Genomic DNA, 57,671 nt, shown 5'->3' with positions numbered 1-57,671 from the left:
GTTGCAAGCAGAAAGTCAGCTCAAAGAGACATCGTCTAAAATGAGCGCTGTAGTAGACAACTTACTTGATGGCATCATCACCATTGATTCAAGCGGCATAATGCTGACTGCTAATCAGGCTGCGCAAAGCATTTTTGGGTACTCACATCGCGAGCTTATTGGTCAAAATGTCAATATGCTGATGGGCTCGCCGCATCGCGAACACCATGATACGTATTTATCAAACTATCTTAGTCGCGGTATCAGTAATATTACGGGACAAATTCGCGAGCTAGACGCACAGCGAAAAGATGGGTCGGCATTTCCTATTGAACTGGGCGTGGTTGAAGTATCTCTAGATGATGAAATTAACTTCATCGGCATAGTGCGTGACATATCAGAGCGTAAAAAGCGCGAAGACAAAATACACCAGCTCGCTTTTTACGACCCCCTAACATCCCTTCCAAACCGTCGCTTGTTGTTGGACCGTTTGTATCAAGCGCAATCCAATTGCAGCCGCACAGGCGCCCATGCAGCATTACTGTTTCTCGATTTAGATAACTTTAAGGATTTTAATGACAGCGCAGGGCATGACAAAGGTGATTTGTTACTGTGTGAGGTAGCCCAAAGGCTGGCGCAAACCGTCGGGCATGGGGGTACGGTATCGAGACTGAGTGGTGATGAATTCGTCATCCTCGTCACAGAATTAAGTGACACCGAAGAGGTGGCTGCGTCACAAAGTGAAGCGCTCGCTGTAAAACTGTTAACAAAAATTGGGCAGCAATATGATATCGAGGCCATCACGTATCAGTGTTCAGCCAGTATCGGCATTACTATTTTCAATCGAAGCGCCGACGTTCTTGGCGACTTATTAAAACAAGCCGATATGGCGATGTATAAGGCCAAAGCAGCAGGACGAAATCGCGTATGTTTTTTAACCCGAAAATGCAGGCTGATGTAAATACAAAAGCGGAGATAATTCAGGAGTTATACGCCGCAATTTCAAACGAGCAATTTGAACTGTATTATCAAAAGCAGACTGACGACTATGGCCATGCCATTGGCGTAGAAGTGTTGCTGCGCTGGTGTCATCCTATGAAGGGAATGATTTCACCAGCGCAATTTATTCCCATCGCAGAAGATACCGGCCTTATCGTTCCAATAGGTCAATGGGTTCTACAGCAAGCGTGCCAAACGCTAGCTAGCTGGGCAAAGGAGTCCGCTAAAGAAGCACTTACCATAGCCGTTAATATCAGTGCTATCCAGTTTAATAAAAACAATTTCGTGCAGACAGTGCTTGACGCGCTTCACCATACCGGCGCCAACCCTCGTCGCCTAAAATTAGAGTTGACGGAGAGCATGCTGGTCAGCGATATAGCTGATATCAAAACTAAAATGTCTGCACTGCAGCAACACGGAGTGATGTTTTCTATAGATGATTTTGGGACTGGTTATTCATCGTTATTTTATTTAAAGCAACTACCGCTAAATCAATTAAAAATAGACCAGGCCTTTGTGCGAGATATCTTGGTTGATGACAATGACAGAGCTATTGCACAATCAGTGATAACACTCTCGCAATCATTGAAGTTAGAGGTTATCGCTGAAGGTGTTGAAACACAGGCGCAGCGCGCACTGTTACAGAGCATGGGCTGTAATGCTTATCAAGGATACTTGTTTGGAAAGCCGTGCAGCATCGACGAATTAGAAATTTAATACTAATCAAGCCCACGTAAGGTACTACGAGGAACCAGTCAAAAAATGGCAGCTGGTAGGTCTGCGTACCTGCGGCGAATGTATATAGATTGCATATATGGCGTTGGGTGAGGTTGATGATAGATATTTTGCCGCTTGAGCTTTGCGGCCTTAATGGATTTGGTGCTTCCAAAGGGCATCTTTTTATTCTAAATACAAAAAAAGACAGCGGTGAAAGAAAGTGGAAGAAAAAAACAAGCTAAACGAATTGCACATGGAGGTTGCGCGTTTACGACAGATAATTGATGGAACAAACATTGGTACATGGGAATGGAATGTGCAAACTGGAGAGACGCGCTTTAATGAGCGCTGGGCGCAGATTATCGGCTATACATTAGACGAGATTTCCCCAACCAACATAGACACATGGCTTAACTTTGCCCATCCCGATGATTTAGCTGAGTCGGAGCGCCTGTTGAATGCGCATTTTGACGGCCACACTCCCTTTTATCACTGTGAAGTTAGAATGAAACACAGAGATGGTACCTGGATTTGGGTAAGGGACCATGGCAGGGTAGTGACTCGCAACCCTGAAGGCTTGCCCGAGTGGATAGTGGGCTCACATATCGACATTACGCAAGAAAAACGAGAGGACATTGCTGCACAACGCTTAAATAAAATAGCGAGTTCTGTACCCGGTGTAATCTATGAGTTTGAAATGGACGATGATGGGCAAATGGCCTTCCCTTATGCCAGTCCTGGAATTGCTGATATTTATGGGGTTACGCCGGAAGAGGCAATGGAGCAGGTTGATGAAGTGTTTGCAGCAATACACCCAGCCGATGTGGAATATGTTGAAAAGAGTATATTGCAGTCAGCACAAAATCTAGAGCCTTGGGTCGCAGAGTATCGTGTTGAGTTACATGGCCAAACTCGCTGGGTCTCTGGCTATGCTAGGCCGGAACGCCTCAACAATAAAACGCGATGGTATGGGCTAATCGTAGATTCGACAGACACAAAAAAGGTGTCGCTCAAATTAGAAGAAAGTCAGCGTAGGCTTAAACAAGCACAAACGCTCGCGCAGCTTGGTCACTGGGAGGCGAATACTGAAACAGGCGATTTATTTTGGTCTCCACAGATTTTTGAGATTTTTGGGTTTGAGCCCGATAGTTTTCAGCCTTCGACCAAGGCGTTTTATGATGCCGTTCATCCAGATGATAGAAAGAGAGTGCAGGCGAGTGAAGAGCAAGCAAAGTTAACAGGCATACAAGATGTAGAGCATAGAATTGTTCGACCTGATGGCACAATACGCTGGGTACATGAGTATGCTCATGTTGTTCCGCAGCGTGACAATGCTGATAGCTCGGTGTTAATTGGCACGGTGCAAGATATTACAGAGCGAAAAGCGCTAGAAATAAGATTGAGAGAACAGTCTAACACCGATGCCCTCACACAAATTTTTAATCGCCGCTATGCTATGGCCTTCTTGAAAAAGCTGTTCAACGCCAATCATGGCCGTTTGAATGACAATGAAGAATGCGCAGTTATTAGCTTTGATATTGATTATTTTAAGAAAGTTAATGACACATACGGTCATGCCGTAGGCGACAGAGCGTTAACGCTTCTTGCACAAACAGTGAAAGAAGTGCTTCGTTCAGATGACGTTTTCGCCAGAATGGGCGGCGAGGAGTTCATGATAATTCTACCGGGTACAACCCTCAGTGAAGGCTACTGTTTAGCCGAACGTGTTCGGGAGTTGGTGGAATATACCGCCATTTCGACCCGCTCGGGCGTCACCCATATTACAGTAACGCTGGCGGTTGCTTCTTATTCAATGAACGATTCATCCGTCGAGGATTTCTATGTACGACTTGATGATGGCTTGTATAAAGGGAAAAGAGAAGGGAGAAATCGAGTGGTATTAGTGGACAATGAAGAAGCTTAAAGTGTATAGCCCATCATAGCCCCACATTGAGAAATTTTCGTTCACTTCTCCGATAACGCCGGTGACAAAAAATCGAATCATCACCATGGATTTATCTAAAGAGCGTTGAACGTTAGACAGTTTTGTTTCCGCTTGCCTCGCTGCTGTCACATCATTTGCAATTTTAAATATTTTCAGTATGTTTCCACCATTGCTGACAGGAACGCATATCGCCTCAAGCAAAACTTTATTTCCCTGTTTGTTGATACGGGAAAATCTTAGGGAAGATGATTCACCGATTCCTAGGTCGTGTTGATTTTTGTTGTTCATGTTCTCATCAACCCACATCGGTAACCACATAAGCGCAAAGCCAATGCCAAAACACTGTGGTAGTTTCTGGTTAACTTATCATATCGGGTCGCTACGGCTCGATACTTCTTGATTTTCAACATTTCATTCTCGACTAAATGACGATAGCGATACATCGCCCAATCAATATCATTGTTGCCTGTTTTACTGTTCCCTTTCCTGCTTTTTTTGCTTGGCATAACGCCGTATCCGCATATTTAATGAGATCGTCAAGAAGGTGTCCACGCTGACAAATGATAATGCAGCATACATACTTTCAACTGCTGGAAAATTGCAATCAATATGATGCCAGCCGATACAAGCGGAAAAAATAGCATTCCGTGTAAACAAAAACGTGCACATCGCATCACAGACTATCTGAAACAGGTATTAACAGTTAGTTTGGCTGCACTAAGTGAAAATTGAGCACTCGTGCTACCTCAAGTCAAGAGATAGCTTTAATTTAACGTTTTGAATATACTTTGAAATATTAAGTGTTTTTAATTTTCTCGGGGTCAACTATGTCTCGCCGTAATCAAGCTATCATCGATGAAGAAGTGACTTTTTCTGATGAGGAAGAGTTAGTTTCAGTCACTGATATGCGAGGGGTCATCAAATATGTTAACAGTGAATTTTGTCGAGTTGCTGGTTTTACCAGCGATGAACTTATTGGCAAAAACCATAACATAGTCCGTCATCCAGATATGCCAAAAGCAGCATTTGCTGACATGTGGTCAAAGTTACAAGCAGGAAAGTCGTGGCGTGGTGCAGTAAAGAACAGGTGCAAAGATGGAAGATATTATTGGGTTGATGCGTTTGTTACACCTGTTTTTGAATCAGGTGAACTGGCTGGGTTTCAGTCGGTAAGGACGACACTTTCCCTTTCAGTTAAAACGCGCGCGGAATCACTTTACGCTCGCCTAAACAATGGCGAACGTATTAAAAAACCCATGTGGTCTTCTCATCAGTTTCGGCTATGTGGTTTTATACTGTTGTCATTGATTGCTTTGCTTTTGTCTTTTAAATCACCGTATTTTGCCCTTATTTTCCCTATTGCGACATTCTTTTGTTTTTATGCCGAGCTCATCAGAACACCAAGCATACTCAAAAAGATGTGCCATGAATACGATAGCGTTTCCAGGCATGTTTACAGTGGCTCATCGCTTATTGATGTCATACATTTTAGGGAGTTGTTACATCAAGGTCGAGCGCAAACGATTCTGGTCAGAGCCAGTGATGGCGCAAAAATGCTATTAGAGAGTGCGGTGACTTTAAAGCGTGCCTCTTCAGAAACGCAAAAGGGCGTAGAGCGGCAAACTCGAGAGCTTCATCAGTTGGCTGCGGCAATTGAAGAAATGTCTACGACTATTCGCGATGTGGCATCAAATACTGCCAGTACATCAGAGCGTGTTGATGCTGTACATGCGGAGTGCAGCAAAGCAACAGACTCAATGAAAAATACTATGGATGCCGTTACGGTTTTATCAGATGAGGTCTCTGCATCTGCTCAGGCGTCAAAGGTATTAGCTGATGAAGCAGAAAAAATTGGCAGCGTGACGAAAGAAATTCAAGGTATTGCAGATCAAACGAATTTATTAGCCTTAAATGCAGCTATTGAGGCTGCCAGAGCGGGAGAGCATGGTAGAGGATTTTCTGTTGTTGCAGAGGAAGTGCGAGCGCTATCAACGCGCACCCACGATGCCACAGAACAAATCCATCATTCCATGGCAGGTATTAGGGAAACGTTACTTGCGTGGGCTGGAAAAATGCAACAGGGTAAGCAAGCGGCAGAGCAGTGTTTGTTAGACACTCAGGGAACCGTCAATATTATCAATAAGGTTTATGATGACGTCGCTACAATAGCAGACTACGCAACACAAATTTCAACTGCAGCCGAAGAGCAAAGTGTGGTAGCAGAAGAAATTAGTAGAAATGTTGTTAACGTTAATCACGAAGCGGATAATAACCTTGTGTTAGCTTGCAATGTGTCGGAACAATCGGACCAAATTACAAAACGCTCAGAGTCACTGGCTTCTTTACCACTCTCGTTCCGAGAATAGCGGTGTATCTTCAGTCCTATTGGTGCAGAGTGTTTTAGCTAGGGATATTAATGTTTAAATATAAAATAAAATTTGACAGTGATGCATTCACGGTATTGGTTTCCGATGAGGCAGTTTATCTTCAGGAAAAAACTTGATACTCTGCTAAAAATACTAGGTGCTGAAGCCCTATTTATTGGTGTAGTTGGCAACCATAAGATCTCGACATTATAAATGGCTAGTTCTCGTGCCATTGAGCAAACAATTACATTTACCATAAATAATTCACATAACGACGCAGCTGAAAGGGAAGCAAAAGACCCGAACCATATTCATTCTTCATCAATAATCTGCACTAACTTGCCTAACGAGATAGAGGTGAGTATGAATGCGCCCATTTCCAATGAAAACGCTGGTACTGTAGGTATGCTTACAGGGTGCTTTGCAGCTTCAGCCGATGTTGAGCCACTGAAAAAAAAGCTATTTGAAACCGTTGCAGAGCAATTGAGTGCTTACCTTCAAAAGTGCTTCCTAAATAAACAAACGACGGCACAGCTAGGACTGTTAAACGACATTCAATCTATCGCAAAAATTGGGGCATGGGAGTTTCACTATCACGCCAAAGGCGTATTTTGGTCTGATGAAATTTACCGTATTTACGGAGTGTCAAAGAATCAATCACTCACGCCAAATGAAGCCATGAGCTTTTATGCGCCTCAATCGCAGGAAAAAATTAAGCGCGCATTTCACGACCTTACAACCAATCTTGAGGCTTATGATTTAGAGCTTGCTTTTACCGACGCCAGTGGCAATGCGAAGTGGGTGCGAACTACCGGAAACTCTGAGGTAGACCAACAGGGCAAAGTGGTGCGAGTTTATGGCACATTTGAAGATGTAACAGAAGCAAGGCTGATATCTACTCGCCTTAAGGAACATACCGAAACACTCGAAAATATTTTGAATAACTTGAACGATGCAGTCATCACTATTAACAGCGAAGGCCAAATACGGCAGTGCAACGAGGTAGCAGTTAGGCTGTTCGGTTATGATAAGAGTGAGCCAATAGGCGCGAATGTTGCCATGTTAATGCCACAGCCCTATGCCATGAAACACGATAGTTACATGCAACACTACAAAGCAACGGGTGAGGCTAAGATTATAGGTGTAGGTCGGCAACTCCCGGCTAGAAGAAAAAATGGCGACGTTTTTCAAATGGAGTTATCGCTAACTGAGTCGGTGGAGAAGGGAGAGAAACAATACATTGGGCTGGTAAGAGATATCTCCGATAGGCAGTATAATCAGCTGCGTTCCATTCAAGCCAATTACCTCAGGCGCGAGACGTTAGTTGACGCCAATGATGCTATCTGTAATGCGATTGCACGATTACCTATCTTTAAACACTACCAGATCCAAGAGAATTTATTGCACGCAAGTGCTGATGGCCAAAAGTTCGAAAGTCGGCTAGAGACATTTAAAACCCGTTATGCCTCCAAATACTTCGGCACTAACAAGGGCGTGTCTGCGGTCACGTTGGTAGCAAATCATGCCGCCATCAACGCAAAAATGATTGGCGCTAATGAGCATGAATCTCACTTTATCTACGACCTGTTGTTCAGCAATACCTCAGACATCAAGCCGGATGTATTATCAACGGATACTCACGGGGCTAACCATATGAATTTCGCTCTGCTAGACTTATCTGGCTATGCGTTTGCTCCTCGCTATGCAAATGTTGGTAGCGTCATTGATGACCAGTTTAGCATTCACAATGAACAGTTAGTGATGAAAACGCCCATTGATATCGCCACAGTCGAGAGCCAATGGGATGTCGCACAACGGATCATGATCTCTCTGCAGCGCAAGACAACCACACAAGCTGTATTGGTGCGCAAACTATCAGGTTACCCCAAAGATCACCCTTTATTGAAGGCCATCACCGAATACAATCGGTTGGTTAAAGCCCTTTATATCTTGAACTACATGGGCGATGAGAAACTTAGAAAACATGTGCAACGTGCTTTGAATAGAGGTGAAGCTTATCATCAGCTGAGAAGAGCAATTGCTTCGGTTAATGGGAATCGATTCCGAGGCTCGACTGATTATGAAATTGAGTTATGGAACGATTGTGCACGATTGCTGACCAATGCCATCATCTACTTTAACTCACTCGTGCTCAGTAAATTACTTGTTCACTTCGAGCATACGGGGCAAATCGATATGCTAACACTGACACAACAGGTGTCGCCGGTCGCTTGGACAAACATCAATCTCAATGGTACCTACAGTTTTAACTTCGGTCAGGATATACTTGATATGGATGAATTAATCCGTCCAATTACGGAAGAAGAGGTGTTGATTGAAAATTGACGAGCCTCTACAAGCACTGGTAATAAAGGGCTGCGGAGATAATTGAAAATCTAGGACGGAATGTCTGCAGGTAAGCGGTCAAAATAGACCGCTCTTTTATTCTTAAGCTAAGCCCCTAAAATCTAATCATTGATTAATATAGGAGAAAATATCAATGACTAGACGAAGATTCTTTGGTGTAACGCTTTCTTTCAGGCATCTCTTTCTCCAGTTAAGCTGATATTATACTCTTAACTGGACTGGTCAATTCAATTGGACCACGTCAAGGCATAGAGTTCGTTGATTTCTGATTCGCTGAGAATTTGTATACGCTTGGTGTTTGATGAAGAAATAGTGGTAAGCCTTTCTTGTTATTTTTAATCAGCATACCTTAATCAATGAGGTTAATGTTTACCAGTCAACTGCTTAACATTACCATAAAGCCGATTTAAGCGACTAAAGTGGTAAACTTTTCATAAGATAGTTTACCACTGTGTATTATTACTTAAGAATACTAATGCCGATTTCGAGGGGATGGGCTAAATAATACAAACTGTGTTATTCAAGGGGTGAAGTCCAATGGTACGAAAAGTTACTCTAAGCGTGAAAATTCAAGCTAAGGTTAATTTCGAGGGGATGGGCGCAAAACCCCAAGTAGGGTTAGAAGGCACAATGTCACTGTTTAAAGAGGAAGCCCTACAGGGTGACATTCTCAACTTTTATCCTGCCTTTGGCGGCAATGTAGAAAAGCGCATTACCAATCTTATTGTTGATCATTCAAATACAATACATCCAACTTGGTGGTTTGATGCCAAGATCAATGGCGACAATATAGAACTTGGTAAACGCACCACGTTTAACGCAAGAAACTTGGACAGTCCTTATTGGCAGAAAGCGATTACTAGACGCCGCGGTATTGTTGTTGCTACAGCAGTGGGCGAGTCTAACCTGGAGGGAAAGGGTAAATCACATTATTTAATGCGGCCTAAGTCTGGCGCGTTATTATTGGGCGCGGTTTATCGAGTCTTTAGCAACGGGTGTTTTAGTTGCGCCGTGGTAACCAGACCGCCGAGAGAAGACTTTAGCAAGTATCACGAAAAATCGATTCCCTTTTTCTTACCTCATGACAAAAGCGCGATTAATGCTTGGCTTAGCAATGAAGACAGTTCTTTTGTAAATGATTTACTGGCTAACCCACAAATTTATACAGATTTAGAAGTGACTAAGGTTAAAACATTTAAAAGTGGCGAAGCGATATCTCCGACGGCTTTATTACCCGCTAGCCAGCCGCATTGTTAGCGATATAATCAGAGGTTTAGCGAGACATATGCGTTTACAAGCAGCGAGCAGGTTTGGGTAGTCCTGCAAGCTTTGTAGCCTGCTTAGCAGGGCCTTTTTTAAACAGGCGCTGTAGATAACGGCTATTGCCTTTTTCAGGCCCAAATTTATTCGCCATAGCTTTTACTAATGCTCTAATGGCTGGGCTTGTCTCGTATTCCTCATAAAACTCGCGAACAAATCGAACCACTTCCCAGTGGGCGTCGGTAAGTTCGATGCTTTCCTCCTCGGCTAAAAAGGGCACCATGCCTTCATCCCACAAAGTGTAATCTAGCAAATAGCCTGCTTTATCTGTTGGGATCTCTTTTCCATTGTAGGAAAAACTAAATGTTTCTTGTGACATGTCTTTCGCCATTGTTATTCAGAGTATTTTTCATTCGTGAGTCATTCTTCACAGCTGCTTTTAGATACTAAGGCACGTCCTAGATAGCAACCCAATGTTGATGCTGCCCTGATAGCGCAGCAAATTCCCCCGCGCTAATTAAAGCTAGGTGCTTTAAAGGTTTTACACCACGAGATGCTACATCGTCTGCTACTGCGTAAAGTTTAGCAGCACTTGTTTCAATAGACTGCTCTTTAAAAACGTGTTCAGTAGTAGCTAAATGATGCTGTGCATATACTCCATCGCCCGAAAACACGATAACTGAGATGTTTTGCTTATCTCCTGAGTCATTTGCACCTTCATGGCTTAGTGCAGCATCAATAAACGCGATATCGCCGGCAGTAATTGCTCTTTTAGTTATATTTATCAGCATTAAAATGTCACCACATGATCGGCTTTTTCAACTAAAGCAACACGTTCGTGCGCTGTCACGAATTGGGCTTCGATCTCTTCAATAACTTGGGTGTTCTCAAACAGCGTATGAATTTGAAAATTTTCTGCACTGTCTTTGCAAATGTAGCAGTCTTCAATATCGAAAAAAGGCATGGATGCCAGCCGTTTACTGTGGTTTTTAATACCTTTGCGAGATGGAGTTTTAGTAAGCTGGAGCACACCTTCACCTTCAAACAAAACGATGACGTTATGGCCGTAATTAGTCGCAGCTAAGGTAAAATCTAAACCGTCTTGGCTGATTGCGGTGCCATAAGGGCTTTGTGTGAATCGAATAAGTATTGTGGCCATTAAAACTGTACCAGTCTGTCGCAATTATGTAGCTCGGTAAAAAATTCACCCAATCCTGCCTGTATAAAAGGGGCAGAAAGGTTAGCTTGGGCTATGCCGTGTTCTTGTGCCTCTTGATCGCTAACAATACCTCGTTTAACCGCCGCTGTAATGCACACCAGCAGCTTAACTTCGTGTTGCTCGCTTAAGCGCTTCCAAGCATCTTGGCCGTAAAATTCATCGCCAGTATTAAGCATTAGGTTATTGGTGTGGTAAACACCGTCGCCGTAAAAGAATAAGTTGTCTACCGTATCACCATTACTGATCACGCCCTGTATAAATTGATACGCGCGAAGAGCGCTGTCGCCTTGAAAAGGCGATGAGGTAATTAAAACTGAATATTGCGCCATAAAAAGTGTTCCAAACAAAAACACCCCGGTTAAGGGGTGTTTGTTTATAGCTTAAAACGCTAAATTAGTCGTCGCCGCCAAATGCACCTAATAGGTGAAGGATAGCAGTGAACAAATTATAAATGTTCAGGTAAAGCGATACTGTAGCGCGAATATAGTTGGTTTCGCCACCGTTAACAATACGACTAGTGTCGAACAGAATGAGACCAGACATAATAAATACAATAGCCGCACTAATCGCCAAACTTACCGCTGGTACTGCAAAAAAGATATTAGCTATTGCAGCGACAATCACCACAACTAAACCAACCATCAAGAAGCCACCCATAAACGAAAAGTCTTTCTTCGTGGTTAAAACGTAACCGGATAGTGCAAAAAATACTAACGCGGTCGCGCCAAGCGCTTGCATAATTAGTGCTGGACCGCCAGGCAGCGCCATAAATCGTTGAAGCGTAAATGCTAGCGATGCACCTAACAGGCCGGTAAATACAAACACCCAAAAGATACCTGATGAAGAGTCTGCTTTTTTCTGTACAACAAATAGAGTGATAAATGCGCCTATGGTCATGCCTAAAGACATCATAGGAGAAATACCTACTGCCATGGCGACACCTGCACAAACTGCACTAAACGCTAGTGTCATCGCAAGCAGCATGTAGGTGTTGCGTAGAACCTTGTTCGTCTGCAATACCGATGGTTGAGATGCACTAGAATACATCGAACGTTGATCCATTGTTTCCTCCAAAAGGACTATGATATGACCACAAATGGTACACTGTTAATTAGTGTATGTTGTATGGGTTTTAGTTCCCATTTTCAAGTAGTTTCAGATGAAAAAGACGTTATGTGCCTATAAAAACACCCAAGGCACTCAGTTGATACGTTATTTGATTGATTTATGGGCACTTAAATAAGTTTTTTAATTTTTCCCTTTACAGCGAAAAAAATATCATTAAGATACGCAGCACTTCTGGAGAGTTGGCAGAGCTCGGTTTAATGCACCTGACTTGAAATCAGACGTGGGGTCAAACCCACCGGGGGTTCGAATCCCTCACTCTCCGCCAGATTAGAGAAACCCGCACATCGTTGCGGGTTTTTTTGTTTGCCCAGCGAAGCTGGCAAACCCGTCAGGTTGAAAGAAACCTGAATCACCCTGACTGAGGGGAAGATAATCCGAATGGCAAGGGCGTTAGCTCGAAACTATAGCAGTACAGTCGCATTGGCATTCATGATGATGTGGCTACCAATGTACTGCTGAACAAATAATGTTCAAAGATCAACAGCCTCTAGAGAAGGCATACAAAAAAATACTCGCGCCGAGTTAGAAACCACAGCGCAGAGCCGATTAAAGCATGCGGTCTTGGCCGAACGTTTTCCCCAGGCGCCAGCAGATTCACTATCGATGTGGATTGCGGATATGGATACCCAGCCGCATTGTGCTATTGCTACTGCCATAGCACAATGTGCAAATGAACGTTACGGATATCAGACAGATACTCTGCAGAAAAGTGTTAGTTCATGGCATGGTGTGCCATCTGAAAACGTTATTGGTGTGGCCAGTGTAATAAGCGCTGTCGATGTGGCGTTGAAAACATTTTGCCGTAGTGGCGATGACGTCATGATTTTTGATACCACTTACGGGCCGTTGGTTGATTGCATTATCAACAATAATTTGAACGTTCATAGCGTTCATTTTAAAACGGATACAAACAACGACGCTAATAGACATGGTAAAGATAAAAGCCCAATCGTAGACGTTAGCGTGCTATCTCAAAATGCCACTGCGTTTGTACTGTGTCATCCAAACAATCCTACTGGCACCGTACTCTCAGCAGAGCTTCAAGCAGAAATCATACAGTTTTGTCACGAAAATAATATCACCATTATTACTGATGAGGTGCACAGTGAATTCGGTTTTGTTGATGAAGACAGTCCAGGAGCGATCCCGCTGTTTGGATCCGGTGTAGACAGGCACCTGCAAAAAAACATTGTTCATATTAACAGCGCGTCAAAAGCGTTCAATCTCGCTGCTATCCCCGGTGGTTCCTACGCCATCATTGACGATAGTGAGCGACGAGAAGCTTTTCGTGCCGCCATAACATCACGGCATCTAGATGCCAGTAATCTGTCGCAAATTGCATTGCAAGCTGCTTATAACAACTCAAAGCAATGGCTAGATGAAGTGCGAAGTGCGATTGCATTAAACCGCAAGCTAGTTCATTTTTATTTTAAAGAACATCATATTAAGTGTAGTTACACAATGGGGCAGGCGGGCTACTTTTTATGGTTATGCCTATCTGATGCACATCATGCTTTGCCGGCACAAAAAAATTCTACCGTGCAGACGCTAAGACAGGATCAGACGAAAGATATAAGTCTTTTGTTTGGGAGTAATGACAAATCAACTGTGTTTAAGCCGGCGTCAGATTTTGAAACCTGTATAAAGCGCGGCGTTATTGGTAGCGATGGAAGTCTTTTTAATGCGCCAGGCTTTATTCGACTGAACCTTGCTTGCCACCCTTTGCAAATAATAGAAGCTTTAAATAGACTATTTTTCGTTTAACACGCCCTAAACTAAAAAATGAAGTATGCTTCACCTTGGCGAATCTCGTGGTATTATGCCTACAGAGCCATTAAAAAATAATAAATCTATGCGTATAGCGATTTATACAATCGTTTGTAAGACGCGATGTTAGTGAGACAATCTTGTGATCAAAATAATCCTAGTAGACGACCATGAATTGGTAAGGACAGGGATTCGACGCATATTGGAAGACGTCGATGGTTTTACTATTCTCGCTGAAGCGAAGAGCGGTGAAGATGCGGTTCAACTATGCAGAAAGAACGCGCCCGATGTTATATTAATGGATGTAAATATGCCCGGCATTGGCGGTTTAGAGGCAACGAAAAAAATTGTGCGTATGTCTGAGAATACGCGGGTGATCTGTCTGTCTATGCATACCGAAAGCCCAATACCTATGCAGGTAATGGAAGCTGGGGCATACGGTTTTTTAACTAAAGACGCCGAACCCGATGAAGTCATTCGAGCTATTCACAAAGTGGCTGCAGGTCAAAAATATGTTGATAGTGACGTGGCAAACAGCATTGCTATTGGAAGGCTGTCACCACGTTCAGACAATCCTTTTAACGATTTGTCTTCGCGAGAACTCAGCATTGCCATGCGGTTGACTAAAGGCAAGCGCGTGCCCGAGATAGCCAGCGAGCTTAGCATCAACCCTAAAACGGTAAACACATACCGATATAGAATGTTTGATAAACTAGGCGTGGCAACCGACGTAGAGCTAACTCATTTAGCGCTGCGCCACAAACTTATCGATTCAAATCTGCTATAGGTAACAACCTCTTACATTATGTCTGCATTCGACTCAGCAGCGTTTCTAAAAAATCTTACCTCCCAACCTGGCGTGTACCGAATGTACAGTGCGCAGGAGGAGGTCATTTATGTTGGAAAAGCGAAAAACTTAAAAAAACGTGTTTCTAGTTATTTTCGCACTAACGTGGATAACGCGAAAACACGATCGCTTGTCAGTCAAATAGCGCATATGGATGTCACTGTTGTTAACAGTGAAACAGAGGCTTTTCTTTTAGAAAACAACTTCATAAAAAAATATAAGCCGCGATACAACGTGGTTATGCGCGATGACAAATCGTATCCGTTTATATTTTTATCTGACCATGAACATCCTCGTCTATCTTTTCATCGCGGACCGAAGAAAAAGAAGGGCGAGTATTTTGGACCTTATCCCAGTGCCTGGTCGGTAAGAGAAAGCTTGCGCTCTATGCAGCGTATTTTTCCAGTACGTCAATGCGAAGACAGTTACTACCGTGCTCGCAGTCGCCCTTGCTTGCAATATCAAATGCAACGATGCAGTGCCCCTTGTGTCGAGGGGTATGTATCTGATGAAGAATATAAAGAACAAGTAAATTTTGCCCGTTTGTTTTTAAAAGGAAAAAATCAACAGGTTATTGGTAGCTTGGTGAAGAACATGGAAAAGGCCAGTGAAGCGCTCAATTTCGAAGCTGCTGCGCGCTACCGAGATCAAATTAATGCCCTTCGCAAGGTACAAGAGCGTCAATGGGTTGCAGGTACACAGGACAACATGGATGTATTTGGCTTCGCGTTTAAAGGTAATATGGCGTGTATACAGGTTATGTTTATTCGCGAAGGGCAACTTTTAGGCAGCAAGGCTTTTTTCCCAAAAGTGCCCAACATTGCTAATGAGAGCGAAGTTTTCGAGTCGTTCTTTTTACAGTTTTATTTGGCTGGAAATAAAACTATTCCACGTCAAATTGTTATGGCGCACACCTTAAGTGACGAAGCCGCTATAGTAGAGCTGCTTAGTAGCGAAGCCAATCACAAAGTAACGTTCTTTAAAGGTGCTCGGGAAGAAAAGCGGCAGTACCTCGAACTAGCACAAACAAATGCTGAGTCTGCGCTTGATGCTCAGTACAGCCAACAGAAGTCGGTTTTTGCTCGCTACCTCGATTTAGAAGAGGCCATGGAAGTAGACAGCCCAATTCAGCGCATGGAATGTTTTGATATCAGCCATACCTCGGGACAACAAACAGTAGCCTCATGCGTGGTATTCAATAGAGAAGGGCCGTTAAAGAGTGATTACCGTCGATACAACATTGAGGGAATTACGCCAGGTGACGATTACGCTGCAATGGCACAGGCGTTAAAGCGCCGGTATAAATCGGTGAAAGAAGTACAGAAAATACCTGATTTGCTGTTAATTGACGGTGGCAAGGGGCAACTAGCGCAAGCTGAGGCATTTTTCGAAGACTGGCCTCATGATAAAAAGCCTATGCTTTTAGGGGTTGCTAAAGGAACCACACGTAAGCCAGGCTTAGAAACATTGATACTTGCTGGCAGTCACGACGTGCTGCCAATGGAAAGTCATTCTCCGGCATTGCATTTAGTACAACACATCCGGGATGAATCTCACCGCTTTGCTATAACCGGCCACAGGAACAGACGGCAAAAGGTAAAAAATACCTCAAGCCTCGAATCTATTCCAGGTGTTGGCGCTAAGCGTCGCCAAACGCTGTTAAAGTTTATGGGTGGCTTACATGGCCTGAAAAAAGCCAGTAAGGGTGAAATTGCCAGCGTACCCGGCATTAGCCAAGATCTAGCCGATACAATTTACGACCACTTGCACCAATAACATAGTGACTGGCAAGCAATAATGATTAAATTAAGGTAAGGTGTAGACAAATTAAAGCCGTAAAAGGCTAGCGCTAAAAATGCCCCTAGGGCAAAACTGAGATATATCTTTTATGTGGAATGTTCCAAACTGCATTACTTTGTTCAGAGTAATTTTAATTCCTGTTTTCGTGGTTGTTTATTTTCTAGATTGGCGTTGGGCTCACGAGGCGGGCGCATTTGTATTTTGGCTTGCGGCCATTACCGATTGGTTTGATGGGTATTTAGCAAGAAAGTTACAGCAATCGACGCCGTTTGGTGCCTTTCTCGACCCTGTAGCAGATAAGCTTATCGTAGCTACGGCACTTCTCATGATTACTCATAGCTATGCAACTTTGTGGGTAACACTTCCAGCCGTGGCATTATTAGTTCGTGAAATTTACGTATCTGCACTGCGTGAATGGATGGGCTCAAACGGTGTGCGCGATGCCGTGAAAGTATCATTTATTGGTAAAGCGAAAACTACAGCTCAAATGTTAGCCCTTATTGGCTTACTTTCAGGCTTAGAAACCTTCATGGGCTTTCCAATTTACTGGGTAACCCTAGGCTATATTTTACTTTATATCGCCGCGGTGCTGTCAATTTGGTCAATGCTTGTTTATACAAAAGCGGCCTGGCCACACTTGAAAGGCGGTGCGTAAAAACAAAATTGATCGCGCTTTAACCAAAGTGAATAAAAAAATAGCAAACGATCATAAAAACACGCATTTATCTCAATTTAAACGTTTTTTCGTATTGACAGTTTTGATTGGGTAGGTAGAATGCATCCCACATTTCGAGAGGACATAACCCAAACGAAGTGTACGATTTAAGAGTGCGGGAATAGCTCAGTTGGTAGAGCACGACCTTGCCAAGGTCGGGGTCGCGAGTTCGAATCTCGTTTCCCGCTCCAAAATCGCTGGCATAAGTAATAGACAGATTAATACTAATCACAGTTTATTACAGTCAGATTACTAAGGCGGAATGGCAGAATGGCTATGCAGCGGATTGCAAATCCGTGGATCTCGGTTCGACTCCGGGTTCCGCCTCCATAATCTGCAACGCCACATCAGGTTCTACGCCTGACACCTCGCTGAAAAGCAACCCAATGCCCGGGTGGTGAAATTGGTAGACACAAGGGATTTAAAATCCCTCGCTGGTAACAGCGTGCCGGTTCAAGTCCGGCCCCGGGCACCATTTATTTTTTCTAGCATTATAAATTCTCATAAAACCAATCATACAAAGAATACTAGTTTTCTTCCCATATCATCTTCTTGTACTACTCCTATTATAGACCATATCACTATTCAATATTTTTGCAGCGACATAGCCTCGGTTCTTGCGCACATCATTTTTACTGATAAAGTAAAAGTATGTCGCAATTAAACGAATGGATGAATCTATGCAAATGAGTAACAAGGAAGCGGATAAAAACGATGTGCTTTCAGCTACAGGCTTTTTAACTGAGTATGCTTTTCTATAATCTCTGTTTCAATCCAAAACGCTGGTGTTGATGACGATATTTTGGGTTGTTTTTTTCGGTGGATTTGGGCTTCTTCTTTTTAAGTTTGCGTCTGCGTAGATATTGCGTACTCTTTCATTGAATTAGGGTAATTGCGCGTTCGCATAAGAGGTAAAACTTATTATGGAACCTCATATTACAGGAAGGCAGTACGATAAAATTGCCTCGTGGTGGCATGATTATCATAAAACATCTTCATATGGTGTTAAGCCATTTGAGCATGCGCTTAGCTTTGTGTCAGCAGAGAGAAAAGGAAAGCAAACTGCACCATTAGCGCTTGATGTTGGTTGCGGCAGCAGCGACAGATTTATTTCAATATTAGAGCGTAGCGGCTTTTTGCTTACAGGCATTGATGTGTCTGAAAAGATGATCAAGTTGGCAAAAGACAACCATCCTAGCCACCATTTTCTGCATAAGGATATTGGCGCTTGGCAACCAGACAACGAGTATGATTATATTTATGCTTGGGATAGCTTATTTCATCTTCCGCTGAGCATGCAAAAGCCAGTGCTCACAAAGCTTTGTAATTGTTTGAAGGAAGGTGGAGTTTTGCTTTACACCTTTGGCGGTGAAGAGGGGGAACAAACCGGCACAATGCAGGGTAACACCTTTTATTACAGCTCCATTGGTACGAACAAAAATATTCAGCTTCTTATCGAAAACGGGCTACACATTCAGCATTTGGAGAAAGACCAATACCCAGAAGATCACGTTTATGTCATTGCTAGTAAAGCGCAAGCGTAACCGTAATGAAAATAGTATTGGTCTTTTCGCCGGACCTATTTTAACGCCTCAATTTTAAACGTTTATTTCGCGGCAGCTTTCAGTGGATTCATTTTTTGATCAATTTGCTGCGCTTCTTCAGCCGATAAGGTCTGTGTTGACAGCGGGGCAGGCCGTCCATAGAGATAGCCTTGGAGATAATCGGCTTTCGCATTTTTTAACCAGCTTGCTTCATCCTCTGTTTCCACACCTTCCGCAATTACCTCTATACCGCTGCGATTTGCTATTTGAATGAGACTATTCACGATATTTTGTTTATAAGCATCATTATGTACACCCCTAACTAACTCCATATCTATTTTTACAAAGTCGGGGCGTAAACTTTGAAGTAAGTTTAATCCTGACCAACCGGAGCCAATATCATCTAGTGCAATTTGGAAGCCCGCATTGCGATAGAACGCCAGTATCCCCTTTAAATGGTTAAGGTCGTCGGCTCTGTGAGTTTCGGTTACTTCAAACACAATATCAGAGGGTGAAAGACCTATTTCATTAATTGCTGCAGCAGTAGCTCTTAGGCAGTAAGACGGGTCGTATATGCTTGACGGGTTAAAGTTAATAAACAGCTTGGAATTAAGCTTACCCCGCGCTGCGCATTCAACGGCCGAACGTCTTGCTACTAGGTCGAGAGAGAACAGCAGGTCAGATTTTTCTGCTAATTTAAAGGCTAACGCTGGCGGTACGATAGAATCATCGCTGTCGCGCACCCTAAACAATCCTTCGTGAGCAAAAACGCTTTCATCTCGCGCGTTAATAATAGGCTGAAACCAAGTTTCGTAACGTTCTTTTTCAATACTGTCGATTAACCATTTTGCTTGATAACGATTAACCAAAATTTCTAATGTCACTATACGCCCCATATCGTCAATTGAGGGGGCGCCATCGTGGCATGCCGTTGTTACCTTAGTATTTTCTTTTTCTTTTGACTCAAGCGCACCATTCATTGACATAATAAACTTCTGAATAGCCGGGCGTTCAACTACACAAGATATACAGTGATCGGACTGTTGAGTCGCGTTGATGTCCATAGAACCGCAAAGCCCAGCAACTTTAGAAAAGGTTTCCAGGGTGGGAACAAAAATCCAAAAATGAGTGGTATCAAAAAAATAGTCGTCTATTGATTCACAATCGGCACAATACATTAATACTTCCTAAAACATGGTATTCACTTGTTATTACAGTTTTCAGTACTATTTAGTTTTTTTTGTAATTAATTTCTTTTAAGGTTTTAAATCAACTTCTAAAGATGCTGCGATACAAATATGCTATCTTTCGCGCTTATGCACACTATTTTCATCTTTTTCAGTAGGGTAAACCGTTGAATTCAGTCATGTCTTTGCGAGCTGAAGAACTGCTTAAATCTGAGCGTCCTTTTCACGCTAGGGGAAGTAAAGTAAAACGCTGTGACGAATGTCTGTTACCAAAGCAAAACTGCATTTGCTGCCACAAGCCTGCGCAAAGCACTAACGTCGCCACCGTATTTCTCATGTACAAAGGAGAGTATTATAAGCCAACCAATACGGGTAGGCTCATTGCGGATGTGGTTAAAGAGAATTATGCCTTTTTGTGGCATCGCACAGAGCCTCAAGCTCAATTACTCGAACTGCTGAATAACTCAAGCTATTTGCCTATTGTGGTGTTTCCTCATGAATACGCGCATGCTGATAACTGTATTAATCAACCACCCCAGATTGATAACAAGAAACTATTATTCATTTTTCTAGACGGTACATGGCGTGAAGCAAAAAAAATGTTCAGCAAAAGTGCTTATCTCGCCAATTTGCCGGTTTTAGGGGTAAATGTGAATGAAACCTCTGACTACTTATTACGAGAGGCAAGTCATACTTTCCAGCATTGTACGGCAGAAGTGGGCATAAGCGTGCTTGAACTGGCTGGAGAAAAAGAGGGGGCAGAAACGTTAGCCCAGTATTTTAGTATTTTTCGGCGTGAGTATGTAAAAGGCAAGCCTCATTTACGAGATAAGCTGGCGTTTGCTACATCTCAAGTAAAATAGCGCAACAAAATAAAAAAGCACAGGTAAGAAAGCGAAATTTGCAGGTAAGGTAGCTATTTATGTAACCTGTAACCAACAGTAAAATTATCTGCAATACAGTATTGAGCGTTTACAGCGCAAATTGCGTAAACGATTAGTATCAAAACGGTGTGTCTTACACCCTTTATCAACGAGCTAAACGGAGAGATTAATTATGTCGACAGTCACTTTTCAGGGTAACGAAGTAAAAACAGTAGGCGAGTTACCAAGCGTTGGTGAAAATGCGCCCGCATTCACCCTTGTAAAAGCCGATTTAGGTGAAGTAACGCTAGCAGAATTATCAGGTAAGCGAGTAGTACTAAATATTTTTCCATCAGTCGACACAGGAACCTGTGCCGCATCGGTTCGCAAATTTAATGAACATGCTGCTACGCTTGATAATACGGTTGTTATTTGTGTTTCTGCGGATCTTCCATTTGCAGCGGGTCGATTCTGCGGTGCTGAAGGCATTGAAAATGTCATCACTGGATCGACATTCCGCTCATCGTTCGGTGAAGACTATGGAGTGGCCTTCGAGTCTGCGCCATTAACAGGGCTTATGTCTCGCTGTGTTGTAGTTATTGATACAGAAGGTAAAGTAACTTATACCGAGCAAGTGGCTGAAACCACAGAAGAACCAAACTATGATGCCGCGATTTCTGCATTAAACTAAAAATATCTGCGTTGGCATCGCCCTTATTAACGTTATTTGCAACTGTCTTATTAAATAATTAGAGGTAAGGCAGTTGCAATATTGAGTGAATTTTAGGAGAAATTTATGTCTTCAGCGTTGCTACAGGTTGGAGAGCTTGCGAGTAAAATGCAGGAGCTTCCGGTCACTCTTTTACGCGCTTTAATGGACGATCCGCTCACGCAAACACCCGATAAGCGTAATGCGATGGTGTTGCCCGCATCTGTAGATATTGATCTCGACGGTGAGGGCAGCGACCACTCCAAAGGTCTTCCTCATACCATGCCATCTGCACAGAATTTGGCATTGTATTTAGGGAAAACAGGAATAACTGCAAACACAACAGTAGTTGTTTACGACACCAGAGGGATTTTTAGCGCACCCCGAGTATGGTGGATGCTCAAAGCTATTGGTCACAAATCTGTATTTTTACTCGATGGTGGGCAGCCAGCATGGCAAAGCGCAGGTTTGCCGGTTTCTGAGCAACAGTTTTATGGCAAGTTAACGTATCAAGCATCACCTAGTGAGGGTTGGTTTGTTAATGCCGATAGTGTTGTTAGCGCGCTTGATTCCAATGTGCAGCTTTTAGACGCACGAAATAAACCTCGATTTCGAGGTGAGGTGTCTGAACCTCGTGTTGGTGTAAGATCTGGCCATATGCCTGGCGCTTTTAATATTCCCTATGGCGACTTGCTCAGCGACGGACACTACCTTCCGATTGATTCCCTTAAACGCATTTTTGACCAGTCGAAAATAGATTTGTCACTACCCATTATATGTACTTGCGGTTCAGGCATCACTGCCTGTGTGGTCGCTTTTGCGGCTTTACTGTGCGGAGCGAAAGACGTATCTGTTTACGACGGTTCGTGGTCAGAGTGGGGCGCTAACGAGAGTTATCCCGTAGCCATTGGCTAGCACTCGCAAAAATTCTAATACAAAACGAGCAAAACATGCCCTTGAACAAAACACTTCCCAATATTGTTGTGCTTACCGGAGCAGGTATATCGGCGGAATCTGGATTAAAAACATTTCGAGATAACGATGGTCTTTGGGAAAACCACAGCGTTGAGGAAGTCGCCACGCCTGAGGCTTTCAAACGTAATCCCGATTTAGTTTACCGATTTTATAATGCGCGTAGAGCTCAGCTGCAAGAGGATAAGGTAAAGCCTAATTCAGCACATCATGCACTTGCGAAGCTAGAGCAGCGGTGGCAAGACAAAATGGTGTTGGTAACACAGAATGTAGATAATTTGCACGAGCGAGGGGGCAGCGAGCGTGTTTTACATATGCATGGTGAATTGCTTTCGGCAAGATGTGGGTTTTCTCTAAAAACGTTTGATTGGGAAGCGCCATTTGATCATACAACGCCATGTCCTTGTTGCAACACCAATAACCTCAGGCCCGATATCGTTTGGTTTGGTGAAATGCCTATGTACATGGACGATATTTATGCACATCTTTCCAATGCTGATATCTTTATTGCTATTGGCACCTCAGGGAATGTTTACCCGGCCGCCGGGTTTGTTCAATTAGCAAAGAGTAGTGGTGCTCATACCATAGAGGCAAATCTCGAGCCTGGGAGTTCTAATGCGCTTTTTGACGAATCACTAACGGGTAAAGCTTCAGAAATTGTACCTATGTGGGTAGATGAACTACTTGAACAATATGGATTTTAAAGACTAGCCAAATGCCTTACCTCAACGAATTTTTAACTATTGCGCTTGTTCATCTTGTCGCAGTTGCAAGCCCGGGGCCAGACTTCGCTATTGTAGTGAGAAACAGTGTCGCTTACGGCAGACGTATTGCGCTTTACACCAGTGTAGGCATTGGTGCTGCTATTTTGTTGCACGTGGCGTATTCTCTGGTGGGCTTAAGCGTAGTGATAGCAACCACGCCATGGCTATTTAAAACCTTCAGCTATTTGGCCGCGGCCTATTTACTGTATCTTGCCTTTGGTGCACTGCGTAGCAAACCAAATAATGACGCAGTCACCTCAGATCAAGACCAGCCAAAAGCTATGATTTCGGCTAAAAAAGCCCTTTGGATGGGCTTTTTAACCAATGGTCTAAACCCTAAAGCAACCTTGTTCTTTTTGTCATTGTTTACCGCTATCATCAGCATTGAAACCCCTTTTGAAGTGCGGTTAGCCTATGGCGTTTACTTGGCTGTTGCTACCGGTTTGTGGTTTTCCTTTTTGTCGTTCATGTTGAGTACGGGAAAAGTGGCAGAATTTATTGGTAAGAAAGGCTATTGGTTAGATCGTGCCATGGGGGTTTTGCTCGTTGGACTAGCGGTTAAGCTGGTAGCGGGTTAAAAACGAATAATAGTATGCGAACAAGCATTCATGTGCGCGAATTGTTATACTCTGCGCGGTTCTCACGTATGTACTATAGGAATGATGTGAAAGACGTAAATTCTGATCGCTTAAACACGACATTAGCAAAGCAGTATAATTTTGATGTGAAAGCACTGCTGAAAAAAGCTTCTGAGTTAACGAAAGCCAACTTTTCTCCTTTGCTTCAAAGCAGTATTGTTATGTTTCTCACGTTTGTTGTGATGGGTGTCATTGCTCAGCGTTTTATAACCGTTAATGGCGACGGCAGCTATGTGATAGAACACCAATCAATTATTGAAATTGTAGCAATTTGTTTGGTTTCACCGCTGATAACTGGCTTATATATGGCCGGTGTTAAGCACGCGAGGGGCGAAAGTACTACCGTATTTTCGGTGTTCGCTTATTTTCCTCTTTTATTCCTTGTAGCGCTAACACAGTTGATAAACAGTATTTTGGTACAGCTAGGTGTAGTGTTGCTTATTCTTCCTGGCGTTTACTTTTACTTAGCTTCGTCATTTTCTCTCATGCTGGTTGCAGACAGAAAACTAACGCCAATTAGTGCCATTATTCTCTCTTGTCGCGTATTCAACGCATACTGGAAACAGATGCTGGGGATATTTGGTGTCTTTTTTCTTTTGTTTGCCACAGTGCCACTTACTTTCGGCCTGTCGCTTATTTGGGTCTTGCCATTTTATTTCAGTACTATGGGCCTTATTTATGAGGAGCTGGTAGGCGAGCAGGGGGCAAACGTAATAACATCAGGAAGCGACGTTAAAGAGTCGAATTTTAATGCATAAACGCGAAACCTTTAAGATTGTCCTCATAACACTGGGTGTTTTGGCGGTCATAGTGATCAACGCGATAATTTTCAAAGAGGGTACGCCAGATATTCTGGACGTGCCGCAAACCGTTAAGGCTAATAAGCCGGTACCAGACTTTTCTAAATACAACCAAATAGCAGAAAAGAAGGCTGCGTTTTTCGACTATCTAAGGCCAGAGGTAGAAAAACAAAATGCGTATCTGCTTACGCTGCGTCATTATGTTCAAACTTTATATCGCAAGGCGCTGGCGGATGAGTCGTTTAGCGAAGAGGATATTTCTCGACTGGCATGGCTAGAAAAAGAATATAGAGTTGATGCAGAGCTGCCCCTTAAAACAAGGCTGCTTAATTTACTACAGAAAATTGATGTCTTGCCTGTGGAACTGGTACTTGTTCAAGCTGCAAATGAATCAGCTTGGGGAACTAGCAGGTTCGCCCGCAAGGGGTATAACTTTTTTGGGTTATGGTGCTTCACAAAAGGCTGTGGTTTTGTGCCTAACAGACGAAATGATGACGCATCTCACGAAGTGGCTAAGTTCGAAAATTTATCTCAGGCGACTTATACCTATATGCGTAATTTGAACAGGCATGATGCTTATAAAGATTTACGCGAAATCCGCAGTCGCTTGCGCGCAAATCAAATTGCCATTAGTGGCGTAGCGCTTGCAGAGGGTCTGATGAAATACTCTGAGAGAGGAGCGGCATACGTGGAAGAATTACAAAATATGATCAAGTACAACGAGGAGTTTTTAAGCGAATGATACGGGTAGCTTTGGTGTTGCTTTTAGGGCTTATGACGGTTGATTCAACGGCGGAAACCATTGACGTTGAATATAGCCGGTTTTATAGCCATGTTAAAAAATTAGATAACGAAGACACCCAAGCTTTGCAGTTTGCGTTTGGTTTTCTTCGCGTCGGCGAAGGGCGCTTATGTGGCGTAAGTAGTGCTGAAATTGTCACAGATAAAAAAACGATGTCATTAGATGTCAGCGACGAGGGGCGATTTACCGTACCTACTGAAAGAGCACTTAAACTTGCCGACGCGCTTGTGCGAATTTCCCTTGATGAAGCCGCTAACGTGTGCGACATGTCCGTTCAATTGGAAACCAAACCTGAATATCTCAAAACCCGCTACACCCAAGAGGAACTTGAGTTTATTTATTCGCAATATGAAGCGTTTTTCAACGAAATGGGAAGTTTTCTATCTTTTATGATGCCAACGGTAAAAGGGCTGATGATTCAATTTAGGGATGAGAATCTAGACCACACTACACCTCAAGGTGTCACCATTAATAATGGCGTTTTGCACCTTGAACAAGAGTGGATCAGTGAGGCGAGGGGGTTGTCATTACCTCAAGCCCCTCTTCGTATTACTGCTATGGCCTCAAGTTAATAGCTGGTAGCGAATTTGTTCTGCGAGTCGGGTGATGGTTTCTTCACCCTTCTGGCAAAGCTCTTCTGCGCGGTGAAACTCCATAATACCCACATCGGTGAGTTGAGGCTCTATAAGAATGTCAGGTGGGTCTCCGGCGAGACGGGAGCGCGTTACACGAGCCTGCAGTATCTCCAATGAGCTGCTCATTACGCTCATTATACCCGGCGGATTTTTCTTATTCACCTTTGCTGGTACTTCGGTAAATTCTTCTTCTACTTTTTCAATAACCTCAGCGCCCAGTGAATCGCTATTTTCTTGTGAATGACCATCGTTCTGTGACTCATCTTCCGATTTACTATCAGGGGTAAACCACTGCTTGAGAACGTTCTGGCTTTTGGTGAAAAAGTCTTCGGTTTTTTGCTGGTTATCTTCGTGATCCTTGCGAAGTTTTTCTAAGCGAAGAGGTCTAAAGTCGGCGTTGAGGTTTACTGCGATTACAAAATCTGCTCCCAACTGTCGACATAAATTCACAGGCACCGGGTTAACGACAGCCCCATCAACAAGCCAGCGGTCTTCGTAAGCAACCGGAGAGAAAAGTGCAGGGATAGCACAAGAGGCCTGAATAGAATTACCAACCGGGCCAGAGTCGAATACCACCTCACGCCCAGTATATAAATCGGTAGCGACAGAAGCGAAAGGCTTGTTCATTGCCTCATAGCTGTCTGCACAAAATTCACTGGCCAATTTGTCGAAGACTTTTTGGCCGCTTGCAAGGCCGCCTCGACGCAAACCAACGCCCATTAGTGCAAGCACCTGCCAATCGCTGAGCGAGCAGGCCCATTCTTTTAAGCCTTCTAGTTTGCCGCTAGAGTAGGCTGCTCCAACATATGCACCAATAGAACAGCCCGCCACAATGTCAATCTTAACACCCAGCTTTTCAAGAGCTTGTATAATTCCAATATGGGTCCAGCCTCTTGCTGCACCAGCTCCTAATGCAATTCCAATTTTCATTAACGTGGTTCCATAATGTTTACTATGTCGATAACTTCAGAAGAGTCTGGCATTTGAGCGTTATCAGGCACATTAAATGTAGGCTGGTCGAAACCAATATCACCGTCTTTTACGGGCCCTTCCTGAGTAGTAATAGACTTAAAGTCATATAAGTTACTGTCAACTAAGTGCGAGGGAGCGACATTTTGAAGTGCACTGAACATAGACTCAATGCGGCCAGGAAAGCGTGCGTTCCAATCTTGCAACATGCCCTTGATATGCTGTCGCTGTAGATTTTCTTGCGAACCACATAAGTTACAGGGAATAATGGGAAAGTCGGAGGCTTCTGAATACGCCTTAATATCGTTTTCAGTGCAGTAGGCTAGTGGGCGTATAACAATGTGTTCGCCATTGTCGCTCACTAGTTTTGGCGGCATTGATTTTAACTTCCCACCATGGAACATGTTGAGAAAGAAAGTTTCCAGCATGTCATCGCGGTGATGGCCAAGGGCTATTTTTGTTGCACCAAGTTCTTTTGCCGTGCGATATAGAATACCTCTGCGCAATCTTGAGCAAAGCGAACACGTGGTTTTTCCCTCTGGGATTTTATCTTTAACAATGGAATAGGTGTCTTCTTCCACTATTTTGTAATCTACATTTACGCTGTCCAAGTAATTAGGCAAGATATGTTCAGGAAAGCCAGGCTGCTTTTGGTCTAAATTTACCGCGATAATGTCAAAGTGGATAGGCGCAACACGTTTTAAGAACATGAGTATATCGAGCATGGTATAGCTGTCCTTGCCACCGGACAAACACACCATTACCTTGTCGTTTTCTTCAATCATGCCAAAGTCGGCTATCGCTTTACCCACATTACGGCGAAGACGCTTTTGTAGCTTATTGAAACTGTGCTTTTGCTTACTTTCCTGCGCAGCAGAAGACGACGTATTAGCGCCGTTAGTGCCTAAACTCATAATTAACTAACTTGGTTCGTGTAAAAGCCGCCATTATACAATAAAGCGGCTTTTGTTAACTACGGTTGTGTCCAGAATTTCTTCAACCGATTGAGGGCGAAACAAATGTCTCAGCGTTGCTAGATCGTATAAGGCGATACAAACCCGTTAGGTTTAATTGCTAATACATCACAGTTAAGAGCATCAATAACGTGCTCTGCGGTGTTGCCTATTAGCGCGGCAGATATACCAACCCGTCCTACCGTGCCTATGATCACCAGTTCGGCATCTATGTCCTTGGCAACTTGAGGGATAACGCGTTCAGGTAAACCTTCTTTTACGATACATTTGTCAGGAGCAACCCCATGTTTCGCCGCGTGTTTGTCCATTTCATCATGATGATGATTTTTAACTGCGCTGTGATATTTGTCAGAATCGAACTCTGGCACCTCAATGGCAATATTCAACGGTGTGGAAGGGTAACTATTCACTAAGTTAACGTGGCCTTTTAACAGCCTTGCATACTCGTTCGCGATCACGGTTATTTTGTCGTTGAGTGCAGCATGTTCCTCATCTTCACTGCCTACATTCACTGCAGCTATTATTTCGCCATCTTCCGGCCAGTCGTGCTCTTTTACAAGGAGAACAGGGCGAGGACACTTTCTCATTAGATGCCAGTCGGTTGGCGTAAACAACACTGAGGCGATGTCGTCGTGGTCTTTCGTTGCTTTAACCACTAAGTCTATTTGGTTATTGAGTGCGTAGTAAATGATGGCTTCGTGGGCTCTGTTATTCCACTCAACAACAATATCAATGTTGGAAAAGCCTTGTTCCTTTAATTGTTCCCCAAGCCACTTCGATTGATCCTTTGTAACTGCGTCTCGCATAGTATCACGCTCGTCGGGACTAAGCATGGTCGTCATATCATAAGAGAGGTCATAAACTACCATCATGGCAGTCACGGTGGCGCCGGTTTTTGAGGCAAGTTCAAGAGCTCGACTTAATGCGGGCTGATTATCTCGCTCTGAATCAACAATTGCCAAAATGTGATTACACTCAATCATAATGTCTCCTTCTTATGAAGCAATACATTAAGTGTAATAGACAATAGCGAAAGTGTGGGTTGTTTTAGATCAATATTTTAACAGTTGCAACGGTTAAGCTGTTAACCGTTGCAAACAATACTGGGGCCTTTTAGCGCAGTTACCTTGCCATCAATAGCATCGAAGTCGAGGATAGTAATCAGTTTCCCATCTACTTTTATCAGCTTTTCTTTTTGAAAACGGCTTAACAAACGACTAATGGTTTCAATGGTAAGACCCAGGTAATTACCAATTTCATTACGGGTCATTGTAAGATGAAACTCTCGGAGTGAAAAACCACGCTCTTCAAAACGCTGAGAAAGATGAGAGATGAAATAGAGCAAGCGCTCCTCGGCTGTTCGTTTATTGAGCATCATGATCATGTCGTGATCTTGTTTTATCTCAGCACTCATAAAGCTCATAATCTGATGGCGTAATTTAGGAAACTGAACTGCCATCTCATCTAGTGTTTCGTAGGGTAATTCGCAAACCATGGCGGTTTCTAACGCCTGAGTATAACTTTGATGCCTACTTTCGCGCAGTGCGTCGAAACCGACGATGTCACCAGGAAAATGGAAGCCAGTAATTTGCTCTTCGCCGTCTGAATTGGTAACAAATGATTTAAACGAGCCCGTTCTTACTGCAAACAATGAAGTAAAGGTATCGCCATTGTTTATTAGCGTGTCGCCTTTATGCAGAGGTTTTTTACGCTCAATGATATCGTCTAACGATTCGATTTCTGTCTTATTCAAAGCCACTGGCAAACATAAATGACTAAAGCTGCAGTTTTGACAGTGGATAGAGAATCCGCTTCCTTTGCTCATAATTTCTATTCTCTTAGGATGAACATGGGTATATGTTACAACACCATTTAAGATAATGCGCTATAAATAAGATAAGCTGCATACAAGGCCATGGCCGATGCAATACCTTGACGCACAATAATGTGTCTAAAGCCTCTCACAATATACTGGCTGCCAGCGCCCACAGCAAGTAATGTTGGCAATGTGCCCAAACCAAAAAAGAACATAATTCCAGCGCCTTGTATCGCAGAGCCTGCAGCAAGAGACCAAGTTAAAGTGGAATATACAAGCCCACAGGGTAACCACCCCCAAAGAAAGCCATAAGGTATTGCGCTTAAGGGCGTTTTAAACGGGAGAAAGCGTTTTGAAATGGGCTGAACATATTTAAATAGATGCTTTCCTGCACTTTCAAGCGCTGTTAATCCAGTCCACCACTTCCCTAAATAGCAAGCAAGTAGGAAAAGCATCACACCGCTTAGCAAAGAAAGGACGTAATTCGCTAGTGGTACAAAATCGGTGGCTATTTTACCAAGAGCGCCGGTAATCGCACCAGCAAGTGTATAGCTTGCAATACGGCCACTGTTGTAAGCAAGGGTGAAAGGAAGTGCAGGCTTATCTTTCGGAGTTACCATGCGCAAGGCAGATACTATGCCCCCGCACATACCAACGCAGTGAACCCCGCCAGCTAGTCCAATAAGGAATGCAGAAAGATAGCTAATCTGATCCATTTTTTTCGTTTTCTTGCTGAATTCGCTTGCGCTGTTCTGCGAGTTTCTTTTCCTCAGGTGAGAGGTCATCGTCGAACAAAATACTGTAGCCCTGTCGATCTAGATCTTCAAACTGATTCGATTTTACCGCCCAAAAAAAGATTACCACGGCAAGGGCGACAATAATAATAGCGATAGGAATAAGTACATAAATAATGCTCATGCTATTTGCTCAATAATCGGGTTGAATTGGTAACGACAATAATACTGCTTAATGACATGCCAACAACGGCCATCCACGGCGACAAAAGCCCTGAAACCGCAAACGGTAGAATGATCAGGTTATACAGCACAGACCATCCGATATTTTGACGAATTTTCGTTTTTGCCTTGTGGGCAGTTTCAATTAACAGTGGGACGGAAAGAAGCTGGTCGCCAAGAAGAATAACATCTGCGGCAGTTTTAGCTACATCCGTTGCATTGCCTACCGCAATAGCTACATCGGCGCTGGCAAGAACCGGAGCGTCATTAATACCATCTCCCATCATCATCACTTTCTTATTGCGTGACTGAAGCAGCCGTACCTCTTCAAATTTCTGCTCAGGAGTAAGTCCACCCATTGCCATCGAAACGGGTAGGGAAGCGGTTAGTTCGTTTACGTTTTGTTGTGTATCGCCACTTAACACGACCAAGTCATTATGAACGGCAAGTGCATCTAATGTGGTTTTGGCGTCTTTTCGTAGACTATCGCTTACTTGAAACGCCGCTACTAATTTGCCGTCTGTGGCTAAATATACATTGGCTGATATCGGCAACGACTCGGGACTTATCTCACAAAATGCCGCCGAACCCATTGTAAAATTAGCGCCGTTTATTTCGCCACTAATTCCGCCGCCCGGAGTGACTGAAAATTGGCTTACCCTGTGTAATACATCGCCAGAGAAGGCATTGGCAATAGGGTGCTCAGAACGTGATTCTAGAGCAACCGAAATTTCCCACGCTTTGGTGCTGTCGACCGTGTCTGCGTACCAGTCTTGCTTGATGCTAAACTTTCCTTGCGTGAGAGTACCGGTTTTATCAAGAGCAACGGTATTTATCGTGGTAATTTGCTCTAGGGCGTCAGCCCTTTTTAACAGAATGCCTTGTTTGTTGAGTTTTGCCATTGCGCAGGTTAATGCAGAAGGCGTAGCAAGGCCTAGAGCACAAGGACAAGTGGCTACTAATACAGAAATGGTGATCCAAAAAGCATCAGCATTGCCGTTATAGGTCCAGTAGCTATAGGTTAATAATGCGATTAACAAGACTGCACTGACAAAGTATCTCGAAAACTCATCGGCCAGTTGCGCAGCTTTTGGTTTACTTGCCATGGCGCTGGCCTGAAGGCGCATTATTTGATTTACCAAGGCATTTTTGAGTGTATGTGTAACCGTTACCGTTAGCGTCCCGTCACGGCAAATTGTGCCGCCGTAAACGGTACTTTTGGCATGTTTTACGACAGGATCAAATTCTCCTGTTAGCATAGATTCGTCGACAGACGCACTACCTTCTTCAACTAGCCCGTCAACAGGAATGGTAGCGCCCGGTTTTATTACCACCACATCATTGGGTTTAAGCTGCTTTGCCAAGCATTCACTCATGCTTCCGTCGGGCAGCAATTTAGTTGCTGATACTGGAATATATTGCATCATATTTGCAGATATCTGTGCGGCACGATGCCGACTTCTGTGCTCTAAAAATCGACTTAGAAGCAACAGAAATATAAACATACAGATAGACTCAAAATACACTTCTCCTTGTTCGAGCAGTGTAGAGCGAATGCCCGCAATGTAGGTGCCGAAGATGGCTATTGTGACTGGCACGTCCATATTCACGGTTCTGGCGCTTAAGGCTTTTGCTGCACCCACATAAAAAGTACTCCCCGAATACAGCACCACGGGTGTGGTTAGCGTTAAGGCTACCCAGTAAAAATATTGACGAGTTTCTAATTCAATAGCGCCAAACCAGTCGAAGTAAAGGCCCGTCATTAGCATCATTACCTGCATGGTCATGATGCCGGCTAAACCAAGCTTTTTAATAAATACCTTTTCTTCACGTTTGTAACTGGCTTCATGCTCGTCGGGGTGGAAGGGAGAACCGGAGTATCCAATTCGCTTCAGAGTGGAGAGAATTTGGCTTAACTTAATTTTTGATTCTGACCAAGTGACTAATGCTCTGCGCTCTTGAACATTAACAGCAACCTGCTGTATGCCGTTCACTTTAGCGAGTTGCTTTTCAATCAACCAACCACACGCAGCACAAGTAATACCCTCGAGAGTTAATTGAATTTGCTTGTGCTGCCCCTCATCGTAAACAAACTCGTCTTGAAGGGTTGGGTCGTCGTACACTTTTAGTCTATCGAGAGTGTCGAGAATGCTATCATCCGATTTTTGCGCGGGCTCTGTTCTAAACTGGTAATAATCTTCTAGGCCGTTGTTAACAATGGCTTCAGCAACGGCTTGACAACCAGGGCAACACATTTGCCTGGTTGCACCCAGTACAACAGTTTCATAACATTTGTCGTCATCATTGGGTAAACCGCAGTGATAACAGTTGGTCTCTTTCATTAAGGATTAAACTTTATAACGTCGGTATTAGGAAGTATCAGTGTGTTCTCTATTTTCCAGCTTTCATCTACAGGTGTTAGAGATACCTTCCATTTTCCATCTAAGTTCTCTTCTATGTAACCGCGATAAATACCGTTGGCGTCGCGGCTGAGTAGGGTACTTACGTCTTTTTCTTCTAGCGTGACGTGGTAGAAATTAAGTTTTAAGGCATTGCCCTCTGCTGGAATACCAGAATGGAATTCCAGCGCAATACTGCCATCGTTGATAGTGAGATCTGACGTCATATTAAGTCTGCGAGCAACATCTTCCTTATCCAGACGAGCATTAATAGCTTTACCTTCTTTGTAATAGTCATCAACCACTAAACTGTCTTCGGTTGAAATCGCAAGATTTAAAAGTACGCCGCCCATAACCGCTGTTATCACAGGTACAGCAATAAGAAACCAGGGCCAAAATTGTTTATACCAAGGTGTATTCATTAATAGATAATCTCGATGTTATTTGCTAACTGCATACGCATAGACACTCTTTTGTTTTACTTTTTTCTGCTTTGCTATTTTTAGGGCGTCAGTTGTACTCAACTACTGCCGCGCTATAAAAACACAAAAATATCTATGGGTATGACGTTAATCTAGATGTGAACGTAAATTCCTTTTCCATCAAATCCTTAAGCATCAATTCCTTTAACATTCACGCTGTCGTATTTTCTCATATCGAGTAGGGTGAGGCTTGCGCCTCATCCCTCTCACAGAACCGTACGTACGGGCCTCGTATACGGCTCCTGCATACTTCATATCACTTGCTAGCCCTTGCCATTCGGATTATCTTCCCCTCAGTCAGGGTGATTCAGGTTTCTTTCAACCTGACGGGTTTGCCAGCTTCGCTGGGCAAACAAAAAAAGCCCCGCAGTAACGGGGCTTTTTGCGATATTTAGCGATTCATATATTAATCATTTGAAAGGCTGTAAACATAGGCTGCAACGACATGAATTTTGTCTTCACCTAGAGTTTTCTTAAACGCTGGCATTACGCCATTACGACCATAAGTAAGCGTTTCTGTCACTGCTCTGTGACTGCCGCCGTATAGCCAGATGTTGTCTGTAAGGTTAGGAGCGCCAAGCATTTGATTACCCTTACCATCCATACCGTGGCATGCAGCACATGCAGCAAAGCGGGCTTTACCTGCTTTCGCAAGCTGTGGATCTACATCACGTCCGCTCAGACTTAGTACGTAGTTAACCACTTCGTCTATGCCGTCTTCGCCCATAGCATCCAGCCATGCTGGCATTGCAGCGCGTCGACCGTTTATCAGCGTCTCAACAATTTTGTCACCTGAACCGCCATACAACCAATCGTCGTCGGTAAGGTTAGGGAAGCCGCCGTTTTGACCGCGAGCATCAGAACCGTGGCACTGAGAGCAATTCTGTAGGAACAAACGCTGACCTACTTTGTTTGCCTCTGGATCATTCGCCAGCTCTTCAACCGGAATTTGCGCATAAGCTTCGAAAATTGGGTCAAATTTATCGGCCGCATAGTCTAACTCGCGGTCGTATTGAACCAATCTGCCTTGCTCTTTTGCGTCAATTCGCGCTTGCATAGACTCTTCTAAAGACTGAATATTTTGGTGAGAGCTCTTCCAACCTAATAAACCTTCGTAAGCACCTAAACCGGGATAAAGTGCCAGATATAAAAAGCCCCAAACGATGGTGATGTAGAACATAATTGTCCACCAGCGAGGAAGTTGATTATTCAACTCCTCGATACCATCAAATTCGTGACCCATTGACTCTCCTTCTGGTACACCTGTCTGGTTAGAAAGACACCAGCGCAGAAGGAAGTAGCAACCAATGATTGACCCTATGGTTATCACTGAAATCCAAATTGTCCAAAACATACTCATGAGTTCAAGACTCCTGCTAATCTTCTTTTGATTTTTCTTTTTCTTCGTCTGCAAACGGTAGGTTTGCGGCTTCATCAAACTTTTGCTTGTTGCTGCTACTAAATGCCCACCAAACTATGCCAATGAAGCAAACAAAGACGATGATAGTAAAAATGCTGCCTATAATTCCTTGGTCCATATTATTTCAAATGTGTGCCAAGAGATTGTAGATAAGCAATAAGGGCCTGCATTTCTGATTTACCCTGTACTGCCGCTTTTGCTCCTGCGATATCTTCATCGGTGTAAGGAACACCAAAGCCGCGGAACACTTCCATTTTCTCTGCAGTCAACTCGCCGTTAAGCGTGTTTTCCGCTAGCCAAGGAAAACCTGGCATATTCGATTCTGGAACAACATTGCGAGGATTAAGCAGGTGAACACGATGCCACTCGTCGCTGTAACGACCACCAACGCGAGCAAGGTCAGGGCCAGTACGTTTTGAACCCCAAAGGAAAGGGTGTTCCCATACTGATTCACCAGCAACACTGTAGTGACCGTAACGCTCTGTTTCTGCGCGGAAAGGGCGAACCATTTGACTGTGACAACCTACACAGCCTTCACGGATGTAAATGTCGCGGCCTTCTAGCTCAAGCGCTGTATATGGACGTAAGCCCTTTACCGGTTCCATTGTTTGCTGCTGAAACATCAACGGCGTGATTTGAACCATGGCACCAAAGCTGATTGCAACCAAGATCAATACGGTTAAAAGGCCAACGTTTTTTTCAATTAACTCATGTGGATTTTTCATTATTCGTCTCCTCAGTTACGCCGGCTGTGTCGCTGGGTCTATAGCGATACTGCCTTTAGGGGCACGAACAGTCTTCCATGTGTTGTAAGCCATAACGAGCATGCCCGCAACAACGAAACAACCACCAATGAAACGAACCACGTAGAATGGCTTAGACGCCTCTAGCGATTCAACAAAGCTGTATGTCAGCGTACCGTCAGCGTTTACTGCGCGCCACATTAAACCTTGAAGTACACCCGACATCCACATTGCTACGATGTAAAGTACAACACCGATCGTTGCGAACCAGAAGTGAACATTAACAAGACGCGTGCTGTACATTGCTGGCTGGTTAAATAGCACTGGAATTAAGTGGTAAACAGAGCCGATTGACACCATAGCAACCCAACCTAACGCACCAGAGTGAACGTGTCCGATAGTCCAGTCTGTGTAGTGTGATAGTGCATTTACTGTTTTTATTGCCATCATAGGGCCTTCGAAGGTAGACATACCATAGAAAGACAGTGAAACAATAAGGAAACGCAGTACAGGGTCGGTACGTAGTTTATGCCATGCGCCAGATAGCGTCATTATACCGTTAATCATTCCGCCCCAAGAAGGCACGAATAGAATGATAGACATCACCATACCAAGTGACTGCGTCCAATCTGGAAGAGCAGTGTAGTGCAAGTGGTGAGGGCCAGCCCAAATATAAAGAGAAATCAGTGCCCAAAAGTGAACGATTGACAATCTGTATGAGTAAACCGGACGGCCAGCTTGCTTAGGAACGAAGTAGTACATCATGCCTAAGAAACCTGCGGTTAAGAAGAATCCAACCGCGTTGTGGCCATACCACCACTGCATCATAGCGTCTACAGCACCTGCATATAGGGAGTAAGACTTGGTGAACGATACTGGAATCACCATGCTGTTACCAATGTGCAGAACTGCAACAGTAAGCATGAACGCACCTAGGAACCAGTTGGCTACGTAAATATGGGATACTTTTCGAATAACCAGCGTACCAAAGAAATTAATGATATAGGCAATCCAGACAAGGGCAATCAGGATATCGATTGGCCATTCAAGTTCCGCGTATTCTTTAGAGCTGCTTAAACCCATAGGTAGGGTAATAACAGCCAAAACGATAACGGCTTGCCAGCCCCAGAAGGTAAATGCAGCGAGCTTGTCACTGAACAACCTAACTTGGCAGGTACGTTGAACGATGTAGTACGACGTCGCAAATAATGCGCAGCCGCCAAAGGCAAAGATAACAGCGTTAGTGTGCAAAGGACGCAAACGCGAAAAAGTTAGCCATGGTGTGTCAAAGTTGAGCATAGGTGCAAATAATTGCGCGGCAATGAATACCCCCAGTCCCATACCAATGATACCCCAGACTATAGTCATGATGGTAAATTGCCTAACTACTTTATAATTGTAATCAGGTTGTGCTTGGCTTGTCTCACTCATTTTAATGAATCTTCCACTTCAAATGAACTATGGTCTCCAACTGCCAAAATAGTGCGGTTGAAACGCGTATCATCAAATAATAACGCTTCACACCGAGCTCGGAAAGAGTAATAATTATTGTCTCCAAGCCAGTTGGTCCGCGGATAATAAGGTTTTTGATAACAAAAAGATACCATAAACTAGCTTCCCTTGATCTCTATCAATAAAGAAATACACAAAATTTAAGAAATGATAAAAAACAGTAACAAAAAAAGATCAAAATTTTTACAAAAGCAAGCTCCATTGCTTGTGATTTTGGTTGTTGCTGTGTGTGTGTACATAGCACACAGTTATCAATCTTCTTCTCACCACTCTATCGCCAGTGGCTTAAAAAGCACGTGTACTTTTAGTAATAATATTTGCGAGTTGAGTATAGACGATGAGCTCGCTGTCGCTCGCTTTTCTGAAACGCCAATCCCCGAAGAATCGATAACCTTGTCTGTGCGTCTACCAGAAGGTAAAGCAATAGAAAGTGCGTGGATTGAAGGGGTAAACATGTATATGGGAAAAATCCCGGTATTGTTTGACGAAACTGACGGCGGGGAGTGGCAAGGTTGGTTTATGCTTGGCAGCTGTAGCGAGCCGGTAATGACTTGGCAACTAAGAATAAACATAAAAAAACAGGCAGCACCAAGCTACCTGTATTTTACCACCGAGAGCTAACTCAGCTCTTTGTCTGTTACATCATGGCTTGAAGATAGTTCTGTAATCCAATACGTTTAATCAGGCCTAACTGCTGCTCTAGCCAGTGGGCGTGGTCCATTTCAGTATCATCAAGCAACACAATGAGCATATCGCGGGTAACGTAGTCGTTTTCTTGCTCGCAAAGTGCAATGACTTCACGCAGTTTCGCATCAACTTCGTATTCAACACGAAGGTCGCTTTCTAACATCTCTGGAACATCGGTACCCACTTTAAAGCCGGTACGCTTCGTCATATCCGGAGTGCCTTCCAAAAACAGCATACGTTCAATAAGCTTGGTGGCATGGCCGCGCTCATCGTCAAATTCGTGATCGATGCGCTCATACAACTTGTTGAAACCCCAATCGAGATACATTTGCGAATGAATGAAGTATTGGTCCATTGCAGCAAGCTCGTACGACAAAAGCTCATTAAGACCGTTGATGATGTTTTGATTGCCTCTCATTAGTCGTCTCCCATTACTTGCGCTTGAAGATAGTTTTCAATACCCATGGTATCAATTTGATATTCTTGAGTTTCGATCCAATCAAGATGCTCTTCTTCATACTCTAAAATATCTTCTAAAAGATCTCGTGAGACATAATCTTGCTTTTCTTCGCAGAGGGCTATGGCTTCTCGTAAAAGTGGTAGTTGCTCTTTTTCAAAACGAGCATCGCATTTCAACATTTCTTCGGTATCTTCACCGATATAAAGCTTGCCAAGCGCCTGAAGGTTAGGTAACCCCTCGAGAAATAAAATACGCTCAATGATGTCATCTGCCTGCTTCATGTCCTTGATCGACTTTTTGTAGTTCTTTTCATTAAGAACGTTAAAGCCCCAATTTTTAAACATCCGAGCATGCAGAAAGTATTGATTTATAGAGGTAAGTTCACTTGTAAGCACCTCATTCAATTTCGCTATAACTTGTCTATCACCTTGCATTGCGAATACCTTCTTAAGTAATTATGGCGAGAGTGTAGTTGATTGACTGAAGTTTGTCAAAATTTCTATAAAAAACAATGTTTTACTAATGAAAACAGTTCTCAATCAATCCTTTGTTCGCATTAGTAATGAGCTTCTCTGTTTTCTCGTACATAAGTGAGACTTTCATCAGCAAACCCTAAACCTGCCTCGGTGAAGAAGTTGAAGACTTTATCAATGCCGTTTTCTAACAGATAAGATACTTCATCTTCGTATCTGGCAATAGCGGCGACTCGACCCCGATAGCCAGCATTTTTAAGCTGTTTGGTAATGTTTATAGCATCTTGGATTGAAGGTAGTGCGAGCAATACGAGTTCCGTATTGGTTAAATCAAGGTTTTCCCAAAGATCGACATCTTCACCGTCGCCGCAAATCACGTTCAGACCGTCATCTGTCATACTTTTTATCTTCACTCTATCAGCGTCCATACCCCACACATTCACGTCGGAGAGCTTAGATAAAGCACTAAATGCTCCTTTTCCAACTCTTCCCATACCGATTACTAAAAACTCAGCACCATTAAGGGTCGGGTATATGTCTTCCTTGAGACGTTCATTTTTCTCAAATCGTTTTATTTGCTCTTTAAAGCGATTGTATTGAGAATGAGAGCCGCGATATAAAATACTGGTAATAACAAAAGATATTGATACTGCTAGCGCAATAACCACAAGCCAGGTCTCTGCGAATAACCCCATAGATACGGCAACAGCGCCTACAATCAGACCAAACTCACTGTAGTTGCCTAACACTAAACTGCTTAAATATGCAGTGCGTCCGCGTAAGCGCAATGAGGTGAATAAACCAAAGAAAAGTAGCGCTTTTAATGGAAGGAATAAGCAAAGCAGTAACGCCAAACCAACCATAGAAAGAGTAGGCAGAGCGGTAAGCCCTATAGAAAGGAAGAAACCAATTAAAAATAAATCTTTAAAACTCAGTAAGGATTTTGCGAGCTCGGTGGCTTTCTCATGGCGCGCTAGCATGGTGCCGAATATTAAGGCGCCTAAATCGCCTTTAATGTTTACCATTTCAAATAGTTGATATCCACCTAGTGCCAAAATAAACCCGGTAAGCGGAAGCAACTCACCGTGACCAGACTTATTGATCACTTTATTAATAAGCGGCATAGCAGGGAACAACGCAAGCAAGCCAAACGCATAAAGCGATGGCAACTTGCCCGTAGACGCCACGAGAAAAACAACTGCAAAAACATCTTGCATAACGAGTATCCCGATCGCCAAGCGACCGTGGCGTGTTTTGCTCTCGCCACTTTCTTCCAGTACTTTAACCACACACACAGTACTACTGAAGCTTAACGCAAAGGCTATAATCATAGCACTTTGCAAAGTGATGGCATTTTGTGTAGTTGCTACCAGGGCGGCCACCCCGTATATAGTGCAGGTTATAACACCAATCCAAACGAGAGTGTGTGTAATACTTCCCATCCACACCTCTCGACGACTTAAATCTTTAAGATTGAGTTTAAGCCCAATGGTGAAAAGCATGATGGTAATGCCCAAATCAGCAATGTGTGACAGGTCTTCTGTGAGAGAATATCCAGCAAAGTTAAGTAAAAAGCCTGCGATTAGATACCCCACCAGAGGCGGTATACCTACGAGCTTTACTGTCAATCCACATACGAAAGCAAAGAGAAGAAACGCATACTCCATGGATAAAATAACCCTATTTGTTGACAAGAAATGTCTTGGCCACTGGTCGAAATAATGACTCTAGCTGTGGCAGCCCTCAATACTATAAACATTACCACGTTACATTCGATTTTCGCACAGCATTTGTTAAATTTAGGTTATGCGTAACTTAAAAGGGTTTGACTTGAGTCAAAAATGTATGGAAAACAGATAACTTACCACTGTGTAAGACTGATCCCGTGGATGTACGCATCCATAGATATAAACTTGAGGGACAAACACTACAACTCTTGATATGTGAGTTATAGTACCTAAGCAGCGTTAGAATTTAGCAAAGGAAGAGAAATGCGAAGTACGATATTAGCTACGTTATCCATGGTGGTTGTTATAAACGTTGCAATAGGTTTTGTTCTGCCGTGGGTTTGGTGGGGACTTGTTTTAACGTGCCTACTCCTACTGGTCGCTTTATACGATGCCAACCAAGCAAAGCACGCGATACTGCGCAACTTCCCATTAATCGGCCGGGTGAGATGGGGCGTGGAGGGGCTGCGCCCCTACATTCAACAGTACATTATCGAAACAGACACGGGCGGTTCTCCTATCTCTCGAATGTTTAGAAATATCGTTTATCAGCGCGCAAAAGACAGTAGAGAGACGGTGCCTTTCGGAACACAGCTGGACACTTATGAAAACGGATACGAGTGGATGGGACACTCTTTGGCGGCTCGCGAAGTGGATGATGTAGAGCAGAACCCTCGCATTCTGGTTGGCGGCCCACACTGCAAAAAACCGTACAATGCCAGCGTGCTAAACATTAGCGCCATGAGTTTTGGAAGCCTATCAAAAAACGCCATTTTAGCACTCAACAAAGGGGCCGCAAAAGGCGGTTTTTACCACAATACGGGAGAGGGCGGTTTAACACCATATCACTTAGAGAACAATGGTGATGTGGTGTGGCAAATCGGAACAGGATACTTTGGTTGCAGAACTGAAGAAGGTGGCTTTGACGCTGCTCTATTTGAAGAGAAAGCTAAATTAGACAGTGTGAAAATGATAGAAATTAAGCTAAGCCAAGGCGCTAAGCCAGGTCATGGCGGAATTCTTCCAGCGTACAAAAACACGCCTGAAATTGCAGAGATACGAGGCGTAAAAGCAGGTACACAAGTAGATTCTCCACCTCGACACAAGGCCTTTTCCACTCCTTTAGAAATGATAGATTTTATCGAAAAGTTACGAGAGTTAAGCGGTGGCAAACCTATTGGTATCAAGTTAGCGTTGGGCCGAAAAAGCGAGTTCATTGCCATGTGTAAGGCAATGGTTGAAAAGAAAATAGCCCCCGACTTTATCACCGTCGATGGGGGCGAGGGTGGAACAGGTGCAGCTCCCTTGGAATATACTAATTCTATTGGGTTTCCGTTGCGCGACGCGCTTGCTTTCGTCGACGACTGTTTAAATGGCTTCGGACTTCGACAAGATATAAAAATAATTGCGTCTGGTAAAATTATTACCGCATTTCAATTAGCGAAAAACCTTAGCTTGGGCGCTGACTTAGTAAACAGTGCTCGGGGGATGATGTTGGCGCTGGGCTGTGTTCAATCACTATCGTGTAACACCAATAAATGCCCAACTGGCGTTGCGACTCAAGACCCTAAACTTGCGCGAGGGTTAGATGTGGAAGACAAATACCAACGAGTTTTCCGCTTTCATCAAAAAACTGTGCATGCCTTAATCGACCTTCTATCGTCTACGGGTCATGTAAATACCAATGAGCTAAACAGAACCCACATATTTAAGCGTATAGACCAGTGCAATATAGCTCGCTACGACGAAATGTTTCCGCTTGTGAAGAAAGGGTGTTTCTTAAATGATGACATTCCCGAACGCTTCAAACTTCATTTTGAAGAGGCAAATGCAGATAGCTTTATGCCATCGAGCTTGTTAGCAGAAATTGATACAGAAACGAAGGCAGTGTGATTTACACTGCCTTATTGAATTACAATTTAGCGACACTTTCAGAAGTATTAACGTGTTAGCAAGAAAGTAAATCACTAGTCGTTACTTGAATTAACTTCTTTTTCTGGTATGCGCAATTGATATAATCTGTAGTCTGTAGTGCGATAGGGCATAACTTTATACTTGGGCTGCAGATAGGCGACTAGGTCTATCAGTTCGCTTACTGTAAGTTCATCATTAATGACTCGCATAAACGAAACCCCGTCCTCACTAGTAAAGCTAGCCGGTCGTCGAGGCGTTAATTTATGTGACGGATTTATAATACTTGTAACTAACTCGCCATAGGTTTTAATTCGACCACTGCTACCGCCAAGAGGAATGGGGTGGCTAATAAGATAATTTTTATCCTCTTCTGCTGTTTCACCCGCTACAGTATGACAATCGTTGCAACCATACTTTTTAAATACCAATGCACCATTATCGGCATCACCTTCTGGTAAGCTAAACCCTCTTGGTGATTTGGCCCCTTGATCACACCCTACTATTAAAAGGCATGCAGCTAGAATGAGTGTAAAACGCATTGCGCTCTCCTTAAGTTTCACTATTGCTTCACTATTAGTATTGACCAGGATGAACTTAATAAACTTGATTTGCCTCAATACTATTGATGAAAGCATAGACTATGGTTGAAGAAGCTTACTAAAAGAGAAGGACATTAAAATGCAAACTTACGACACAATCTTAGTACCTATCGATGTTTATTCAGATTATGAACTTGTAGTTGAAAAGGCACTGGCGATTGCCAATGACAGTAAGCAACTCCATCTTCTTTATGTGGCATACCCACAAACTCATGTTGAACCTTATGGTTTCTTTTTAGAGAAGGACTTTTCTGAAGATGTAAGAGCGCAAGCGTTGGAAGTACTTAATGAAGTTGCGACAAAATATAAAATTCCGCAAACTAATGTGAATGTGGAAATTGGTTCTCCTTCAGATGAAATTCATCACTTAGCAGAAAAACTAAACGCAGACCTTATCGTGGTAGGTACGCATGGTCAAAGCGGGCTTAAATTACTGCTAGGCTCTACCGCTAACGCGGTTTTGCATGGCGTAAAAACTGACGTACTTGCAGTTAAAGTTTAGGGAAAACTTTTTGCAAAGCGAGGGCAGGAGAGATAACTAGCCTGACTGTTAATGTCAGGCCCTACTCGCGCACCCTACATAGCTTTAATCGACAGGTCGCAGCTATCATTTACCAGTGTTCTAAGGGTACTTTCTAAGTTTTTTAAATGCGAATAATGAAGTGCAGTTTCACCGCCGTTTTGAGTACTCTTAATTGTAAACACGACATCTTCATCTCGTGACGTCACAGATAGACGAACAGTGTCTTCACTCTCAACAATAGGTACGTGAAGATAAAGTGGCTCGTTATGAGAGTCTAAATATTCAACCGCTTCGGAATCGCTTTTAAAAGGGGATTGCTTTTCAGGTTGTAACTTCCATTGTGACGATGGAACGACAATTTCGGCTAGTAACTTTCCATGCTTTGAATTAATACTATTACTCATTCTGTCTCCTTAAAATACATCGTTAATCAATTAACCGTAGTGAGCCGAGGCTCTTAACGCCAGCTCTTAACGCCAGCTCTTAACTTAAGTTCTCTACATAAGTTCTCTATATAGGTTTCTTACGTAGAAAACGTCTTCTTAGTTCGATTCATTAAAGGCAAATCAAAAAAGCTGGCCCTTCGCGGGTACGCGTAACCAAAGTTTGAAGTTATATATCTGTTTTATATGAAGTTTAAGCCGAAATTCAAATTGAACGTTAGCGTTTGTGCTTTGAGGATAATTTAGCCATGCCACCGCGTTTTACATTAGCTTGCTTAGTGTAATGACCGGGCATTTCTGGTGATTGCCAACCGCCAGCTAACTGCAGTTCTGGCAGTGTTGCACCATATTCGGCTAGTGAAACTGCACCACCCACACGACCACTGTGAGGTGTAATATTTTCTTTAATTCCCGCTCGTTTCGCGATCCTCTGCCAAACCCGATAAACACTAGAATAATTGAGCACGGCCGCATGATTACTCGGAGCATTTTCGTCATAGGGTAATAGCGCTGTTTTATGATTTGTCAGTCTTCGAAATAGCACACCTTTAGAAATAGAACGGGGGTCTGAAGCGTCTCTTGTTTCAGAAGTGTGAGGGTTTACATTCGCCTCATTGATAAATTCATTAATCATTGAAAGCGTGCTTGAAGAAACATAACGATACTGCCCCTGACCACTTTGATCACTTTTAGATGAAACGACCAACACAGTATTGTTCCTATGAGATATGTGTTCAACACATACACGAACCAATTCGTCTGCGCGGAGAAGGGCATCAAACATCAGATTAATAATCGCAAGATCGCGAAGCTCTAGCAGAGAGTCAGGAATTATTTTGTTATTAATTTGCTCTACCATTTCTATAGTGAGTGGCACAGCTTGCTTGTGTGACAGCCGAAATTTTCGGTTCTCTATAAGTGATAGTCGGATAAAATCTCTCAAGTAAACGGACCGCACAATAGGATTTGGTAACTTGGCAACGCCTAAAAACTTACTTAAAGCGGAAAGCCGTCGTTTAATAGTTCTGTAGGCGAGGGGAGACTTACATAACTCTGCGACATATTGTTTTATACAATGTTCGTTATGTTCAAAGCTTTCGGTTAAGCCACCTAAGTTTTGCTGTTGACAAAAAATTGAAAATTCATTGTAGTCGCTGATATAAGCGCGCTGAGTGTTGTAAGGTAATTTAGAAAAGATATCGTTATAGTAACTGTGCATCGAATTGTAGCTTGATGCGTGTGTTACAGGCAGGAAACTAGTATGGACGCGGTCCTTTTCATCATCATTGCTATTAGAAACGTGGCTACAGTCATCATCACTTCTGTTGTCTAATTCACTGCTCAATGGAGTAAATGGAGTAAATTGAGATTCTGAGTTTGGTATTGGCAGCGAGTTATGAAAGCGATTGTTTTGTTTATTGGTTGCCATAACACCTCCAGTAGGACGTTAAATCGCGGATTGCTGCTGTGTACGTGTTAACATGCTGCAACCTCGTGTTTAAGCAGACTTAACCTCTAGCTAAATGTGGTTATATCTATTTGTTTTATAAGAGTTATTTTCGCTTTCACGCATGATAACTGTAATTATCATGCGTGAAGATACAAAATGCCAAAAAGCGAGTAATTCACGATTTTATTTCACTCTAACAACTCATAAAACTCTGAATTTTATACGGATATTCAAATTCATACCGCTTTTCGCCAAAATCGAATCTGCACGTTTACGTGATGTGCAAGATATCACAACACTGTTTTTATATACAGTTTAACTATCCAATTCTTTAAGTATATCTCTACTGCTGTGTAAAATTTAGGCGCTCGTACGTGAAATCTGAGCTGGAACTCAGGCATACGTGCCACAAATTTTAAAATAACGAAGCCTATTTATTATTGTTATTGAGCAAATAGCGTTATATATGAACCTCTCGCGTGATGAAACCTTGTTCGCTTATAGTTTATTAGCAGTGTAAAAAAGTGACCTGATATGATTGCCTAGTAAAGTGCCTAGTAAAAAGCCTAATAGAGTGCCTAGCAAAGCGGTGAACTAGCAGCGCCTTAATTAGCAGTGGTTTAACTAGCGCGACAGCTTTCTATTTTTAGCAATACCCAAACAACTTAAACCGTAGCGATTCCTTTTAAGCTGCTTGTCTATATTTGCGCTAGACTCCTTAGTATTAATTCTTTAATAGTTATCACCACCTTAAATTTTTCACCAATGATTACTATTGCGTATATACGTTAATGGTTAAAAAAGAAGAGGAGATTAAATTACAGAAAAAGATTTAACAGTTGCATAGAATATTATTCGCATCGAAAACTTTATCTATTTTGAATACTAAACCGTATTTACAAATACATGCTGTCGGCTATGTAAGCAATTTGGAAAACTAAACTTGATATGGTTTAGCTTCTTATCCGGCTTCTTATACATACTCTTAATAAAAAACTTCAAATGAAAATAACTTAGTACAAAGAAGCGAATTCTTATTCCGCATATTTCAAAAAATCATTACAGACCTTAATAATTAGAAATAGAAAATATAATCGTAAAAGTAGCTTAAACAATGTTCTTACTTGTAATTATTCCGCCAAAGATAAAACGGTTTTAAATTCTAAATTTAATATTATAGATACTTAAAATTTAAATAGGTGAGGTTCGAAGTACCAGCCCTCAATTAAACCGATCTTTATTAATCTATAAATACCCTATTTAACATAATATACATTATGCGTAATCATGTATTATGACGGTTGGAGGGTTAATGCATGGCTTGTTGGTCGGTTTGCTGTGCGTGATGGCTTACATACTTTTTCGGCGTTATGTAAGATTTGCCGGCTTTAAGCTTTTCAATGATGAGGAAACTTGGTCACTTTTGTATTTATAGCTAAGACAATAACGCCGAATATAGATGGGTATTTAAAATGTGATGCTGTGTGAAATCTGACGAGCTACACCCCTGCAAATAAGATTTCATTCACGTACGAACACATTTATAAATTAAAGATGACTGGCAAGTCGACGTCCTTGGGGTCTATATCTAGTCAAAATTGCACAAGAGTTTGTAAAATAATGATTTAATCATCTGAGAATTGACATCAATCACCCTCAATTGCCAAAGAAGGTTTCAATGCAAAGAATTTTATTTGAACATTCGGAACACTACGTTTAATGTGAATTACCTGAAGTAAGAAGCAATATTTGTTTATAGGATTGTGTTAAATGCCAAACTGGATGGTGGAATGTTTGTATGCTGTTCTAATGTCTAAGTGATGTGTTTTTGCGTTCTTGTTAGGGATTATCCTGTTCTTCTTGATAAGCGCTTATGGTCACCATGATATGGAAAATTTTCAACTACAAGGAGTTTTTAAAGGAATTGAAGATGTTATCAGAGATAAATTTCTTAGACGGTACGATAAACTAGCTCTCGGCGCTCTGATTGCCTGCTGGATTCTGGCATTTAAGTTTTATATCAAAGATAGAAAGCGTTTCTTATAAACCTGGAATACCGTGACATGACATCTCAACTTGCCATTCGCTGAAATCGTAATAATAAATGTTATTACGATGTCAAATTGTCAGGATATAGTGTTATCCTACTCAAATGAAATATCATCCCATTACTGACACCATCGACCTACAAGCGTCACTTCGAGATATTCTTGACACTCAAGAATTTAAATCGGTGTACCCTACTTTGTCTGAGTATCTTGATTCATTTGAGCAACAAGGCATTCCTGCAAAAAACGATTTGAGGCAATTACTTAATTTTTTGGTAACAGGCTTAAGCAATGCAAAAGGCACGCAATCAAGGTTCAGAAATGAGGCAGAGAGATTTACCTTGTTTTGCTGGCACGAACGCGGTAAATCTGTTCTAGATACTAAACTTGAAGACATAAAGTTGTATATCGATTGGATTTGGTCACCACCAAAAAAACTAATTGCTGACACAACAATATCGAGCCGCTTTAAATACAGATCTAATTCAGATATTCGCGTAGTCAATCCAGAATGGCGCCCTTTCGTGCATCGCACGCCTAAAGCAAATCGGAAAATCGAATTATTGATAGCACCTGGTAAAGCTTCCAGCACTAAACATGCCTATAAAATCAGCCAAACGTCACTTCGCAATTCGTATGCATCATTAAATGTTTTTTTTAAATGGCTAATAGATGCTGAACTAGTTATGCGTAACTATTTGGCTGACGCTAAGAAAAACTGTAAATATCTGATCAAAGGTAAGGTATATCAGCCGCCACATACGTTTGACGATGAGGTCTGGGATACATTTATAAAGTGTCCGACAGATGCAGCTGACGGAAACCCAAAGTTTGAAATTCACAGGTTTGTAGTGTTGTCCCTAAAAGTGTTGTTCTTAAGAATCTCGGAATTATCTTCTCGTGATTATTACACCCCTTTGTTCAATCATTTTAGACCGGACCCTAGTAATGAAGGCTGGGTATTACATGTCGTAGGCAAAGGAAAAAAAGAACGTGTAGTAACGGTACCTGATTCATATATCGAAAGTGTGCTGGGTAGATACCGTGAATCGATGGACTTAGCCCCCCTTCCCAGAATCGATGAAGACACTCCTATCCTCCCGTCTACCAAAACTGGTAAACCGCTTAAGCAAGACAGTGTCAATAATATTGTTGAAGAGGCGTTCGATTTAGTTATTTCTACTCTTATGAAGAGTGGAAAGAAACAACAGGCGCTTGATATAGCCGGCGCATCATCGCATTGGTTGAGGCATACCGGTGCTACTCAAGCATTAGATGAATTGAACGAAACTATGCTAGCCGAAGAACTTGGCCATGCCAGCGTAAAAACTACAGTTGAAATTTATGTAGCTCCCGCACACAGAGATAGAATACGCAAAGGTTCTCAACGAAAGCTCTGAGCAAAAAATCCATTATTTTGAACTTGGCGATAGCGTATCTTAGATAAGTACTGATAGTCTCAGTTTGGTCAAAAGCGGTCATCTGCTAATAATTTCTGGACGACTGGTTTGTACGCAGTCTGTGTGAAAACTCATATTTAGAGACTGTAACTAATTTTGTGTAACTGCCTATCACAACATCAGGGCAAGATCACGAACATTTATTGAACAACTGAGTTAACAAGAAAGTGTCCGTCCGGTAATCCCCGCATTCAATTCATAAATTAGCTACGGCATGGTGTTCTCTTTACTAAGGAGAATGACCATGCCTCAATATCAACGAAGAGATTAGGCTCCAAGCTGAAAGTAAACCACCTCCGCAGCCATTTATTGGTGTGGTCTACAGAGGATTATGTCTTTTTAGAGGGGAAAATCCCTAGAACCCCTTGAACGTATAATTCGTTGAACGTCGCATTTGCCATCACCTCGCCTAAGAGGTAAACATCGAGTTGAGGGTATTCACGACGCATTTCCTCACTCAATGCATAGGCATATTGCACCGCATTATGCTCTGCACTAGCCGGTTTACCGCGAACATTGACCAAAACATTTACGGCTGTTACCGAGGCTTCATTATTGAGTAACCGCCCCATTAGTCCAGGCTCACGCAACGCAGCCTCCTTTGCCTACGCAAGTCTTTCAAACGATAAATTATCAATGTCGGGGAGTAGATCTTCAACCATAAGATCGTCGCCAACAGACCATGAATATTGATAGTTAGTCAGTGAATCAACACGATAGGAATGCGGGATCTGCCAGGCTCGCTCGGTTAGTTGATGAATGGCCGTAAAAACTTCTTCCGTAAAGACATCCCGCGATGCGAGAACCAGTAAAAACATGATATTGTCGCTACTGCCGAAAACGTCTTGGATTTCGTCAAACTTCATGCGCTGCGGATCGTTGATTTCAAAAAACTCATGATAGTCCGCATTAAAAACCACATGGTTGATACCCATGCTTAGTCCGCCTATCAAAATGAGTAAGGCAAACAGGGCAATGAGCCGATACCGCGAGAGTATCGACACCCACAAATCACAAAATTTTTCTGAACGAATCAAAAGGCGCTCACCTTATACGGGTATAAGCCCAACACAATTATGCAGAAAAACGACCGCATACGGAAACGAGTCACTCAGTGCCCTATCCTATTCCATACGCAAGCATCGCATCGGCGACTTTTACAAATCCAGCGATGTTGGCCCCCTTCACATAGTTGATGCCACCGTATTCTTTTCCATATTCAACACATTGGCGATGAATATGCGCCATGATCTGTTGAAGTCGTGAATCAACTTCCTCTCTTGTCCAAGGAAGCCGAAGTGAGTTTTGTGTTTGCTCTAGCCCAGAAACGGCAACGCCTCCAGCATTTGCCGCTTTTGCAGGTGCAAACAGTACACTTTTAGCCTGAAAGTATTTGACCGCCTCAAGGGTACAAGGCATGTTTGCGCCTTCTGCGATCAACTGTATACCATTATCAACAAGGAGTTTAGCATCCTCAAGTTCGAGTTCATTTTGTGTTGCACAAGGAAAGGCCAAATCAGCCTTTATAAGCCAAGGCCTTTTGCCCTGATGATAAATGGCGTGTGGGTAGTTTTCCGTGTATTCGCTCAAGCGTTGCCGTTTGACAAATTTAAGCGTTTTTAGAAATGCTAATTTTTGATGGTCAAATCCATCAGGATCGTAAATGAAACCACTTGAGTCAGACAGTGTCATGACCTGGGCACCTTCATTAATCAATTTTTCTGCGCAAAAAATCGCAACATTGCCGGCGCCCGAAATTAAGGCTGTTTTTCCTGCTAATGTCTCGTTACGCATATTCAGCATGTGCTGAGTAAAATAAACAACACCATAGCCTGTCGCCTCCGTTCGAATAAGACTTCCACCATAAGAAAGTCCTTTGCCTGTTAGCGTACCCACGAATCTGTTTTTTAGTCTTTTGTATTGACCAAACAGATAACTAATTTCTCTTCCACCCACCCCAATATCGCCGGCTGGAATGTCAGTATCTTCCCCAATATGCTTAGAAAGTTCGATCATCAATGACTGACAAAATCGCATGATTTCGCGATCACTCTTTCCTTTCGGATCGAAATCACTTCCCCCTTTACCACCTCCCATCGGAAGTCCAGTCAATGCATTTTTATAGACTTGCTCAAACGCTAAAAATTTAAGAACACTTTGCGTAACATTGGGATGAAAGCGCAAGCCTCCTTTATAGGGTCCAATAGCATTGTTAAATTGGACTCGCCATGCTCTATTGCAGTGAATATGGCCGTTATCGTCCTCCCAACATACTCTAAAAATGACAATACGGTCTGGCTCTGTCATTCTTTCTAATACATGCCCATCATCATATTTGGCATTGGCCATAACATAGGGCATTACTGCCCCTGTGAACTCTTGCACAGCTTGATGGAATTCATGTTCAGCTGGGTTTCTTGCAATTATTGCCGAATTAAATGAATTAATTCTGTCCATTTCATTCTTACTATGATCCACAGTGCTAATATCCTGTTTTAATTAGTGCTGATTGGTGAAGTCCAACATAAAGTTGCTCGATTCGCGCTACGCTATTTCTTTCTATTGCTTTGCCCGGGTGGGACACGATGGCAGCTCCAGGGTTTATGTTTCGCATTTTCACGAATGTTTTCGTCAACGAATTGGTAGTAGCCTTCTTTTATCTTTGTCCAAAAATCATCAGAAATGTCTGCACCGTGTGCACGAATGATTGTCTCAATGCCATCTAAATTGCAGTGGGTCGCGTCATAGCCGATATGCAAAGTGTTTTTGGCTTCTTCAAATGAAACGGCATCAATACCAAAGGTCCCATCAATTTCAGCAACAATTGCTAATAAATTACCGTCGGTAATGCCGGTTAACTTCAAATGCCGTACCACTAAATTAGCCTCAGAAACGCCCACTCTGTGATCTAAATCGCTCATACTTTTCTCCTATAAATTAATTACCTACACAGTTATGTCAGTCACGTCACTAATTACTTAAAACGCTATTGGCATTAACCATTTGCTGCATTAACGATTGTAAAACTGTCATTCTTTGTTCTATTAACAACAAATGTTCATCTATCGAGTTCCCCATCACAACAATGTCGCTTGCTGATATGCCGCTTTCGATAAGAACAAGACTTCTTTGCAGGCCTTTTCTATATGTCTCTTTTAATAGTATCTTTTGTTCAGTATTAGATTCACTTTGGATCCTCTTCTCAATACTCGTTAAGTAGGTATCCATCATCTTCATATGCTCAACAATCAACGTTTGCCTCTCAGAAATGTCATTGATCCGTTGGATGCGTTGCATTAATGCATCCATGACGCGCTCGTTACTGCGTAACATCTCATCGGCACTCATGGATGTCTGAGCACTCGTAAAGGTAGCGGATAAAACGCCTGCGACAAACAATATTGAAACTAATGCTTTCTTCATTTTGTAATCCTTACACGGAACTTGAAACGTTTGAATTGAGAAATCGTGGGAACCAACCTGGCGTGGCTTGCTTATATTGCCTATAGGTATCACCAAACTCAGTTTCGGCGTGCTGCTCTTCGCGTTTGGCCAGTCGAACATAGACAACAATGAGAATGGGAAACATGAGCAAAGTGGGTAGTGTTGGCCATTGCAGTAAAAAGCCAAACATGATCACAATGAAGGCAACATATTGGGGATGCCGACAACGTGCGTACCAACCGCTGGTCGCTAAACTGCTCGTTTTTTGCGCGTGATGCAGGACATTCCACGAAGCAGATAAAACAAAGAATCCTAAAACGATGAGAACATTACTCAAGATGTGCAGTACATCCCAATGCGCATCGCCAGATAACCCCAACAGTGTATGCCACAAGTGACCATTTTCGTGACTTAAAAAATCTACGCCTGGGTAACTTTCGGCTAACCAACCGGACAAAAAATAGATGGTAAGCGGGAAACCATACATTTCAGTAAATAACGCCACGATAAAAGCGGAAAATACGCCTAAGCTTCGCCAGTCTGTTTTTGACTTCGGCTTGACGAAACTAAACGCAAAAAAGATAAATATTGCGGAGTTAATGATGACTAACGTCCAAAGCCCATAATCTGATTCACCGGGCATTGTCGCTCTCCGTTTTACGTCTTTCCTTGCGTGCCTGCTCTAACCCTTCGATATAACCTTGTCTGTATTGATCATTGTCTTCGGTTTGCTCTTTAAATGTTTGCTCGTCGTTAGTATGTGTCTCATGCCCTTTACCATGACTTCCGTGCATAAAGATATGCATCACTGGGCATAGCAGCAGGATCAAGTAAGGTAGATAAGGGAAAACATGTTCACCATGCTCGACAAACAAGAAATAGCTTGCCGCCGCTATAAGTCCGATGGCGGACCAACCACTGGGGGTGCGCCAAAAAGGTAATTTTTGTTTATTCACAATACACCTCGCTTTTGTGTCGTTTAAGTTTTCAGAAAACGGTAAGTCACTTGATCACCAAAGTGCCACGGTACATTTGCATCTGACAATGAAACGGATAGCGACCTGCCTTTTTGGGGGGAATAGTGACCATCACACGCTTGTTAAGCACTAATGTTTCACTGATCTCCAACTCGGGTATTAGTAGTGTTTCCGCACAGGGGGTCGCATCTTCTCTATAGAACATCAGTTGTACAGACTCATTCGCGGGCACTGTGATATTGGCAGGTTGATATACGCCATCTTTCACGCGGACTTCGATGCTGCCGTCTCGTACTTCAGTTGACTTTGTTTGGTAAAGCCAAAACCACCAAACAATAAGCCCAATCACGACTAACCCTATCAAATTAATCCACATCATCTTTAGGTTCTCCTAGTGCTCTTTAGCTTTGAATAAACGTAATCGATTCGCGTTGGTCACTACCGTTAACGACGAGAATGCCATCGCTGCACCGGCAATTACTGGGCTAAGTAGTAAGCCTAAAAATGGATAAAAAACACCTGCAGCAAATGGGATCCCCGCGACGTTATAGATAAATGCTCCGAAGAGATTCTGCTTTATGTTTCTCAGCGTTGCCTTACTCACTGCAATCGCATCCGCTAACCCATGTAAGGAGCCTCGCATCAACGTGATATCTGCACTTTCTATTGCGACATCAGTGCCTGTTCCGATAGCAAATCCGACGTTGGCATGGGCTAAGGCGGGCGCATCATTGATCCCATCGCCGGTCATTCCGACGATTTCACCCTCACGTTGAAGTTCGAGCACTTTGTTTGCTTTATCTTCTGGCATCACTTCAGCAACGTAATCAACAATCCCCGCCTTTCGAGCAACGGCTTTTGCAGTCATACGATTGTCCCCCGTCAACATCACCACACGTATTCCGTTGTGCTGTAGGCGGTTAATCGCATCTATTGAGTCTGATTTTATTGGATCGGCAACAGCAATGACGGCAACTAATTTTGAATCAATCGCGAAATACATTGGGGTTTTAGCCTCTGCGGCCAGCCTCTGCGCTTTATCAACGTAATGATGAAGTTCTATTGATTTTTCTTTCATCAATTTTTCATTGCCAAATAGCAAACGCTGAGAATTCAGTGTTGCCGCTACGCCCTTCCCTGCAATGGACTCAAAATCAGTCACCGAGTGGATCGGCACACCTTGCTCTTTCGCTGATTCAACGATCGCCATTGCGAGTGGGTGTTCGGAACCCGACTCCAGGCTTGCAGCTAACGAAAGCACGTCATCTTGATTGTGAGCTGACGCAATAACAACGTCGGTAACTTTAGGCGCCCCCTCTGTTATGGTGCCGGTCTTATCTAATACCATTGTGGTAATTTTCGAAGCAGATTGCAGCGCTTCACCGTTGCGGATAAGTACGCCTGCTTCAGCCGCCTTGCCAACCCCCACCATGACCGACATCGGCGTGGCTAAACCTAATGCGCAAGGACATGCAATAATCAGTACCGTGGTTGCTGACACGATTGCGAAGGCAACCTCGGGAGCCGGACCAAAATTGAGCCACGCTAGTGCGCTCATTACGGCAATGATCATAACAACCGGCACGAAATAGGCAGAAATAACATCTGCCAATCGACCAATAGGTGGTTTTGAATTTTGTGCACGTTTTACCATGTTGATGATCTGAGCTAGCGCGGTGTCTTTTCCCACGCGTTCTGCCCGAAAGACGATAGAGCCTGATTTGTTGATGGTACCGGCCACAACCTCATCGTCTTTTCGCTTCTCAATTGGCATAGGCTCACCCGTTAGCATTGATTCATCAATACTGGTTTGGCCCTCGACGACTACACCATCCACAGAAATGCGTTCTCCGGGTCGAACCCGGATAAGATCATTGAGCAAAACATCTTCAATAGGAATATCAATATCATCGCCATCTCGGATGACACGTGCAGTCTTGGCTTGCAAGCCTATCAGCCTTTTAATGGCCTCTGAGGTTTTACCGCGTGCTTTGATCTCAAGGGCCAGGCCTAAATTAATTAGGCCGATGATCATAGCGGTTGCCTCAAAATAAACATGTCGTGCCATTTCAGGGACATAGCCCGGGAAGAACACAACTGTCATCGAGTACAACCAGGCGGTTCCTGTACCCAAGGCTATCAAAGTATCCATATTGGCCGAATGATTTTTAAACGAATTCCATGCACCCACATAAAAATGCCGACCAGAGAACACCATGACACCTAATGTCATGAGCCCAATAATCAACCATACAATTCGCTCCGTGGTCGTGTTGACGCTCATTTCCCCGGTTACCAAACCATAGATCATGAGCGGTACTCCAAGCGACAATGCGATGACCATGTGTCGCATTAGCTTTTTATAATAAGCCCAATCCGCTTGCTCTTTTTCTTCAATGGCAGCCTCATCAGAATCGGCATTTGCCAGCGTTGCGTTATACCCAGCTTCTTCTACCGCACCAACCAGTTCGCTTGGTGAGGCATTACCATTGATAAGCACTGTACGCTGTGCAAAATTCATTTCTGCGCCGGTGACGCCTGCGACTTGTTTTAAGGCTGTTTCAATTTTAGTGACGCAACTGGCACAACTCGCCCCTTGAATATTAAGTTGTATCTCGCCTGCTTCGGAAGACACCTGTCTGGTCTGCGTTTTAGTGTCAACCGCTTCGTTCGCAGTTGATGTTTTATCGCCGCCACTACAACACCCATGTGCTTTCGCACTGTCTGTTTTAGAATTCATGAACCACTCCCTATTTAAACCTTGTTATGACTTAAGCGCTGTGAAACCTTCAATTAAATGGCATATCGTATCGGCCGTTGGAGGTTGATCGGGTTTGTTTTGCCACTCTGAAGTGGCTAAGCGCATGCGCTCTCTAAGTTCATGCATGTCCTGATACCGCTGTTCAGTCTCTTTCAACCTCTTTTCAATAAGACGCCTTACCGTTGGACACGGCGCATTGGTTTGTGAAGATGTAACTAGGATCTCTTTAATATCATTGACCGAAAAACCTAAGGCGCGCGCACTTAAAATGAACCGCAGTCGCGTCACATCCGCCGGCCGATAATACTTGTATCCATTGTGGGATTTATTTGGGACCAAAAGTCCAATGCGCGTATAATAGCGCACGGTATCAACGCTAATATCTAGTGCATCTGCTATTTGTTTTACCCGCATTTTAACCCCCCGTCTTTATCAACATTGTTGTGCCGGTAAAACACGCCTTTAATCCTATGTTTTACTCTCACCTTCACACGATAAACCTGTGAGCCGCTCACAGGTCAACACCTAAACCTTCAACAGATCCGTGGAAGTGGCTCATCTTCAAGCTCACTCATGAAGCGTCGCCCTCCCATTGGCGTAATAATCGACACGCGGCCCTTTAAGCCTGTATTTTCCGTAATGACACCAATATGTTGGGCATTTTCACCGTTTTTTATACCCCGCCAATGAGTGAGTACTTCGCTGCTAATATCGGGACTAACAATTGCAATAACGCGTCCCTCACAAGCCAAAACGAAAGGATCAAAGCCTAGAATGTCACACACGCTTGCGACCTCTGGACGCACCGGAATGTTATTTTCAATTAGCTCGATATTGAAACCCGTTTCAGTTGCCACGTCATGGAGTAACACTGATAGTCCTCCACGCGTTGGGTCTCGGACAAAACGAACGCCTTCTAAGTCTCTGATTGCATTGACTAACGGGAAAACGCTGGCACAGTCGGACTTTAATTGGCCATGCAACCCATAGTCCTCACGCGCCAGTAATACGCAAGCACCGTGATCGCCAACAGAGCCACTGACAAGTACATGATCGCCCGGCCTTATAAGACTCGTATCCCAAATTGGTGTTTCTTGGCTGTCACCCACACCCGTTGTATTGATATAAACGCCACCACCGAATCCCTTTGGAACGACTTTAGTATCTCCCGTTATTATGGACACATTGGTTTCTACAGCAGCTTGATGCATTTTATGGACAACCTCCTTGAGAGCCGTCATCGAAAAGCCTTCTTCAATAATGAATGCAGTACTGATATACCGAGGGGTCGCGCCAACGACAGCCAGATCATTCACGGTACCGTAAATACTTAATGCCCCCACATTGCCACCTGGAAATGTGTAAGGTGAGACAACGAAGCTATCGGTTGTCATACTCAGAAAGGGACCGG

The 57,671-nt window shown here is 43.1% G+C and carries 60 protein-coding genes, 4 tRNA genes and 2 pseudogenes (2 of these 66 running past the window's edge); 29 read left to right on the top strand and 37 right to left on the bottom strand.

Annotated features, from left to right (window positions below; translation table 11 throughout):
* The 4 genes from BM528_RS05390 to BM528_RS05385 all read left to right on the top strand — a co-directional run.
* Positions 1–940: the 3' portion of a sensor domain-containing diguanylate cyclase gene (locus tag BM528_RS05390; RefSeq protein ID WP_198033595.1), read on the top strand. It extends 1,229 nt beyond the left edge of the window; the window shows 940 of its 2,169 coding nt (coding positions 1,230–2,169); its start codon lies off the left edge, out of view; it ends in the stop codon at positions 938–940.
* The gene (locus tag BM528_RS18630) at positions 907–1,695 is read left to right on the top strand and encodes a putative bifunctional diguanylate cyclase/phosphodiesterase (protein WP_198033594.1); all 789 of its coding nucleotides are present in this window, start codon (positions 907–909) and stop codon (positions 1,693–1,695) included. Before BM528_RS05390 ends, BM528_RS18630 begins: the two co-directional genes overlap by 34 nt.
* A 116-nt stretch (positions 1,696–1,811) precedes the next feature.
* Positions 1,812–1,937 carry a hypothetical protein gene (locus BM528_RS18940; protein WP_269529704.1) on the top strand — a complete coding sequence of 42 codons (126 nt, stop codon included), beginning with the start codon at positions 1,812–1,814 and terminating at the stop codon, positions 1,935–1,937.
* A complete protein-coding gene (locus tag BM528_RS05385) occupies positions 1,916–3,619 on the top strand; it encodes a GGDEF domain-containing protein (protein WP_071979003.1) in 1,704 nt (567 codons plus the stop codon). Before BM528_RS18940 ends, BM528_RS05385 begins: the two co-directional genes overlap by 22 nt.
* Here the strand turns inward: BM528_RS05385 and BM528_RS18625 are convergent.
* Complete coding sequence (locus BM528_RS18625) at positions 3,596–3,928, bottom strand: hypothetical protein (RefSeq protein WP_198033625.1); 333 nt, start codon at positions 3,926–3,928, stop codon at positions 3,596–3,598. The two genes, BM528_RS05385 and BM528_RS18625, sit on opposite strands and share 24 nt — an antisense overlap.
* A gap of 9 nt (positions 3,929–3,937) precedes the next feature.
* Positions 3,938–4,128, bottom strand: a pseudogene (locus tag BM528_RS05375) (IS5/IS1182 family transposase); the annotation flags it as partial.
* A gap of 339 nt (positions 4,129–4,467) precedes the next feature.
* On the opposite strand from BM528_RS05375, the gene BM528_RS05370 reads away from it, so the two are divergent.
* From BM528_RS05370 to BM528_RS05360, 4 genes and pseudogenes are all read left to right on the top strand, one after another.
* Positions 4,468–6,006: a methyl-accepting chemotaxis protein gene (locus BM528_RS05370; protein ID WP_071979000.1), complete on the top strand. Its 1,539-nt coding sequence runs from the start codon at positions 4,468–4,470 to the stop codon at positions 6,004–6,006.
* 213 nt (positions 6,007–6,219) lie between these two features.
* Positions 6,220–6,876, top strand: a pseudogene (locus BM528_RS18935) (PAS domain-containing protein); the annotation flags it as partial.
* Entirely contained in the window at positions 6,850–8,352 is a 1,503-nt protein-coding gene (locus BM528_RS18800; protein ID WP_269529780.1) for a Tn3 family transposase, read from the top strand. The pseudogene BM528_RS18935 and the gene BM528_RS18800, both read left to right, overlap by 27 nt.
* 558 nt (positions 8,353–8,910) lie before the next feature.
* Positions 8,911–9,630 (top strand): SOS response-associated peptidase family protein, encoded by a 720-nt coding sequence (locus BM528_RS05360; protein WP_232230580.1) that lies wholly within the window; start codon positions 8,911–8,913, stop codon positions 9,628–9,630.
* 34 nt (positions 9,631–9,664) lie between these two features.
* Here BM528_RS05360 and BM528_RS05355 read toward each other — a convergent pair whose 3' ends face one another.
* The 5 genes from BM528_RS05355 to BM528_RS05335 form a co-directional block, all read right to left on the bottom strand.
* A complete protein-coding gene (locus BM528_RS05355) occupies positions 9,665–10,012 on the bottom strand; it encodes a TusE/DsrC/DsvC family sulfur relay protein (protein ID WP_071978998.1) in 348 nt (115 codons plus the stop codon).
* Between the two features lie 79 nt (positions 10,013–10,091).
* Entirely contained in the window at positions 10,092–10,424 is a 333-nt protein-coding gene (locus BM528_RS05350; protein WP_071978997.1) for a DsrH/TusB family sulfur metabolism protein, read from the bottom strand.
* Positions 10,424–10,792 carry a DsrE family protein gene (locus BM528_RS05345; RefSeq protein ID WP_071978996.1) on the bottom strand — a complete coding sequence of 123 codons (369 nt, stop codon included), beginning with the start codon at positions 10,790–10,792 and terminating at the stop codon, positions 10,424–10,426. Before BM528_RS05345 ends, BM528_RS05350 begins: the two co-directional genes overlap by 1 nt.
* Positions 10,792–11,181: a sulfurtransferase complex subunit TusD gene (gene tusD, locus BM528_RS05340; protein WP_071978995.1), complete on the bottom strand. Its 390-nt coding sequence runs from the start codon at positions 11,179–11,181 to the stop codon at positions 10,792–10,794. Before tusD ends, BM528_RS05345 begins: the two co-directional genes overlap by 1 nt.
* A 64-nt stretch (positions 11,182–11,245) precedes the next feature.
* Positions 11,246–11,914, bottom strand: coding sequence for a Bax inhibitor-1/YccA family protein (locus tag BM528_RS05335; RefSeq protein ID WP_071978994.1), 669 nt, complete (start codon positions 11,912–11,914; stop codon positions 11,246–11,248).
* 239 nt (positions 11,915–12,153) lie between these two features.
* Here BM528_RS05335 and BM528_RS05330 point away from each other — a divergent pair.
* The 9 genes from BM528_RS05330 (at position 12,154) to BM528_RS05290 (ending at position 18,653) form a co-directional block, all read left to right on the top strand.
* Positions 12,154–12,245, top strand: a tRNA-Ser gene (locus tag BM528_RS05330).
* A gap of 296 nt (positions 12,246–12,541) precedes the next feature.
* Complete coding sequence (locus BM528_RS05325; RefSeq protein WP_083595209.1) at positions 12,542–13,744, top strand: aminotransferase class I/II-fold pyridoxal phosphate-dependent enzyme; 1,203 nt, start codon at positions 12,542–12,544, stop codon at positions 13,742–13,744.
* Positions 13,745–13,889: 145 nt separating this feature from the next.
* Positions 13,890–14,534 (top strand): UvrY/SirA/GacA family response regulator transcription factor, encoded by a 645-nt coding sequence (gene uvrY / locus BM528_RS05320; RefSeq protein WP_071978993.1) that lies wholly within the window; start codon positions 13,890–13,892, stop codon positions 14,532–14,534.
* 18 nt (positions 14,535–14,552) lie between these two features.
* Positions 14,553–16,370, top strand: coding sequence for an excinuclease ABC subunit UvrC (gene uvrC / locus BM528_RS05315; RefSeq protein WP_071978992.1), 1,818 nt, complete (start codon positions 14,553–14,555; stop codon positions 16,368–16,370).
* 112 nt (positions 16,371–16,482) lie between these two features.
* Positions 16,483–17,049: a CDP-diacylglycerol--glycerol-3-phosphate 3-phosphatidyltransferase gene (pgsA, locus tag BM528_RS05310; RefSeq protein WP_071978991.1), complete on the top strand. Its 567-nt coding sequence runs from the start codon at positions 16,483–16,485 to the stop codon at positions 17,047–17,049.
* Between the two features lie 175 nt (positions 17,050–17,224).
* A tRNA-Gly gene (locus tag BM528_RS05305) sits at positions 17,225–17,300 on the top strand.
* A 65-nt stretch (positions 17,301–17,365) separates the two neighbouring features.
* A tRNA-Cys gene (locus BM528_RS05300) sits at positions 17,366–17,439 on the top strand.
* A gap of 58 nt (positions 17,440–17,497) precedes the next feature.
* Positions 17,498–17,584 (top strand) — tRNA-Leu (locus BM528_RS05295).
* 448 nt (positions 17,585–18,032) lie between these two features.
* The gene (locus BM528_RS05290; RefSeq protein ID WP_071978990.1) at positions 18,033–18,653 is read left to right on the top strand and encodes a class I SAM-dependent methyltransferase; all 621 of its coding nucleotides are present in this window, start codon (positions 18,033–18,035) and stop codon (positions 18,651–18,653) included.
* A gap of 62 nt (positions 18,654–18,715) precedes the next feature.
* Here the strand turns inward: BM528_RS05290 and BM528_RS05285 are convergent, their stop codons facing one another.
* Positions 18,716–19,831 carry an EAL domain-containing protein gene (locus BM528_RS05285; protein ID WP_071978989.1) on the bottom strand — a complete coding sequence of 372 codons (1,116 nt, stop codon included), beginning with the start codon at positions 19,829–19,831 and terminating at the stop codon, positions 18,716–18,718.
* Between the two features lie 188 nt (positions 19,832–20,019).
* On the opposite strand from BM528_RS05285, the gene BM528_RS05280 reads away from it, so the two are divergent.
* The 8 genes from BM528_RS05280 to BM528_RS05245 all read left to right on the top strand — a co-directional run bounded on the left by BM528_RS05280 (position 20,020) and on the right by BM528_RS05245 (position 25,960).
* On the top strand, positions 20,020–20,703 hold the full coding sequence (locus tag BM528_RS05280) for a tRNA-uridine aminocarboxypropyltransferase (RefSeq protein ID WP_071978988.1): 684 nt from the start codon (positions 20,020–20,022) through the stop codon (positions 20,701–20,703).
* Positions 20,704–20,896: 193 nt separating this feature from the next.
* A complete protein-coding gene (tpx, locus tag BM528_RS05275; protein ID WP_071978987.1) occupies positions 20,897–21,394 on the top strand; it encodes a thiol peroxidase in 498 nt (165 codons plus the stop codon).
* 105 nt (positions 21,395–21,499) lie between these two features.
* Entirely contained in the window at positions 21,500–22,327 is an 828-nt protein-coding gene (locus tag BM528_RS05270) for a sulfurtransferase (RefSeq protein WP_071978986.1), read from the top strand.
* Positions 22,328–22,344: 17 nt separating this feature from the next.
* Positions 22,345–23,088, top strand: a complete 744-nt coding sequence (cobB, locus tag BM528_RS05265) for a Sir2 family NAD+-dependent deacetylase (protein ID WP_269529779.1) — start codon at positions 22,345–22,347, stop codon at positions 23,086–23,088.
* A gap of 11 nt (positions 23,089–23,099) precedes the next feature.
* The gene (locus BM528_RS05260; protein ID WP_071978984.1) at positions 23,100–23,726 is read left to right on the top strand and encodes a LysE family translocator; all 627 of its coding nucleotides are present in this window, start codon (positions 23,100–23,102) and stop codon (positions 23,724–23,726) included.
* Between the two features lie 86 nt (positions 23,727–23,812).
* Complete coding sequence (locus BM528_RS05255) at positions 23,813–24,544, top strand: stress protein (protein ID WP_071981167.1); 732 nt, start codon at positions 23,813–23,815, stop codon at positions 24,542–24,544.
* Complete coding sequence (locus tag BM528_RS05250) at positions 24,537–25,328, top strand: glucosaminidase domain-containing protein (RefSeq protein WP_071978983.1); 792 nt, start codon at positions 24,537–24,539, stop codon at positions 25,326–25,328. Before BM528_RS05255 ends, BM528_RS05250 begins: the two co-directional genes overlap by 8 nt.
* On the top strand, positions 25,325–25,960 hold the full coding sequence (locus BM528_RS05245; RefSeq protein ID WP_071978982.1) for a DUF2987 domain-containing protein: 636 nt from the start codon (positions 25,325–25,327) through the stop codon (positions 25,958–25,960). The genes BM528_RS05250 and BM528_RS05245 overlap by 4 nt, the downstream gene beginning before the upstream one ends.
* Here the strand turns inward: BM528_RS05245 and BM528_RS05240 are convergent.
* The 12 genes from BM528_RS05240 to ccoN form a co-directional block, all read right to left on the bottom strand.
* Positions 25,952–26,953: a patatin-like phospholipase family protein gene (locus BM528_RS05240; protein ID WP_071978981.1), complete on the bottom strand. Its 1,002-nt coding sequence runs from the start codon at positions 26,951–26,953 to the stop codon at positions 25,952–25,954. The two genes, BM528_RS05245 and BM528_RS05240, sit on opposite strands and share 9 nt — an antisense overlap.
* Positions 26,953–27,906: a tRNA 2-thiocytidine(32) synthetase TtcA gene (gene ttcA, locus BM528_RS05235; RefSeq protein WP_071978980.1), complete on the bottom strand. Its 954-nt coding sequence runs from the start codon at positions 27,904–27,906 to the stop codon at positions 26,953–26,955. Before ttcA ends, BM528_RS05240 begins: the two co-directional genes overlap by 1 nt.
* Before the next feature lie 119 nt (positions 27,907–28,025).
* Positions 28,026–28,949 carry a universal stress protein UspE gene (uspE, locus tag BM528_RS05230; protein WP_071978979.1) on the bottom strand — a complete coding sequence of 308 codons (924 nt, stop codon included), beginning with the start codon at positions 28,947–28,949 and terminating at the stop codon, positions 28,026–28,028.
* Positions 28,950–29,050: 101 nt separating this feature from the next.
* A complete protein-coding gene (gene fnr / locus BM528_RS05225) occupies positions 29,051–29,791 on the bottom strand; it encodes a fumarate/nitrate reduction transcriptional regulator Fnr (protein ID WP_071978978.1) in 741 nt (246 codons plus the stop codon).
* 47 nt (positions 29,792–29,838) lie between these two features.
* Positions 29,839–30,498 (bottom strand): sulfite exporter TauE/SafE family protein, encoded by a 660-nt coding sequence (locus tag BM528_RS05220; protein WP_071978977.1) that lies wholly within the window; start codon positions 30,496–30,498, stop codon positions 29,839–29,841.
* Positions 30,485–30,700 (bottom strand): cbb3-type cytochrome oxidase assembly protein CcoS, encoded by a 216-nt coding sequence (gene ccoS, locus BM528_RS05215; protein WP_071978976.1) that lies wholly within the window; start codon positions 30,698–30,700, stop codon positions 30,485–30,487. The genes BM528_RS05220 and ccoS overlap by 14 nt, the downstream gene beginning before the upstream one ends.
* Position 30,701: 1 nt before the next feature.
* Positions 30,702–33,080, bottom strand: coding sequence for a heavy metal translocating P-type ATPase (locus BM528_RS05210; protein ID WP_071978975.1), 2,379 nt, complete (start codon positions 33,078–33,080; stop codon positions 30,702–30,704).
* Entirely contained in the window at positions 33,080–33,559 is a 480-nt protein-coding gene (locus tag BM528_RS05205) for a FixH family protein (RefSeq protein WP_071978974.1), read from the bottom strand. The genes BM528_RS05210 and BM528_RS05205 overlap by 1 nt, the downstream gene beginning before the upstream one ends.
* Before the next feature lie 466 nt (positions 33,560–34,025).
* Entirely contained in the window at positions 34,026–34,979 is a 954-nt protein-coding gene (gene ccoP, locus BM528_RS05200) for a cytochrome-c oxidase, cbb3-type subunit III (protein WP_071978973.1), read from the bottom strand.
* Positions 34,980–34,995: 16 nt separating this feature from the next.
* The gene (locus BM528_RS05195) at positions 34,996–35,157 is read right to left on the bottom strand and encodes a cbb3-type cytochrome oxidase subunit 3 (RefSeq protein WP_071978972.1); all 162 of its coding nucleotides are present in this window, start codon (positions 35,155–35,157) and stop codon (positions 34,996–34,998) included.
* 1 nt (position 35,158) lies between these two features.
* Positions 35,159–35,764 carry a cytochrome-c oxidase, cbb3-type subunit II gene (ccoO, locus tag BM528_RS05190; RefSeq protein ID WP_071978971.1) on the bottom strand — a complete coding sequence of 202 codons (606 nt, stop codon included), beginning with the start codon at positions 35,762–35,764 and terminating at the stop codon, positions 35,159–35,161.
* A gap of 15 nt (positions 35,765–35,779) precedes the next feature.
* Positions 35,780–37,213 (bottom strand): cytochrome-c oxidase, cbb3-type subunit I, encoded by a 1,434-nt coding sequence (ccoN, locus tag BM528_RS05185; protein ID WP_071978970.1) that lies wholly within the window; start codon positions 37,211–37,213, stop codon positions 35,780–35,782.
* Between the two features lie 288 nt (positions 37,214–37,501).
* Here ccoN and BM528_RS05175 point away from each other — a divergent pair, with 288 nt between their 5' ends.
* A complete protein-coding gene (locus tag BM528_RS05175) occupies positions 37,502–37,915 on the top strand; it encodes a hypothetical protein (RefSeq protein ID WP_232230632.1) in 414 nt (137 codons plus the stop codon).
* A gap of 16 nt (positions 37,916–37,931) precedes the next feature.
* Here BM528_RS05175 and bfr (BM528_RS05170) read toward each other — a convergent pair whose 3' ends face one another.
* From bfr (BM528_RS05170) to BM528_RS05160, 3 genes are all read right to left on the bottom strand, one after another.
* Positions 37,932–38,399: a bacterioferritin gene (gene bfr / locus BM528_RS05170; RefSeq protein WP_071978967.1), complete on the bottom strand. Its 468-nt coding sequence runs from the start codon at positions 38,397–38,399 to the stop codon at positions 37,932–37,934.
* Positions 38,399–38,875, bottom strand: coding sequence for a bacterioferritin (gene bfr, locus BM528_RS05165; protein WP_071978966.1), 477 nt, complete (start codon positions 38,873–38,875; stop codon positions 38,399–38,401). Before bfr (BM528_RS05165) ends, bfr (BM528_RS05170) begins: the two co-directional genes overlap by 1 nt.
* Before the next feature lie 122 nt (positions 38,876–38,997).
* Positions 38,998–40,581 carry a cation:proton antiporter family protein gene (locus BM528_RS05160; RefSeq protein ID WP_071978965.1) on the bottom strand — a complete coding sequence of 528 codons (1,584 nt, stop codon included), beginning with the start codon at positions 40,579–40,581 and terminating at the stop codon, positions 38,998–39,000.
* Between the two features lie 324 nt (positions 40,582–40,905).
* Between BM528_RS05160 and BM528_RS05155 the strand changes: the two genes are divergently transcribed.
* Complete coding sequence (locus tag BM528_RS05155) at positions 40,906–42,534, top strand: FMN-binding glutamate synthase family protein (RefSeq protein WP_071978964.1); 1,629 nt, start codon at positions 40,906–40,908, stop codon at positions 42,532–42,534.
* A 74-nt stretch (positions 42,535–42,608) separates the two neighbouring features.
* Here the strand turns inward: BM528_RS05155 and BM528_RS05150 are convergent, their stop codons facing one another.
* Entirely contained in the window at positions 42,609–43,094 is a 486-nt protein-coding gene (locus BM528_RS05150; protein ID WP_071978963.1) for a c-type cytochrome, read from the bottom strand.
* A gap of 139 nt (positions 43,095–43,233) precedes the next feature.
* Between BM528_RS05150 and BM528_RS05145 the strand changes: the two genes are divergently transcribed.
* The gene (locus tag BM528_RS05145) at positions 43,234–43,656 is read left to right on the top strand and encodes a universal stress protein (RefSeq protein ID WP_071978962.1); all 423 of its coding nucleotides are present in this window, start codon (positions 43,234–43,236) and stop codon (positions 43,654–43,656) included.
* Between the two features lie 74 nt (positions 43,657–43,730).
* Here BM528_RS05145 and BM528_RS05140 read toward each other — a convergent pair whose 3' ends face one another.
* The gene (locus BM528_RS05140; protein ID WP_071978961.1) at positions 43,731–44,081 is read right to left on the bottom strand and encodes a hypothetical protein; all 351 of its coding nucleotides are present in this window, start codon (positions 44,079–44,081) and stop codon (positions 43,731–43,733) included.
* Positions 44,082–44,337: 256 nt separating this feature from the next.
* The gene (locus tag BM528_RS05135; RefSeq protein ID WP_232230579.1) at positions 44,338–45,549 is read right to left on the bottom strand and encodes a tyrosine-type recombinase/integrase; all 1,212 of its coding nucleotides are present in this window, start codon (positions 45,547–45,549) and stop codon (positions 44,338–44,340) included.
* Between the two features lie 2,173 nt (positions 45,550–47,722).
* Here BM528_RS05135 and BM528_RS05125 point away from each other — a divergent pair.
* Positions 47,723–49,018: a tyrosine-type recombinase/integrase gene (locus tag BM528_RS05125; RefSeq protein WP_071978960.1), complete on the top strand. Its 1,296-nt coding sequence runs from the start codon at positions 47,723–47,725 to the stop codon at positions 49,016–49,018.
* Between the two features lie 389 nt (positions 49,019–49,407).
* Here the strand turns inward: BM528_RS05125 and BM528_RS05120 are convergent, their stop codons facing one another.
* From BM528_RS05120 to hypE, 11 genes are all read right to left on the bottom strand, one after another.
* Positions 49,408–49,668: a hypothetical protein gene (locus BM528_RS05120; protein WP_156844032.1), complete on the bottom strand. Its 261-nt coding sequence runs from the start codon at positions 49,666–49,668 to the stop codon at positions 49,408–49,410.
* 15 nt (positions 49,669–49,683) lie between these two features.
* Positions 49,684–50,115 (bottom strand): hypothetical protein, encoded by a 432-nt coding sequence (locus BM528_RS05115; protein ID WP_156844031.1) that lies wholly within the window; start codon positions 50,113–50,115, stop codon positions 49,684–49,686.
* 82 nt (positions 50,116–50,197) lie between these two features.
* Positions 50,198–51,535: an NADP-specific glutamate dehydrogenase gene (gdhA, locus tag BM528_RS05110; protein ID WP_071978957.1), complete on the bottom strand. Its 1,338-nt coding sequence runs from the start codon at positions 51,533–51,535 to the stop codon at positions 50,198–50,200.
* Between the two features lie 92 nt (positions 51,536–51,627).
* The gene (locus BM528_RS05105; protein WP_071978956.1) at positions 51,628–51,999 is read right to left on the bottom strand and encodes a hypothetical protein; all 372 of its coding nucleotides are present in this window, start codon (positions 51,997–51,999) and stop codon (positions 51,628–51,630) included.
* A 49-nt stretch (positions 52,000–52,048) separates the two neighbouring features.
* A complete protein-coding gene (locus BM528_RS05100; protein ID WP_071978955.1) occupies positions 52,049–52,501 on the bottom strand; it encodes a hypothetical protein in 453 nt (150 codons plus the stop codon).
* A gap of 10 nt (positions 52,502–52,511) precedes the next feature.
* A complete protein-coding gene (locus BM528_RS05095; RefSeq protein WP_071978954.1) occupies positions 52,512–53,165 on the bottom strand; it encodes a methyltransferase family protein in 654 nt (217 codons plus the stop codon).
* On the bottom strand, positions 53,155–53,478 hold the full coding sequence (locus tag BM528_RS05090) for a DUF2933 domain-containing protein (RefSeq protein WP_013755268.1): 324 nt from the start codon (positions 53,476–53,478) through the stop codon (positions 53,155–53,157). Before BM528_RS05090 ends, BM528_RS05095 begins: the two co-directional genes overlap by 11 nt.
* A gap of 46 nt (positions 53,479–53,524) precedes the next feature.
* Positions 53,525–53,878, bottom strand: a complete 354-nt coding sequence (locus BM528_RS05085) for a cupredoxin domain-containing protein (RefSeq protein WP_044447459.1) — start codon at positions 53,876–53,878, stop codon at positions 53,525–53,527.
* Between the two features lie 12 nt (positions 53,879–53,890).
* A complete protein-coding gene (locus tag BM528_RS05080; RefSeq protein WP_198033593.1) occupies positions 53,891–56,239 on the bottom strand; it encodes a heavy metal translocating P-type ATPase in 2,349 nt (782 codons plus the stop codon).
* A gap of 24 nt (positions 56,240–56,263) precedes the next feature.
* Positions 56,264–56,674 carry a MerR family transcriptional regulator gene (locus tag BM528_RS05075; RefSeq protein ID WP_044447457.1) on the bottom strand — a complete coding sequence of 137 codons (411 nt, stop codon included), beginning with the start codon at positions 56,672–56,674 and terminating at the stop codon, positions 56,264–56,266.
* A 119-nt stretch (positions 56,675–56,793) separates the two neighbouring features.
* A protein-coding gene (gene hypE / locus BM528_RS05070; RefSeq protein ID WP_044447455.1) for a hydrogenase expression/formation protein HypE crosses the window boundary here: on the bottom strand, positions 56,794–57,671 show its 3' portion. The gene runs 175 nt beyond the window's last position; the window shows 878 of its 1,053 coding nt (coding positions 176–1,053); the start codon falls outside the window, past its right edge — the gene reads right to left on this strand; it ends in the stop codon at positions 56,794–56,796.

It is taken from the genome of Alteromonas sp. RW2A1, assembly GCF_001886475.1.
GTDB classification, from domain to species: Bacteria; Pseudomonadota; Gammaproteobacteria; order Enterobacterales; family Alteromonadaceae; genus Alteromonas; species Alteromonas hispanica.
Note: the sequence above shows the minus strand (reverse complement) of the source record. Positions and strands in the feature narration are given on the sequence as shown.

Bases quoted from the DNA above. Each gene is read 5' to 3' on its own strand.
- BM528_RS18630 (WP_198033594.1), top strand. From the start codon at position 907: ATGTTTTTTAACCCGAAAATGCAGGCTGATGTAAATACAAAAGCGGAG.
- BM528_RS18940 (WP_269529704.1), top strand. From the start codon at position 1,812: ATGATAGATATTTTGCCGCTTGAGCTTTGCGGCCTTAATGGATTTGGT.
- BM528_RS18625 (WP_198033625.1), bottom strand. From the start codon at position 3,928: ATGAACAACAAAAATCAACACGACCTAGGAATCGGTGAATCATCTTCC.
- BM528_RS05370 (WP_071979000.1), top strand. From the start codon at position 4,468: ATGTCTCGCCGTAATCAAGCTATCATCGATGAAGAAGTGACTTTTTCT.
- BM528_RS05360 (WP_232230580.1), top strand. From the start codon at position 8,911: ATGGTACGAAAAGTTACTCTAAGCGTGAAAATTCAAGCTAAGGTTAAT.
- BM528_RS05355 (WP_071978998.1), bottom strand. From the start codon at position 10,012: ATGTCACAAGAAACATTTAGTTTTTCCTACAATGGAAAAGAGATCCCA.
- BM528_RS05350 (WP_071978997.1), bottom strand. From the start codon at position 10,424: ATGCTGATAAATATAACTAAAAGAGCAATTACTGCCGGCGATATCGCG.
- BM528_RS05345 (WP_071978996.1), bottom strand. From the start codon at position 10,792: ATGGCCACAATACTTATTCGATTCACACAAAGCCCTTATGGCACCGCA.
- tusD (WP_071978995.1), bottom strand. From the start codon at position 11,181: ATGGCGCAATATTCAGTTTTAATTACCTCATCGCCTTTTCAAGGCGAC.
- BM528_RS05335 (WP_071978994.1), bottom strand. From the start codon at position 11,914: ATGGATCAACGTTCGATGTATTCTAGTGCATCTCAACCATCGGTATTG.
- uvrC (WP_071978992.1), top strand. From the start codon at position 14,553: ATGTCTGCATTCGACTCAGCAGCGTTTCTAAAAAATCTTACCTCCCAA.
- pgsA (WP_071978991.1), top strand. From the start codon at position 16,483: ATGTGGAATGTTCCAAACTGCATTACTTTGTTCAGAGTAATTTTAATT.
- BM528_RS05290 (WP_071978990.1), top strand. From the start codon at position 18,033: ATGGAACCTCATATTACAGGAAGGCAGTACGATAAAATTGCCTCGTGG.
- BM528_RS05285 (WP_071978989.1), bottom strand. From the start codon at position 19,831: ATGTATTGTGCCGATTGTGAATCAATAGACGACTATTTTTTTGATACC.
- BM528_RS05280 (WP_071978988.1), top strand. From the start codon at position 20,020: ATGTCTTTGCGAGCTGAAGAACTGCTTAAATCTGAGCGTCCTTTTCAC.
- tpx (WP_071978987.1), top strand. From the start codon at position 20,897: ATGTCGACAGTCACTTTTCAGGGTAACGAAGTAAAAACAGTAGGCGAG.
- BM528_RS05270 (WP_071978986.1), top strand. From the start codon at position 21,500: ATGTCTTCAGCGTTGCTACAGGTTGGAGAGCTTGCGAGTAAAATGCAG.
- BM528_RS05260 (WP_071978984.1), top strand. From the start codon at position 23,100: ATGCCTTACCTCAACGAATTTTTAACTATTGCGCTTGTTCATCTTGTC.
- BM528_RS05250 (WP_071978983.1), top strand. From the start codon at position 24,537: ATGCATAAACGCGAAACCTTTAAGATTGTCCTCATAACACTGGGTGTT.
- BM528_RS05245 (WP_071978982.1), top strand. From the start codon at position 25,325: ATGATACGGGTAGCTTTGGTGTTGCTTTTAGGGCTTATGACGGTTGAT.
- BM528_RS05240 (WP_071978981.1), bottom strand. From the start codon at position 26,953: ATGAAAATTGGAATTGCATTAGGAGCTGGTGCAGCAAGAGGCTGGACC.
- ttcA (WP_071978980.1), bottom strand. From the start codon at position 27,906: ATGAGTTTAGGCACTAACGGCGCTAATACGTCGTCTTCTGCTGCGCAG.
- uspE (WP_071978979.1), bottom strand. From the start codon at position 28,949: ATGATTGAGTGTAATCACATTTTGGCAATTGTTGATTCAGAGCGAGAT.
- fnr (WP_071978978.1), bottom strand. From the start codon at position 29,791: ATGAGCAAAGGAAGCGGATTCTCTATCCACTGTCAAAACTGCAGCTTT.
- BM528_RS05220 (WP_071978977.1), bottom strand. From the start codon at position 30,498: ATGGATCAGATTAGCTATCTTTCTGCATTCCTTATTGGACTAGCTGGC.
- ccoS (WP_071978976.1), bottom strand. From the start codon at position 30,700: ATGAGCATTATTTATGTACTTATTCCTATCGCTATTATTATTGTCGCC.
- BM528_RS05210 (WP_071978975.1), bottom strand. From the start codon at position 33,080: ATGAAAGAGACCAACTGTTATCACTGCGGTTTACCCAATGATGACGAC.
- BM528_RS05205 (WP_071978974.1), bottom strand. From the start codon at position 33,559: ATGAATACACCTTGGTATAAACAATTTTGGCCCTGGTTTCTTATTGCT.
- ccoP (WP_071978973.1), bottom strand. From the start codon at position 34,979: ATGAGTATGTTTTGGACAATTTGGATTTCAGTGATAACCATAGGGTCA.
- BM528_RS05195 (WP_071978972.1), bottom strand. From the start codon at position 35,157: ATGGACCAAGGAATTATAGGCAGCATTTTTACTATCATCGTCTTTGTT.
- ccoO (WP_071978971.1), bottom strand. From the start codon at position 35,764: ATGAAAAATCCACATGAGTTAATTGAAAAAAACGTTGGCCTTTTAACC.
- ccoN (WP_071978970.1), bottom strand. From the start codon at position 37,213: ATGAGTGAGACAAGCCAAGCACAACCTGATTACAATTATAAAGTAGTT.
- bfr (WP_071978967.1), bottom strand. From the start codon at position 38,399: ATGAGAGGCAATCAAAACATCATCAACGGTCTTAATGAGCTTTTGTCG.
- bfr (WP_071978966.1), bottom strand. From the start codon at position 38,875: ATGCAAGGTGATAGACAAGTTATAGCGAAATTGAATGAGGTGCTTACA.
- BM528_RS05160 (WP_071978965.1), bottom strand. From the start codon at position 40,581: ATGGAGTATGCGTTTCTTCTCTTTGCTTTCGTATGTGGATTGACAGTA.
- BM528_RS05155 (WP_071978964.1), top strand. From the start codon at position 40,906: ATGCGAAGTACGATATTAGCTACGTTATCCATGGTGGTTGTTATAAAC.
- BM528_RS05150 (WP_071978963.1), bottom strand. From the start codon at position 43,094: ATGCGTTTTACACTCATTCTAGCTGCATGCCTTTTAATAGTAGGGTGT.
- BM528_RS05145 (WP_071978962.1), top strand. From the start codon at position 43,234: ATGCAAACTTACGACACAATCTTAGTACCTATCGATGTTTATTCAGAT.
- BM528_RS05140 (WP_071978961.1), bottom strand. From the start codon at position 44,081: ATGAGTAATAGTATTAATTCAAAGCATGGAAAGTTACTAGCCGAAATT.
- BM528_RS05135 (WP_232230579.1), bottom strand. From the start codon at position 45,549: ATGGCAACCAATAAACAAAACAATCGCTTTCATAACTCGCTGCCAATA.
- BM528_RS05125 (WP_071978960.1), top strand. From the start codon at position 47,723: ATGAAATATCATCCCATTACTGACACCATCGACCTACAAGCGTCACTT.
- gdhA (WP_071978957.1), bottom strand. From the start codon at position 51,535: ATGGACAGAATTAATTCATTTAATTCGGCAATAATTGCAAGAAACCCA.
- BM528_RS05105 (WP_071978956.1), bottom strand. From the start codon at position 51,999: ATGAGCGATTTAGATCACAGAGTGGGCGTTTCTGAGGCTAATTTAGTG.
- BM528_RS05100 (WP_071978955.1), bottom strand. From the start codon at position 52,501: ATGAAGAAAGCATTAGTTTCAATATTGTTTGTCGCAGGCGTTTTATCC.
- BM528_RS05095 (WP_071978954.1), bottom strand. From the start codon at position 53,165: ATGCCCGGTGAATCAGATTATGGGCTTTGGACGTTAGTCATCATTAAC.
- BM528_RS05085 (WP_044447459.1), bottom strand. From the start codon at position 53,878: ATGATGTGGATTAATTTGATAGGGTTAGTCGTGATTGGGCTTATTGTT.
- BM528_RS05080 (WP_198033593.1), bottom strand. From the start codon at position 56,239: ATGAATTCTAAAACAGACAGTGCGAAAGCACATGGGTGTTGTAGTGGC.
- BM528_RS05075 (WP_044447457.1), bottom strand. From the start codon at position 56,674: ATGCGGGTAAAACAAATAGCAGATGCACTAGATATTAGCGTTGATACC.